Here is a 57,671-nt window from a genome sequence, read left to right on the forward strand (position 1 = left end):
GTCTTGCCGAACGAACAGGCGGACGCCTATGTGACACGCGTGACGCGCGAAAAGGTCGAGCATGCGGCGAAAGTCATGCTGATGCGCCGTCTCCCGCTGCGTCCTATCCTGTCCGCCGACACCACCGTGGTCATCGACGGCCGCATTCTCGGCAAACCCGCCAACGAGAACGAGGCGATGGACATGCTGCGCCTGCTGTCCGGCCGCACGCACCAGGTGATGACCAGCGTGGCGCTGCACAAGGACGAGAACATTACCCAGATCACCCAGATTTCAGACGTCACCCTGGCAACGCTGACCGAGGACATGATGCGCGCCTACTGCGCGACGTCCGAGCCTTACGACAAGGCCGGCGGCTACGGCATCCAGGGGTTTGCAGCGGTATTCGTGCAACGCATTGCCGGCAGCTACACCGGCATCATGGGCCTGCCGCTGCATGAAACCGCAGAATTACTCAATCAGGCCGGTATCCCCGTTTTATGAGCGAAGACATCCTCATCAATATCACCCCGCAGGAAACGCGGGTTGCATTGATACTCCAGGGCGCAGTACAGGAACTCCATATCGAACGCACGCTGTCGCGCGGCATGGCAGGCAACGTGTATCTTGGCAAAGTGGTGCGCGTGCTGCCCGGCATGCAATCCGCCTTCATCGACATCGGGCTGGAGCGTGCCGCCTTCCTGCACGTGGCCGATATCTGGGAAGCGCGTCCGCACGACAATCCGAACGCGACGCAGACGCCGATCGAAAAGCTGCTGTACGACGGCCAGTCGGTCATGGTACAGGTCATCAAGGATCCGATCGGCACCAAGGGCGCGCGCCTGTCGACGCAAATCTCGATTGCGGGCCGCATGCTGGTCTATCTGCCGCAGGATTCTCACATCGGCATCTCGCAGCGCATCGAAAACGAAAGCGATCGCGAGCTGCTGAAGAGCCGCGTGCAGAAGCTGCTGCCGCCCGAAGAGAAAGGCGGCTTCATCATCCGCACCATGGCGGAAGACGCGTCCGAGGCCGACCTGCAGATGGACATCGACTACCTGCGCAAGACCTGGTCCACCATCACGCAGCAAGCCAAGACCAATCCGGCACCGACGCTGCTGTACCAGGATCTGAATCTGGCGCAGCGCGTGTTGCGGGATTTCGTGAACGATGAAACCTCGACCATCCAGATCGACTCGCGCGAGAATTTCCAGAAGCTGCAGCAGTTCGGCACCACCTATACGCCTTCGGTCCTGTCGAAGCTGGTGCACTACACCGGCGAGCGGCCCTTGTTCGATCTGTACGGCGTCGAAGAGGAAATCCAGCGCGCGCTGGGCCGGCGCGTGGACCTGAAGTCGGGCGGCTACCTGATCATCGACCAGACCGAGGCAATGACCACGATCGACGTCAATACCGGCAGCTATGTCACCGGTCGCAATTTCGACGACACGATCTTCAAGACCAATCTGGAAGCGGCGCATGCCATCGCGCGCCAGCTGCGGCTGCGCAATCTGGGCGGCATCATCATCCTCGACTTCATCGACATGGAAAATGTCGAGCATCGCAACGCGGTGCTCAGCGAGCTGAACAAGGCCTTGTCGCGCGACCGCACCAAGGTATCGGTGTCCGGGTTCTCGCAACTCGGCCTGGTCGAGATGACGCGCAAGCGAACGCGCGAATCGCTGGCCCACATCCTGTGCGAAGTCTGCCCGGCCTGCGGCGGCAAGGGCCAGGTAAAAACCGCGCGCACCATTTGCTACGAAATCCTGCGCGAGCTGCTGCGCGAGGCCAAGCAGTTCAACCCGCGCGAATTCCGCATCCTTGCTTCGCAGGTCGTGGTCGACATGTTCCTCGAAGAAGAATCGCAGCATCTGGCAATGCTGGGCGACTTCATCGGCAAGCCGATCTCGCTGCAGGTCGAGACGATCTACCATCAAGAGCAGTACGACATCATCCTGATGTAGGCCGGCTGCCACCAGCGGCGCGCCGGCAATACAGTTGCTCGCAAACGTCGCTGGTGGTCGCTGCTGGTCATCGGCGGTTGTTCACGACCGATCGATGAGGCTATCGATACGTTCGTTCCGCCAGGCTACGGGCGGCGATAATAATCACATGCGTCACCATTCGGTGATCCAGTCCCTTCGACGTAGTTTTCTCCCAGCCAGGCCATGACATTTTTCGCATACTGGATACGTTCTTGCGAATGCGGATCCAGCGGGACTTCATACAGTTTTTCAAAACTGCACACCGCGCCGATGAGCGTCTTTTCCGCTGACACTGCCGGCACTACATTGGCGAAGCCCGGATCGAACCCCAGTTCATTACCGAAATGGTTAAAATTAGCGCATTGGCTCGACGAAGGAATCTTCATTTTCGTAGCCAGATTAATGAGCTTGACCTTCCTGTCCTCCCCCCATTGTGCAATTCCATATCCAGTCCTATCGACGATATCGCCATCCTTGGATGCCTCACCAAGTGTGCCGGTTTCTTGTTTGATGCCGGAATTCAAGCCACTCTCCAACAAGAGATTTCCGACGACGCCCGCAGCTTGCGCCGATGTGAAATTAAATAGGTGCCGCAGTTCTTTTACATACGCCACGGCGAGTTGCTGTTTCTGTGCGTCGCTGTTCATGGTCGTTTGTGGATTCCCACTCAGAAACGAATTGCCGTCTCCCGGCAGGCACGCGGAGTTTATGCTGCCCACTCCTTGCGTCGAATGGGCCGCCGATGTGTCCTGAGTTGTGTTTGCATATTGCGTGGGGGACGTTTGTTTCTGGACATCGGTAGTAGTGGTCGTCTGAGGATCCGCAACAAACGAATTGCCTCCTCCCGGACTGCCACCGGGGCAAGTACCACCCGACTTGAATAGAGTTGCGATCGTCGGATTCCACCCTGTGCCCGCGTAGTCTGTTTGCGTGACCAGTGCGGTATAGACCTTGCCTTGATAAGACACCACGTCACCGGCTCGATAAGTGCCGCCTTCGCTCCAGGCCGCACACCCTTCTGTTGATGGCGGCGCTGCAGTGCCGCTGCATTGTCCGCCAGGACGGTAAAGACTCCCGACAGTCGGGTTCCAACCCGCTCCCTGATAGGCGGTATGCGAGACAAGTGCCGTATAGGTCTGTCCATTGTAGGTGACAACCTCGCCCGCCTGATATGTGCCACCGTCAGCCCAGGCGACACACGGTGGCGTTGAAGTGGCGTATGCCGATGCACACGCCAACTGAGCCACTACCAACGCAATGCCCGCCGGGCATATCTCCCTGATCTTATTCATGATGCACCTTCAAAATGCCATCGTTCGCATCACTCGTCGCCGGCTATTTGTGCGAATAGCCGGCGACTTCGAGGCTTAGAAAACCACTGCCAATCTGCCGTTGCAACGCAGGGAGCTGGCATCGTCATAGGTATCAATCTCCGCCGGGTTGCCGCGATGCACATACCCCTCGCCTTTTTTCAGTTTGCTGTACAAATACCCGGCGGCGGCATTATGCGGCCCGTTAGGACCGCCCATTGCGGAGTTAGGGTTGTTACGATCGTTCGAAAGACGATCCTGGAAGGGGCTCTTGATTCCCCAATTTCCGGCCCTGACCTCTGGCGGAGCACCGGCAATGATGTCACCCAGATAGCCGGAATGCTGTCCATCCTCACAGAACATGCGTATATTGGAATTGGCGCCGTAGATGTAGCTCACGTCGAACCAGGAAGCATGAATTTTCTCCTCGAAAAATGCTTCGCCCTGACTCCATGCGGAGCCGTCGCCTTTCCTGCTCGCGAAGTTGGGGCCGGTATTCAGGCCGAATGGGATATCGACATAGCCCCCCGCAGCGATCGTAAATATCCCATGCAAAGGCACAGTGGGCTTGACACCCTCTGGCAAGGCTTGCCCGGCCTGCATAACGATCTCCGTCGTAATCACCTCATTGGTCGTATTGCTGAACCTGACGGTGGTCCAGTTGTTCGCAAAACCATGTGGCGGCTTCTGATTGCCTGATCCACCGCCAGTATCCACGTACGACTTAGCGACGGTCGAATTAGACGATGTATTCGATCCGTCCGGTTGCGGGCCAGGATAATAATCGCACGCGTCACCGCTTGCGGAGCCATGCCCTTCGACATAGCTTTCCCCAAGCCAGCTCATGATGTTTCTCGCCAGCTGGATACGGTTACTGGAATTCGGATCCTTCGGGATTTGATACAGCTTTTCAAAGCTGCACACCGCACCGATAAGATTCTTTTCGGCATGCACTGCAGGTATCACCTTTGCGAATGTCGGCTCAAAGATCAGTTCATTACCGAGATGGTTAAAGTTAGCGCATTGGCTCGAGGTCGGAATCTTCAATCCCGCCGCCACTTCAATGAGCTTGAACTTCCTTTCCATGATCCATTGAGCGACGCCATAGCCCGTCCGGTCGACCGCGTCGCCTTGCTTGACCGCCTCGCCAAGTGAACCAGTGACATTTTTCATTCCGGAATTCAGACCGCTCTCCCACAGGAGATTTGCGACAACGCCTGCAGCTTGCGTCGAAGTCAAATTAAATATGTGCTGAAACTCTTTTACATAAGCCACGGCGAGTTGTTGTTTCTGTGCCTCGGTGTTCACGGTCGTTTGAGGGCTCGCACTCAAAAACGAATTGCCGTCTCCGGGCAGACACTGGATCGGTAGCTCCGTGTTCGGCGTTTGTTGGGCATATGCCGACGTGCACGCCAATTGTGCAACGACCAATGCAATGCCCGTCAGCTGAACTTTCTGAATCCCTTTCATGGCGTTCCTTCAAAAATGTCATGTTTCGAATCACTCTCCGCCATCTCGAGATGCCAATCGCTGGCGAGATTGTCGATAAGTGGTATGCCGTCAACCGTGGTTCCGCGAATTTCTCTCCATCACGCATTGATCCACGCTTCAAGTCCAATGTTAAAGACAGCGATTCCTGTGCAACTCGGCAGGTGTTGATCCAGCGCTTGATATTGGCAGTGACCTGATCGTTTTTTTGGACCAGGCTAATTTGGAACAGGGCCGCTTAATAAAGCTGTTTCTGCGTTCATGCAGAGCGGTTCTGAGGTTTCGTAATTCAGACTTGAATGCGGTCGTAATACTGCCGACAATCCTCGATGAGGACCTCGGTTTCAGACGATTCCTGAACCATTCGATAGCCAGATTTTTGTCGCGAACCTTGCACAGGCGGCCGCTTACCGAACCCAACACCTTCCGGTCCAGGAAAAACCCGGATACGACGCGATCCATAGTGCGGATACTGGCGCGATAATCGACGTGGAGAGTGCTACCCGCGTACTCTTCTGCGGCAGAGTCGGGGGCATACAGCAAGCCGGATCTTGCCACCTGCATGAACGCACCAGCTCGACGTTGAGAGATTTCTCGCTCAACGCCGTACAGTGTCGTATTTCGTCCAGCCGGTGCACTCACCATTCTTTGCTTGAAATCTCCCCCATCATTTCGACGCCGAGCCCTCGATCTGCCGGCACCTTCTTGAACCGCCCATCATCGAAGCATTCATACAGCAAGGCCAACTGCGCCATTTCTAGAACAAGACCGAGCTCACTCCATGCTCATGACACAGCTCCGACATCGGGCACCACCATCCGCTTGTTTCAGGATGTCGATGATCTGGCTTTCTGAGAAACGCGACTACTTCATGTAAAACTTTCTCGTTCTAAATTGGAGAAAATCCAACTTTCAACACCGCTTACTTTCTGGGAGGAATACCGAACGGGTTCTTCCAGACATGCTGTTGGTGATCGTGGTCCGGTCCGGGGCCTGGGCCATTCTCCTGTTTAGGCGGAGAGTCCTCGTTGGATGGCCAATTTATCGGACATGGTCCGTACTTCTCAAGCGGGCCCACTTTCCATTTGCAGATCTTCCCGTCCGGATCAACTGGAATAGGGCCGTGATTCGTTTCAGGCTTCGTTACCTTTATCGGACCTGGGCCGCGAATATTGCTAGGCGATGAGCCCCCGCTCTTTGATTTATCCTTGCCAGGACCAGGCGATGAGCCCCTGCTCTTTGTTTTATCCTTGCCAGGACCAGGCGATGAGGTCGATATAAATCCCTTGACAGGATAATGATCGCACACGTCAGCACTAGGGGTGCCGTACCCTTCGACATAATGTTCCCCAAGCCAGTTCATGATGTTTCTCGCCAGCTCAATACGGTTACTGGAATTCGGATCCTTCGGGGCTTGATACAGCTTTTCAAAGCTGCACACCGCGCCAACAAGATCGTTTTCGGCATGCACTGCAGATATCACCTTTGCGAATCTCGGCTCAAAGAGCAGTTCATTACCGAGAAAGTTAAAATTAGCGCATTGGCTCGACGTAGGAATCTTCATTTTCTTAGCCAGGTCAACGAGCTTGGCTTTTCTATCCTTAATCCATTGTGCGACGCCGTAGCCAGTACCATCGGCTGCGCCGTCATTCAACTGCTCCTCGCCAAGTGAGCCATTACCTTTCATTCCTGAATTTAAGCCGCTCTCCCACAGGAGATTCGCGACAATGCCCGCGGCCTGCATCGGTGTGAAGCCAAATAGGTACTGCAGTTCTTTTACATAAGCCACGGCGAGTTGTTGCTTCTGTGCCTCCGTGTTCACGGTCGTTTGAGGGCTCGCACTCAAAAACGAATTGCCGTCTCCCGGCAGACACTGTGGGTGCTCAAACACCATCCTTGCGGTCATCCCCTCTTCCTGGGTCGACGACGTCGCAGCATATGCGGTTGTGCACGCGAATTGAGCCACTGCCAAAGCAATGGCCGTCAGATGAATCTTCTTAATTCCTTTCATGGCGTTCCTTCAAAAGTGTCATTTTTCGAATCACTCTGCGCCACCTCCTGGTGCCAATCGCTGGCGAGATCGTCGATAAGTGGTTTGCCGTTAACCGCGGTTCCGGGAATTTCTCTCCATCACGCGCTACTCCACGCTTCCGGCACTTCCCAACGTCAAACGAAGGCGATTCTTGCGTGGTTCGACAGGTGTTGACCAGGCACGCGATAAAGACAGGAACCGAAGGAACAGACGAAACCACTCAACAACGAGCAAAGATGAACAGTGCATGAATGGCGATCAGGTGAGCCCGGTACGGACGTCGTGAGAATGACCGACGTCTTTCCGGCTTCAATAGAACGCATGGGAACGAATAGTTTGTTTTATACGAGGGGAACAAATGGATCGCGGTCTAAGCAGGAGTCATGGGGCGCCGGGCCTCATTGGCACTCTGGGTCAGTCGGGCAGCTTGGGCAACTTAGGCGGTCTGGGCCAGCCGGGCATCCAGGATACTCACACAAAGAATAAAGCCGCCGAGTTCCCAAGTTCTCATCGTGCGAACAAACAACGAGCAGGACATGTCCCCATACAAGATGCAAAAGGAAAAATCGTCGCCAGTCGAGAGCAACATTCGATTCCCATCTCAGGCGTGTCGATCCGGTACCAAGGAGAGCAAAGAGTCAGGAAGGATCACGCTGTCAGCGGCGCTATACAAGCAATCCCGCCGCGCAGAAGAAGGCGTGGCAAAAGGAAAACCGGCCTGTTTGGAAAACTGGGAAATTTGTTCAATGAATTTGTAGCGAGGCCGATTGGGAAGTTGACGAAGGCGATAGGAAGTCTTGGAAAGCCCATCAGGCAATTGGCAAGATAGATCACAGAACGGGAAGAGAAGCTCGCGAATGCAACAGTGTTAGAGCCACGCCTTTAAAGATGCGAGTTCTATCTAGAAAAAATTTTCCTCTATTCACATGAGCGATCATCGGTCAAACACATGCGAACACGTTCGAACAGCTCCTTCCCCCTTGCAGGGGGAAGGTTGGGATGAGGGTAGTGCGTTCGAGTAATAATCTTGGTGTCTCGAACCCACCACCCCCTCCCTAGCCTTCCCCCTTACAGGAGGAGGGAACCGTTCGCTCTTGTTTTTAAGCGATGCCAAGTGCACGAGAGTTTGAGATAAATCTTCATTCACCACTCGGTGCATTGAACTTGTCATGACCTTTAAAGGGGTGAGTGTTAGAGCCCATTTCGACAGAGCTGCCCCCCCCCCCACGCGCATGACGGCGAATATGGCACCGGCCAACCGCCAGGGCGAGAAACCGTGGGCCACACTGGCGAACATAGTGAGGGCGCGGTCTGAGGGCGTGACATTCCACACAATCGACATCAGCAAGAATTCATGAAAATGGGTGACGTCGTTCAGATGGCAAAAAAGATGCTGGGAACGAATAGCCTTTTTTATACGGAGAGTACAAATGCCACCGAGCCTTTCAGGACCGAGCCAAAGTCCGCGCGGACACAACGGAAATTCAAATCCGGGTTTTGGTGCTACACCCGGTGTTCAACATAGCGTCGGGACCTCTCAGGGGACGTCTCCGCCTGCGGGACTGGTAGCGGCGCCCGCGACAAAGGTTCGGCGCCCTGGAGCGGCGCAGTTAAATACTTCCCTGGATACGAATGCGTCGGGTGATGGGCTTTTGCCTCCTGATTCGCCCCTTTGGAAGAGATCCGAGGGAAACCGTCGACGCTTTCTTTCGACGTCATCAGAAATTTCCATGACCGAGGAAACGGCGTCCGTCGATGAGCGCAGGCCCTCTGATACATCCCTTAAGAAAAGCCCCCAGGAAGCACCTGTGCTGCGAACGGAAAATCGTCCACGCACTCATTCAACCTCATCAAATATTTCCATGGTCCAGGAAACGGCGTCCGTCGAGGCGTCCGTCGACGAGCGCAGGCCCTCCGATGCGTCCCTTAAGAAAAGCCCCCAGGAAGCACCTGTGCTGCGAACGGGAAACCGTCCACGTACTCGTTCAACCTCATCAGATATTTCCATGGTCCAGGAAACGGCGTCCGTCGATGAGCGCAGGTCGTCTGATGCGTCCCTTAAGGAACGCCCCCAGAAAGCCGCTGAACAAGAACAAGAGAAGACAACCGATAAGGATGTGACTTCAAAAGAGTCGAGCAGTCATCCCTATTTGGACCGCATGAAAGAAAAATTCAAAAACGGCGCAGAAAGAGTGCTAACAGCGTTCGATAAGCGTTTGGTAAAACCGTTTAACGACACGTTTGACAAACATGTGAAAGAACCACTTGAACCAGTTTTAAAACCAATCGCCAGAGTACTAAAACCGGTTGCGGCATTGTTTAAAACGATAGCAAAAGCACTTGCAGTTGCCATGGTGCTTGCGGCGAAACTGCTTAACGAAATTAGGAAAATAGGTCAGGAAATCGCTGTTAACGCATGGAATTTACTCGCGCCGCATTTATTTGCTACCAGGGAGGTCATACTGAAGGTGATGAGGCCAATAGCGAAGCTATTCCAAAAGAAAAAGAAAGACCCGGCCGACAGTTCCACGGATGGCGAACAGGCCAATAATGACAAGTCAAACAAAGAAAACGAGACTCAAGATAACAATCCTTCAGGTCGCAACGAAACTGCTGAAACCTACGTCCTTGCGCAACAAGCCGCTCAGCAGGGGCGCCAACATTCTTGAGCTTCCTGATCTCGAGCGCACATGCTTTTCTTGCGGCGCTCCATGCCGGCCTGCACACCGCGCGCTCTTCATCCTCTGAATCGCGCGGCATCCCCTTCTGCCATCCGGGACGCATCCAGATAGTCGTCGCTCATGACTCATGGCGCAAGCCTGAGTCGGGCCTGCATTTGTCGCCTGCGCAAGCGCATATGCGTAGTCAGCACGGTGGCAGTGGAAAAGCGCAATGAACGCTGCCGGACTTCGGTCTGTGCCGACTGTGGCCATGAATAATGTCGTTGACTGAATAAGAGGCCATTTCGGCAGGCCGTGCCGGCAGCTTGCCATGGAATGGACGCTAGGCCTCGCCCCGTCAAGCAGTTCTGCGCCATGTTCACTTCTACAACATGCAAACTGCGACGTGGAAGGTTGGAGAGGGTCTGCCCGATCCGTCCGGCAGGCCGTCCAGAGGATTTTGCAGGGTGCGGTCTGCGCGCCAACACCATTGCCACCACCGCAACGGCGCGCGGAGCGCCCCTACTTCTCTATCTGAATGCTCTACCAGCCGGGCTCACAAGATCTTTTTCCCGAGGCGCGATGCTTCTCCGTCACGCTTTCAATACAGTGGAGTCCGGTTGGCCTTGTTCCGGGACCGCATCTGGCGATCTTCGAGGTTGGCGCTTCGTCGCCGTCCTTGATCTCGTTGAAGACCGCAGCGGTTCCGTTTGATATCACCAACAGAATGCCGGCCCTCGTAATGACTTTCTTCTTGCGCCGCAGATCAGGCGCCAAACTTGCCAGCATCTTCAATCTGGCTTCATTTTTTTGCCGCCTCCAGCGCCTTTACCCCGGGCGATTTACCCGCCGCAGCTTGTTTCGCCCCTCCTCCGCTCACCAGATTCTTCGCACCTCTCCCCGCTGCTCTGACTGCGCTCACAGCGCCGCCGCCAACTTTTTGCGCTGCCCCGACAGCGGCACCACCTGCGCCTTGTGACATGCCGGGCATCGGCATGCCACCAATAATATCGGCGGCCAGTTGACCCGCCTTGGAGGTAAGAATCATCAGTGCGATCGTGGTCGCCAGGATCTGTCCACAAACTGTCATGATGTGCGCGAAGTCGCCACCCGTATTTACGTCTTTCAAAAATTCGGCCATGATCAAAGCGGCCATCCAACAAATGATCGCAAGAACGACGCTTGCAAAACTCCACTTCAGGACCGCCGATAGCCAGGTGTGAAAAAAGTTTTGCGTTGCTTCAAAGGCATACAAGGCAATGAAAACAGGGCCGACGCCAAAAATGATGATCAACCCCAGCCCGTTGGTCATCATGTCCGCAAAAGCCAGCACACACAAGATTAGAACGAATAAAATCAGGATACAGGCGGTCAGGATCACCGGGATCCCTGACAAATCAAGCTCAATGGGGATTTTTAGCGCAAGGCTGAACTTGAACCCAATCGTGATGTGGTCCCATCCCCATGCAACGAGTTCGAAAAACGTTTTTAAACCGGCGTTGAAGACATCATCGATTGCAGCAACAGGCGCACCGGACGCCTTGGGGAAAAAAGCTTGGATAAATGTCGCGGAAAAGTTTCCTGCCTTCGACGTATCAAAGAAGCCCAATATATATTTCTGATAATTTGCGGCCGTCAGCCCTAAAAATGTGACCAGCGCCACTTTGATATTGTTGGCAAAAAGGTCGAGCAAATGATTGCTCCCACCCTGCCCTCTGATGATATTAATGCCCTGCCACATGATTTTCACGGTCAACCCCAATGTCATAAAGGGGGTGACGACCTCGGCAATCGCCGTGCTCGCATGGGTCAAGGGCTCGAATTTCACTATAACGATGTTGTGGTACAAATCAGTAAAAAATGGCATGGCGAAGCTTCCCGTAATTTATAAGAATGTGACCAATTAACATTTCGCCGGAATTCCGCAATACCAGTCATTACGACGTGCCGCGATTCAAGCCACCTCCAAAAACTTGTGTATCCAATTTCCCGGATCATCGCCAACGCGCTTGCGCAATTCATCGAGTTTGGCGATATTCGCCGTCGTGCCCGACAATATTTTTAGTTCATCATCAAAACCGTTCAGATCCAGTGTGGCAACGAACACCGTGCCGCCCTGCTTGACCACGAACATTCTTGATCCCTCGCCCAGGCTTCTTACCAATTCGAATTCGGCATCCGTCAGCTTGAAACCCTCGACATAGTCTTTGTAGTCGGCGGTGGGATTGGGCAGAAAGATGAAGGTAGCGGTCTGCTCAATCAGCGCACGGGCGATCGGGCTGCGCAAGGTGTCCGACGGGCTTTGCGTCATGTAGACGCCGAATCCGTTTTGCTTTCGTATCGTTTTCTGTTTGTTCTTCGCGAAATCTTCAAAGTAGGAAACCGACAGCGCCTTCCAGTATTCATCCATGAAGAATGCGAAGCGGCGGCCGTCAATCAGATTTTCGACCCGGTACATCAGGTACATCATGATGGCCGGACAGGTCAGCGCATCATCCAGCACTTCCGTATAGTCAAAACCGTAGGTGCGATTCCCGGAAAACTCCAGCAGGTCTTCGTCGCAGTCCAGCGCCCAGCCGAGTGGGCCTGACCAGCACCATTTCTTGAGCCGCTCGGCGACACTATTGTCATCGATGTTAGGCAAGTTCTGCAGGACGGCCTCGAAGCCGCGCAATTTCTGGGGCAGCAATGCGACGGCACGGGCCGCGTGGGATATCTCGGCTTCCTCGAGCGGTGTGTGCGGCGAGCCCGGCATCAGCGTACAGAATTTGATGAGGTCTTCCCAGAACAGGATGTTGGCTTCGGTCGGCTCCATCTTGAATGGGTTGAAGCCGGTTGGCTGGCCGCGTTCCAGCGACAGGTACTGGCCTCCCGCCGCACGAATCGCAATCTCGGCGCCGCGGTCCTTGTCGAAGAACACCATCTGGGTGCCGTACTTGTACATGTTCATCATCAGGAACAGTGCCAGAACGGTCTTGCCGCCGCCGGATTGGCCGATGATCTGGCAATTGCCCAGCGCGGATTTGCCGAACGAGTCTTCATCCTTGGGCGTGGCGTGGAAGTTGAAGTAAACAGGCTGATCTGCGGGCGAGCGGAGAATCGTGACCGCTTCGCCCCATGGATTGCCGTCGCGCTTGCCAAGCGAGAAATTATGCATCGCGCACAAACCGGAAAAATTGCGCGAGCTGAGATTGGCGGAACGGGGACGAGAACGCCAGTTGCCGGGCAATTGCGATGCATAGGCATGATCCACGACCAGGTCCAGCGGCACGCCCAGGAATCCTGCTGCCTGCAGTGCTTCCACTGCGGCCGATCGTGCCGTCTTGAGGGTGTCCAGCGTCGGTGCTTTGACTTGCATCAGGTAGTGATATTGGCCCAGTGCGAAGGTCCCGCTTGCGACCCCGTCAATTGCCTCATCCAGTTGCTCCATCTGGCTCACCGCGTTGTCCTGGGAGCTGATCATGCGATTGCGCTGCAGTTTCAGGGTCGCCTTTGCGTCCAGGGCATGCATGGGTGAAAACGAATGGGTTTCGACATATTCGCAAGGCAGGCTGAGCATGGTATTGAGAATGCCCGGCTCGGAAAAATCCGCGTAGTCCTTGATGTCGACAAACGCCGAAAAGAAGGTTCCATGGCTTCCCCGCGTCTCCATGACTTCGTTGCCGCACAAGACGCGGGCAGTCGCGAGATACTTGTAAAGCGGAACGCGCTTGACCGGGATGCGCCACCAATAGCCATTGATCAGAAAAGCATAGAACTCCTGCTGCTGGCTATAGGTGACGTCGTCCAGCTCATATTCATCAAGCCGGATCGGCCCGTAGGCCGACAAGGTACGCATCACCTGTTGATGAAGGTTGTCCATCGCGTCGATGACCGCCTCTTGCTCGATGCGTATCTCCTCAAGGGTGACGCCTGTCTTTCCCACCAGTTTTCCGGATTTTTGCGGATAGGGGCGATAGATGATGGTCAAATAGATTTCGGTTGCCATCAAACCGTCGGCAGACAGCGCGTCGTAATACTTCCTGATGAGTTGGTACGGAAAGCCGGACTTGGGCGTGTCGAGCGTGTCGTAGGTATGCCGCCGAACCCGGTGCACCCAAAATGCGTACTTCCCGTTGGACAAGCTGCGCACCAGCAGATTGAGTGCATCCATTTTTGCATAGGCTTCTTCATTGCTCATCCCTTCAAACGACAAGCCGTGGATGAACCAGGTTGTCATATAGTCGCCGTTTCGGGTCGATACAATATTGCTGGTCAAGCGAGAAGAGAACGGAATCAGTCTGCTGACGACATCTTCGGTTGACGCGAGCCGACGTGTTGCGGTGCTATCTGCATTCATCGAAGACTCCTATCTGCGTTTACTGAAGTCTATCGGAGACATGCTGTGCGCCTCCCAATAAGAGCTGTTTCTCCGACCCGCGATGCTCTTGAGTCTGAGCACATGCTGATTCAAGCGCTGTTCGTCCTGCGTGCTGATCTGCCGCATGAAGAATACGTTCACCGCCCCCGCTGAAAGGATCACGAACATGGCGAAAACCCCGATCAAGGTCATGGCCCACATCCCCAGCAACAAATGAATGCCTACGACGAGAATCAAGGGGACGATAGGAACGCCCAACATCATCGCCGGACGAGTGGCGCCTTTAAAAATGACATCACGGTATTCCATGGTTGCATCGCTAGGTAATTATTTTGCTTGAGTAATAAACATAGGCGCGACAGTCGCTGCGGCGCCGATCAGAACGCCGCCCCAAAACACCGGAGCGACGTCTTTCCACTCCGCTGCCTGGAATGCCATGCGGAACCCTACAAACATCAAGGCGAGCGTAACAACCAGCGCGCCAATCGTGGTGAGCCATGTCTTAATATTTTCTAGCAAGGTTTGACCCGCATTGATTTGGGCAAACGCCGGCTCGGTGAATGCGAGCAGCAAAAAAGCGATGGACAAAATTTGAAATACCCAGAACGAGATGGATTGGAATTTATTCATGGCTTTCCCCCTTAAAAATAATGTGAAAATAGAAAGGTATTACCTGATTGATTCGATATCGCCAAGAGGCGCATCATTGGTCGATTGCATTTCTACCGCCGATGTTCTTTCAGCTTACGTAGCGCCTGATGGTGGGACGACAAATCGGCGCAAGCCCGGAAGAGCTTCTATCGTCTTGTTTGCACTCTCCATGATTTGGAATGGAATGAAGTTCTGCATGCATTTCTCCGAAGTTCACCAACATGTCTCGGCACCGCTTTCCAACATCAGTGAACGTCGCGCTGACTGCATTCCTGCCTTATTTCGCAGATGCCCTGATTTTCTCTCGATACGGTGTGAACTCTTGAGCATGTGTAGAGCGGTGCAATGCTTAGTTCCAGAAATTTTCATAAAGGGACGATTTTCCTGAAGGACGACGAGCCGCGAAAACGCGCCCTGACCCGCCCGCCAAAACGAGACAAAACCAAAGGCAATCCGTGCTGCTGGCCACGCGCAGGCTGGTAATACTTAAGTATGAAACGCAGTTCGTTTCATCTTCAGGTCGTATGCGCATGCCTACTGACGAACCCGCTGCCCTAAGTTCCAAATCATTACGATGTCTCGCAAAGCGAGATTTCCGGAAAAGGAAAAGGTGGCCATCAACAAGCGGACACGTCCGACATCAACCTGTCACACTGGAACCATTCCAACGGTCAGCCCACTTAATAGCGACGACTGCAGTTCGCCATGAATGAGCATGGTTAGACGCGGAATTCATCGTGAGGCAAATGCGCATCTGCGCAGCCGTATCGCGACCGCTCGACTCTACCAACTCATGACGGGGCGACGCACTGCAGGCATCCGTCTACAACGCAGCATTCCGGGCCGATCAAGAAATCTCAAAAAAGCTTTGATCAAGCGCCTGGCAATTTGAATTGCGTCATGGGCCTGGATCATCCTGCCGGTGCGGGTTGATCCACAAAATCTTCGTGCCCGAGTCGTGCAACTCGTTGGATAGGTAAACACATGCAAAAGGTCGCAACATGAAAATCGCTTCCCTACTCGCAGTCCTGGTACTGACAGCATGTTCCACCTCGCCGCCGGAATTGAAGTATGCGGATGGCAGCAACAGAATTCCCATCAAACCGAGGCCGATTCCTCACCGCCCATCTGCGGCCGAAAAATTAGCGGCACCAGAAGCAATCGCAGCGGTGCAGAAAACAGCGCCGGAAAAGAGTGGAGCAAACCAAGCAGGCTCGACAGCGAAACCGGCAATATCCGCTGACAAGCCATCGCCACCCGCCTCACCTGCCGTCGCCGAGGCACCAGCGGAGACCTTTCATGTTGCGCCTTCTCCCTTTGCACCAAAGTTGAAAGCAAAGCATAAATGCAGCCGTCCGAACAACGCGGCCCCGGGTTCTGACCCCGACGCGGCACTCGGCCATCTCCAATTCAAATCGCCCAGCTAAGGCCGCGTCGATCCGGCCCGATTGAGAGGGGAATTTCAACATATTGATACGTGCATCAAACCAAGGGTTACCTAAATGGTTAAGTCGAAAAAAAAGAGAAACAAAACGGACGAAGAGAATTTCGTACCAGATTTGAGTTGGGACGCGGACATCGTCTCGAACGAGCGCGCCTCGCGAATCACGGCCTGGCGCATCGCCTCCTGCGCCATTGCGATGGCCTTTGTCATGGCGATCGCCTTGATATTCCTGATCCCGCTCAAACAAGTCGTTCCCTACGTGGTAGCAGTAGACAAATTGACGGGCGAGGCGAACGTCGTCAGCCCCGTCAAGGATTACGTCACGACGGGTGCGATAAACGACAAATACTGGATCAAACGATTCGTGATCGCACGAGAACGTTATAAGTATCAAATCCTGCAGCAAGACTACGACACCGTGAGAGCACTAGCCGGCGACAAGGTCTGGCAATCCTATGCCGCGATGTGGGAGGGATCGGATGGATTGGACAAGAGACTGACCGATCAGGTCGAATACATCCCGACTATCTTGAGCGTGACCTTGAATGGCAAGGGCATTGCGACGGTACGCTATGAATTGAGAACACGCGACTTTCGCAAGAATGCCGCGACTGTGACGCGCAATGTGGCGACATTGCGCTACAACTACTCACTACAGATGATGAAAAAGGAGAGCGAGCTGATCGAAAATCCGCTTGGCTTCTCCGTCGACGCGTATCAAACCGATCCTGAGTTGGCCACTTCTGCTTCCGAATCCAAGGTGACGAAATGAACTATCTATTTCTCGCTGGCCTGGCGCTGACGATAGCGTCCGGTGTTGCCCATAGCACCGAAACATCAACAATGGCCGACGAAAAGGGCGGCAACAAACGAATCGAGCGCGCAGCGTCCATTGGTGCTCGTAGCGCCGAGGCATCAACAATGTTCGAAGAAAAAGATGACGACAGGCGAATCGAACACATAGCCCCCGGTGTTGCTCATAACACCGAGACATCGAAAGTGTTCGAAAAAAAAGGCAGCAAAAAACGAACCGAACACCTGGCGTCCGGTGTTGCTCGTAATACCGAGACGTCAAGAATGTTCGAAGAAAAGGGCGGTGACAAACGAATCGAACACATTAAGTATTCAGAAAACAAGGTAATCAAAATTGCCGCCGTCGTCAATTACCCCTTTCTGATCGAATTCAAGGGTGATGATCCGATCGAGGAAGTCGCGGGAGGAGAAATCGCGGGATGGGACGTGCAGAAGAAAGGCTCTCGGCTGTATATCCGCGCAATGGACAATGCGGAAGACACGACACTACTCGTCACTTCTCACAGTCGCTCTTATGTATTCGATTTGGTGAAGGCAAAAGCGACCGCGAAAAATATCGCTCGGCTACGCTCCAAGATTGTATTTGATTATCCGCCGCCTCCGGCTTCGCTGGCCGAGTCGTCTCAGCAGCCCGTCCGCCGGAATGAAAACTATTCGATGCAGGTCGTTTCCGAATCCGCCGATATTCGACCGCGTGACGTGTTTGACGATGGGCGCTTTACCTGGTTCAAGTTCTCAGAGAACGGAGAAATTCCTGCTATCTACAAGAGCCAGCCCAACACAAAGGACGAGGTTCTGATCGGCTCGCATATGGAGGGAGATTATGTGGTGATGCACGCGGTTTCACCACTATGGAATCTGCGCCTCGGTGAGTCGATGATCGGTATATTTAATGACAGCTTTGATGCGCAGGGTGTCGGCCCCGAGGGCGGCACGACGGTACGCGGATTTGTCAGGGAGATCAAGAAATGAGCGACCAGAATAATGCAGCCGAAACCCTGCCTCCGGATTCTGAATCGCCATCGGAAGCGCCATACGATCCGCATCGGTTCGACGCGGAACCCAAACGCAAGTCGAAAAAGATATTCCTGTTTGTTTTCATTGCCTTCATGGCCTTCGTAGTCACTGTCGGCGCATCCGCCATGTTCATCAAGTCGCGCTGGAACGCCTTTATGGCAGAGCGCGCAGAAAAGGAGAAGCTCGAAAAAGAAAAGCAGGCTGCGAACAACGCCAATGGCCGCATGGAAAAGGAATTTATCAGTACGGCGGCATTACCGGACTCGTTTGGCAATCCGAAATCCTTCCCGCCTCTGGGCGAATTGGTCGCCCCGAAGTCAGAAGGAGTGCCTCCGCCACCGCCATCAAACACCGCGCCACCACCGCCGCCCAAAAAAATGCTCATGGATACCGTCAACGAAACGGCCTCGGGCGAAGCAGTGCCTTCACGGCCGGGAACGCGAGCAAAAGCGCGTCCCAGGACGGTCCAGGACCTTGCAAACCAGGTCGCGGCCGACGCCCCGATCACGTCGACACCGCAGGCAAGTGCGGCAAATCTTGGAAATCGTTCGCTCTTGCTGGCCAGAGGCGCTTTCATTCCGTGTGTGCTTGAAACCCAGTTGGTATCGACCATTCCTGGCAGCGTCAGTTGTGTGGTGCCACAGCATGTGTATTCCGACGACGGCAAGGTACTGTTGATCGACAAAGGCAGCAAGATCGTCGGCGAATACAAAAGCGACGTCAACACCGGGGATAAGCGCATCGCGATTCTGTGGAAACGCATCAAAACCCCGACTGGCGTCGTACTGGATGTTGACTCGCCCGCCGCCGACGGCGTCGGCACGATGGGTGTGCCCGGCATTGTCGACAATCATTGGATGGAACGGATCGGCGCCGCGTTCCTGCTGTCGCTGGTCGAGGATGCAATCACGATCGAGGTCGCCAAGCAGAGCGGAAAAGACAACAGCGCGCCTGCTGTGGGCGTGCCCTACCCCTACCCAGTTCCCGTTCCCTATCCCCCGATGCAAAACAACCAGAACATGCCGACTGCCACCATCGACGCAGGCAAAAAACTGTCTGAGAAAGTGCTATCAGAAACGATCAATATCAAGCCGACGCTGTACAAGAATCGCGGCGATCGGGTCATGGTGTTTGTCAATCGTGACCTTTGGTTCGATTCGGTTTACCAACTCACCCAACGCTGAAGAGATGAGCACAATCACTGAACCCGGCCTCGCCAACCGTTACGAAGCGCTCTCATCGGAGCAGGTCGCGACGGCCGTTGCACTGCAACGCGATGCGTCGGTACGGATTTTTCTTGAGCCGTTCAAGGAATGGATTGATGATCCGGCGGTCACCGAGATTGCGGTGAACTCGGTCGGTGTCGTATGGACTGAAAAGAACTCGATCTGGGTCAAGCACGCGTGCCCGGCTGCCACCAACAAGGTACTCAGGGCGCTTGGGACGGCCGTTGCAACCTTCTCGAATCAGAAGTGGGATGCCACCACGCCGATCCTGAGTGCTTCCATGCCGGACGGTTCGCGGATTCAATTGGCCATGCCACCTGTGGTCGAGGAAGACCGGTATTCACTGACCCTGCGCAAGCCATCCCGGACGACGCGAACGCTTGACGATTTTTCCGCGTCCGGCCTGTTCAAGAAAGTTCAACCCATGAAGGCAGCGTTGAGCAGCCAGGAACAGGAATTACTCAATTTGCTGGAAGCGGGAGACTACGAGGCCTTTTTGCGGCTTGCGGTGCGGGCACGCATGAACATTGTGGTGGCAGGCGCCACCGGCTCGGGGAAGACGACATTCATGAAAGGTCTGGTGCAGGAGATTCCGAGAAACGAGCGCCTCATCACGATCGAAGACGTGCGCGAGCTGTTTTTGCCGCATGAAAATTGCGTCCATCTCCTGTACAGCAAGGGCGGTCAGGGCAAATCCAATGTGAAGCCGAAGGACTTGCTCGAAAGCTGCCTGCGCATGAAGCCGGACCGCATCCTGCTGGCGGAATTGCGCGGCGACGAATGTCTCTATTACGTGCGTAATGCTGCCTCCGGCCATCCGGGCAGCATCACCAGTTGTCATGCCGGATCGCCCGCGCTCGTGTTCGAGCAATTGGCCATCATGATTCAGGACTCCCCTGGCGGTGCGAACCTGACCTTCGACGTGATCAAGCGCCTGCTGGTGTTGACGATTGATGTGGTCGTTCAGTTCCAGAATCATATGGGCGAGCGCTTCATCAGCGAAATCTACTTCGATCCAAAAAGGAAGCTGGAGGCGATGAAATGAGACGCCCGAAGAAAAGAGTCCTCATCGCGGGCGGTGTGCTGTTGTTCATCATGCTGCTCGCATTGGCGAATTATCTTTCCGGCGTCATTTTCTTTATCACTTTCTTTGAGAATCCGTCCAAAGCGGGCTTTTTGACCATCGAGCGGGCCTATATGGCGAGCCCCGACGCGCGCACGATGACGCGAATCCAGGCCAGCGCAATGATTGCATTTCTTCTCTGCGTTTGCGCTCCGATCGGTCTGGCGATCGCTTGGCGAAAAAAAAGCAGCGATCTGTTTGGCAAGGCGCGTTTTGCCGATATGGACGACATCCAGCAAGAGAAACTCGATGCAAAGAAAGGCTTGGTTCTCGGCAAATTCAAGAACGAATTGTTGCGCCTGGGTGGCTATGAATTCGTTTTGCTCGCGGCGCCTACCCGCACAGGTAAAGGTGTCGGTTTTTGCATTCCGAACCTGTTGCAGTTTCAGGATTCGGCAGTCGTGCTGGATATTAAAGGCGAAAACTACAATCTGACATCCGAGTTTCGCCGGCGGTATATGGACAACGAGATCGTTTATTTCAATCCGTTTTCCGAAAATACCAAACGCTGGAATCCGCTCTCCTACGTTTCAGCCAATCCCAGCTTTCGGGCAAACGATCTGATGGCGATTGCCACGATCATATATCCTGTCAATGAAAAAGACCCGTTCTGGTCGGACGCGGCCAAAAACCTTTTCGTCGGTCTCGGACTACTTGTGCTGGAAACGCCGGAGCTTCCAAAGACGATCGGCGAAATCCTCCGCCAGGGTTCCGGCAAGGGCAATTCCATCGAGACCTACCTCCAGCATGTTCTGGCTGTCAGGGCCGCCGGCCCGAATCCCTTGTCAAACGCCTGCCGCGATGCCCTGGGCCGCTTCCTGGGAAGCGGTGAAACGGCATTGAAAGGCATCGTCGCGACTTTCTCGGCGTCCCTGACGCCTTTTGCCAATGACGTGATCGACAAGGCCACCTCTGGCGACGATTTCGATTTGCGCGATGTGCGCAAGAAGAAGATGACGATTTACCTGCACATTCCGGCGGGTGAGATTCTGCAGGCTGCCTTCATCATCAATCTTTTCTTCTCGCAGCTTATCAACGAAAACGTCAAGGAACTGCCAGAACAGAATCCAGACCTGAAATATCAATGTTTGTTGCTGATGGACGAATTCACGGCCATGGGAAAGGTGGCCATTATCGCCAAGGGCGTCGGTTATATGGCCGGCTACAACATGCGGCTGGCGATCGTCATCCAGGACAAGACACAACTGGAATCTGCCTACGGCAAGGAAGATGCGCACAACATCGTGAGCAACATGGGCGCCGTCATTTACTTCACCCCGTCGCAAATCCAGGAGGCCGAAGAATATTCGAAAATGATCGGAAACGATACGGTCATTTCGGACAGCATGCAACGTGCGAAGGGAACCCTGTTCGGCATCAAGGGCTCTTCCGGAGACAGCAAGACGGCTTCGTATCAATCCCGCGCCGTCATGCTTCCACAGGAGTTGCTGCAAATGCCCAAGGACCAGGAATTGGTCGTGCGTTCTGGCATACCGGTCATCAAGGCGGAAAAGATTCGCTATTTTGAAGACAAGTTTTTCAAAGAGCGCTTCACCGCCGTGCCCATGCAGGAGGTGGTAATTGGCGGCGAAAAACGCAAGGTTCCGGTGCCGGCAAAGCTTCCGAAAGGCGACTGGGACGCCTACTACGAATCGATCCGCGGCAGCGATTATTACCTGCGTCAGGCAGCACCCCAGTCGGATCAGTCACAAGTCGGTGCGGGCCAAACTGCAGGTGCAGCACCGATCGGCAATCAGGACGATTCACCAGCAATGCAAGCCGATGCAGGCACTTTCGAGCTGCCTTCCTTACCGGATGAATTTGAATCCTTCCACACCCTGCTCGCCCGATTAAAAGGCTCCGTTTCGCCACAGCCGATCTCAACCACTATCGCAAGCGCCTTCGCGGAAAGTATCATCCAGTATTGGCAGATGGCCCAGTCGGCGGGTCGCATTGACGATGATGCGCCATTGACTATTCTCGATCTTGCACCCGGCGCCGGTCAGTTCGCGTGGCAATTAATGAATGCCTTGCGTGAGCGCGTGGGAACACTGCCGCAGGCGCTTCCGCCGATTCAATACCATGCCTGCGCCAGCGACGCTCAGGAACAGGCAGCGCTGAACGCTCATCCCTACTTCGCTTCTCTCCACGAGCAAGGCGCCTTCTTTACTTCGACGCGCGCCGATCTGCTGGCCGGCGAGGACGCGCTCTCGGCCAATCCTGTCGTTGTGGTGGCGCGTCAGCTTTTCGGCATCCTCGAACAGTTGCTGATCGATACCCACTATGGGGAAATGTTCGGCGTGACTGCGAAGGCCGCGGCTGATTTCCCTTCAGACGCCAATGCAAATGAACTGAAGCTGGAATATGACTGGCCGCCTTTGGAGACCGATTCTCTTTCCTCCTCCTCCGCCGCCGTCCTGGAGATGTATAACAACACCGTCAGCAGTGCGGTCATCTCGCTTCCCTCCGGCGCCCTGAACCTGCTGGACGAGGTTGAGCGCATTGCTGGAAACCGCTTCCTCCTCTTGTGCTCCGACCGTGCCGTCGTTGATGAAAGAGAGATCCGTCTCGGCGTCTTTGCGCCGCCTTCATTCGTCACGGTGCCTGCGCCGCCTCCCCTGGTCAATTACCATGCCATCGCCCTTCATCTACGCGCCGCCGGCGCCAGCGTCTGGCAGGAGAAGGTGCCCGATAGCGATTCGTGCTTCTGTATCGCGCTTCGTGATGACAATAGTAGCGATGAAAGTGGCGACGATCATAGTGACAGTACCGATACCCTTTCCCGTCTTCAGGCGCCGCTTGCTGAAGTGCATGGTGATGATGCGCAGCGCCTGGCCGAGTTCGCGCGAAAGTCGGGGAAGTCATTGCCGAATTGTCTGTCTTTGTTGAAGCAAGCCGACCATGACCCGCAAATTCTCGGCAAGATCTACCCCGTCCTGGAAACCGACGACTGGAAACTGACGACCACGACACGGGAACATTGGCAAGCGGCCTTGGCACGTACCTGGTCGCAGTATTTACCGCAGGCAGACGATGAGAAATTTTTTAAAAAAATGGTCTTCCTGGCGAGAAAAGTCAGCCACTACGGCTTGGCCCGCATGGTAAGTCAACGTGGTGCCGATTATTGCGGAAGGACTGATGAAAACCTGTGTCGCCTCGCGGAATGCGAGCTGCAGATCGGCCGCACGGAAGCCGCCGCCGCGCTGGTACGGGAGGTGCTGGAACAGTCTCCGGACCACGAGGCCGCCACTGCATTGATGACGACTATTACTACCCGTCTGCAAACCGAGCAGTCGCTCGACTGGTATGTCAGCGATCAGGCACAAACGGGGGCTTTGCATCTTGAGCCGTTGGGAAGCCACCATGCCGATCAATATTATTATCAATATCGCGACCCGCAAATCGGCGTGATGGCGATGCTGCCAAAGCTGAAATCACTGGAAGAAGCAAAAGACTGGATAAACCAAACGGTGTCCACCCCGACCAGTATGAGTTGCGCAGTCATGCATGAGGATTGGGGGCTGGTTGGCTTCGTCTGCATGCAACGTGCGAGTGACGACGGCTTTTTGTCCTTCTGGGTCGGTGCCGATCATCAGGGCCATGGTTATGGCGTCGCTGCCGTCAAGGCGTTTCTCGACATGCTTCGTGGCAGCGGCGTGGAAGAAGTGTTTGCGTCAAGCTTCCGGAATAATCCGCGTGCGCTGCGCGCCTTGAATTCGATGGGATTCCACCAGCTCGACAGGGTGGTGGATGGTGATTACGGCGGAATTCTGCTCTTTCATCGTGGGACGCTGGACGATGAAGATGAACTTGAAGACAGGTTTTACAGCTTGTGCGAATCCTTGTCGTAAGCCGATTTCATTCGGCGACGGCGAGGCAGGGCTGGTATGGGTTTCAGTGCTTTCGCATGGTCGGTAGGGCCACCAGGGAAAGCCTAGCGATACTCGCCATTGCCGCTCTTGTTTTCTTTCGGCGATACGTGCTGTTGCCCCGTGGATGCCCAAGACCGTGGACAATGGTTGAAGCCTGAACACTAGCGTTCGCAGCGGAGAGCTTGTCGGCGGCATGAAAATTGTGCATCCGAGTTTTTGCCAAGTCGCATTTGCGGACAAGCAGAAGCCCGGCGCGGACGGCGTCAGGCTTTACCCATGTCTGAGTATCCTGTTATTGTAATTTTTTGAACAATCTGAAAGCGTCCGAAAGCGATCTTCTTTCTCCCGCATTTTTCGGCACTTGGGGTGTCTGTTCCAATTTCTGCATTTGTTCCGGCTCCGCTTCCCTCAGCGGCTGCACCCCTTTCAGCTTCGGCAATTCCGGAGATCCCGGCCGCGCCAGATCCCCCATTTTCTTATCCTCGCCTTCTATTGCTTTCGATATCAGCGCCGCGAGTTCCGTTAGCCGGCTCTGTTCCTGATCCAAATGCTGGAATCGCTCCCGATGCGCTTGCTGCAGCTCGAAAAGGAGCTTCCGAGCCTGCTCGAGTTGTTGCCGAGCCGGGTCTTCCTCTCGGCCTTCGGGTACGGCCGTCCTGCGGTCGATGTCTTCTTGTGGAGCGGGAGCAGGACTTTGAGCAAGAGGTGGGGCATTCTCCGATCTCGCGAAAGGATGTTCAAGCCTTGTCTCCAGTGCGTCGAGCTCAGGCTGGTGATTTTCCTGCTGAACTTCCCTTGTCTGCTCCGTCTGCTCCGAAAGCATCTGCTTCGACTGCACATCCTCCGACTTTTCCTGAGTCGATGGACTTTCCCGGCCGCTTTGAGACGATGATTCCTCCGGCATCTCCATCGTCTCAGCCGGTTCCGCCGGTTCCCTCGCCGAATTCAGACGATGAACAACAAATGGGATCTTGGTTCCACTGTTAGTCGGCCTTCTGGCCAGATCAATGAGTTTTTTGGGGCTGGGCGCACTCTGCGTCCTGTTTTGAGTGGCGCGCCCGCCGGAAGCGGAATTCCGCCAGGTGCCTATCTCTGGCGCCGCCTGAGGTACCGCCACATCAGAACGTGGCGACGCGCCTGGAGTTGGCGTGCGCAGCGGGCTAGGAAGCGGTGAAGTGGGCCGTGGACCGGGCATGATTTCTTCTCTTCGGTGAAGACACGCTTGCTCGTGTCAATTGTCTGTTGCAATTCTGAACAGATGGCTGCCTTGCTCATGACGTGGCGAAAGCACTCGCCCTTGGCGTCATGGATGCGCGTTGCGTTGTGCATCTGGATACAGTTTTGAGTGGTGCAGTCTGTTTCGGCAGTTCCTTGGCCGATCAAATTGCTACTGGGTGGCCGAGGCGCCGCGCTTCACAAACTCCGACTCGACATCGCCGAAATTTGTCAACACGATCTAGTCGATTTCCCGCACGCCTTTCGCGATTCTGCAGCGCTCCACGCAGTCGCGCATGGTTCTCGCGACCGCGTGGGGATCGCTGATCGCATTGAGGACGACGACAGGCGTTGATCGATCGGAAGTCAGCAAGACAACGCAGCCATGTCCCAGCATTCGCTGCAACAAGGGTTGCTGAATGGAGATGTCCTTGACGCGATACAGTTCCAGTTCATCGGTTTGTCGAAACAGAATGCCGCTCGATTCCTGCAGGCGCTGGTCGGTCAATCTGTAGGTGTGGCAGACCGTTTTCAGACAACGGTACATCGCATAGATGACGGGCACGACCAGCCAGCAAAAAAGCAGGCATAGAAAGTAGGCGCCGGCATTGGCGATTTGCCCCTCCGTGCCGGCCCAAAGCAGACCGGATTCAGGAGAATAGGTCGGCTGTGGGTTACCGGAGTAGGGATCGTCGTATTGATCACTCATGGCATGGGTTGCGCAACGCGTTCTGCAAGGCCGTCTCCCGCACGATGCCGTGGCGAAGGCGGTTCGTTAACTGCAAGTGGAAGTGACCATTATGTGGACTTCCGGTGCGATCTGGTTCCATTGCGGAAAGGGAGTTTCGTATGGAAAAGTCGCCGCCATCGTTATATGATGGCGCAATCGCCAATCCGGCGGCGATAGCCTCCGTGCGCATCACCGGCGCATCTCGATCGCGTGTTACCGCCGGCATGACCAATCCTTTCCATGTTCGTCTCATGAACCGTTTATCCCTGCTTTTCGTCGGGCTGCTGTCGATGGCCTGCGTACCGGCATTGGCCGGCACCCTGACGATTGCGGTGGCGGCCAACGTGCAATACGCATTCGACGAGCTGCAAACGGCATTCAGGAAAGAGTCCGGCCATGATCTCAAGCCGGTATACGCCTCTTCCGGCAAGCTGACTGCCCAGATCATGAATGGTGCGCCGTTCGACGTCTTCCTGTCGGCCGACATGGACTATCCGGAAAAACTGCACAAGGAAGGCCACGCCACTGCAGCGCCGAAGGTGTATGCGTACGGCACACTCGTTCTGTGGACGCTGAAGGATCTTGACCTTGCCAAATGGCAGAGCGTCCTCGCGGGCCCGGCGGTGACGAGAATCGCCGTCGCCAATCCGAAGACCGCACCCTACGGGCGCGAAACGATGAAGGCACTCACCTATTTCAAGCTGGACACCGCATTGAAAGACAAGCTGGTATTCGGCGAAAGCATTTCGCAGACGAACCAATATATCCAGTCCCGCACTGCCGATGCCGGATTCACCGCCAAGTCGGTTGTCGTCTCGCCCGAAATGAAGGGGCAGGGAAAATGGATCGAACTGCCGAAGGAATCGTATCAACCGATCGCCCAGGGTATCGTGGTGCTCAAGCATGGCGCAAAAACAAACGCCGCAGTCGCGCAGCAATTCCAGGATTTCATGCTGTCGACGAAATCACGCACCATCCTCGAACGTCACGGATACCTGCTGCCATGAACCGCTTGCCCGGCACCATCAGCGCCATCGACATGCACGGCAGCATCGCACTGGTCGACGTGGCAGTCGGCGATCATCGGTTCAGCGCGACGCTGATCGGCGCAGGCGATGAAATCGGCACATGGACGCCGGGCATGGCCGTTGTGCTGCTGTTCAAGGAAACCGAAGTATCGCTCGCGAAAAACCTGTCCGGCCTGATCAGCATGCGCAACCGCCTTTCCTGCACCATTAGCACCATCGAGCGCGGCCAGGTGCTGACGCGCGTCGGGCTCGATCTCGATGGCCACCGCATCGAATCCATCATCACGACACGCTCGTCGCATGCGCTTGAGCTTGCCGTCGGCGATGCAGTAGAGGGATTGGTGAAGGCCAATGAAATGACCTTGGTGCCGGAGGCGGATGCATGAGCTATGACTGGCAACCTCTTCTGCTGACATTCCGGCTGGCGGCGGTCACGACGCTGATCCTGTTCGTGATCGGTATTCCGCTGGCCTACTGGGTCGCCTATGCCCGCACACGCTTCAAGCCGGTGGTCGAAACACTGGTGAGCATGCCGCTGGTATTGCCACCCTCGGTCCTCGGCTTCTACCTGCTGCTCGCATTCAGTCCGCAGAACGCTTTCGGCCAGTGGCTGGAGCAGTGGTTCAATATCCGGCTGGCATTCAGCTTTGCCGGTCTGGTGATCGGTTCGGTGATTTTCAGCCTGCCCTTCATGGTGCATCCGATCCAGTCGGGTTTCCAGAATCTGCCTGTGTCGCTGATCGAAGCATCGCGCACGCTCGGCAAGCCGGATCGCGTGACCCTGTTCCGCGTGCTGCTGCCGAATATCAAACCGGCGCTGCTGTCGGGGGCGGTGCTGAGCTTTGCGCACACGATAGGCGAATTCGGCGTGATCCTCATGATAGGCGGGAACATCCCCGGCGTGACGAAGGTGGCCTCCATCGCGATTTACGATGAAGTGGAGAGCCTGAATTATGCAGCGGCGAATTTCTATGCCGGCGTGCTGTTTGCGATCACATTCGCGATCCTGCTGATGGTGTACCTGGTCAACAAGAAATGGCTGAGGGCGCACTGAAATGATCGACATCGCGCTCGTCAAGACTTTGCGCAGTTCGTCCGGACAGCTCGATCTGGCGGTGGATGCCGTGATCGCGGATGGCTGCTTCGTCACGCTCTTCGGCGCATCCGGCGCCGGCAAGACCAGCATCCTGCGCATGATCGCGGGATTGACCGAGCCCGATGGCGGGAGGATCGTCGTGAACGGCCAGGTCTGGTTCGATGCGGACCGGCGCATCAGCTTGGCGCCGCAGAAGCGCGCGATCGGCTTCGTGTTTCAGGACTACGCGCTGTTCCCCAATTTGAGCGTACGCGAGAACGTCGCCTATGCCGCGTCCAAAGACGACGGTGCATGGGTGGATGAATTGCTCGACCTCACCGGACTGGCGAACTTGCAGCACCGGCTGCCCGACACGTTATCGGGCGGGCAGAAGCAGCGTGTCGCGCTTGCGCGCGCGGTCGCCAGAAGGCCGACCCTGCTGCTGCTCGACGAACCCTTGTCCGCGCTCGACGCCTCGCTGCGCAGCCAGTTGCAGGACGACCTGCTGCGCCTGCATCAAGGCCTCGGCCTCACCACGCTGCTGGTCAGCCATGACATCGGCGAAGTGTTCAAGCTTTCTCAGCGCGTGCTGAAGCTGGAAGGCGGGCGCATCGTGCAGTCCGGCACGCCCTCGGAAGTCTTCCTGCAGCAACGCGTCGCAGGCAAGCTGAATGTGCATGCGCAGGTGCTGGCGCTACGGCGCGAGGAAGTGGTTTGCATCGTGTCATTGCTGATCGGGCAGGACATCGTCGAGGTGATTGCGTCCGACGACGAAATCGAAGGACTGCGCGAAGGCGATACCGTCTCGGTATCCGCCAAGGCATTCAGCCCGCTGCTCTTCAGGCAGAAAGCGCGCTGAGAGGTTTCTTGTCCACGGAAAACACGGAAATCACGGAAAAAACCAGGTCTTTCCTTCCGTGATTTCCGTGTTTTCCGTGGACCACCCTGTCAAAAACTCCCCGCAAACTGGTACCTGCTGCCCGGATGCCACATGGTGGCGACAGTCGCCACTTGCCCTTTCGACAGCGTTCTGCGCTTGAGCACCAGACAAGGTTCTTTTGATGGGATGTGCAGCATCTCCACGATGTCGCGCGGCGCGATCAGGGCTTCGATGCTGTAGTTCACGCCTTGCAGCGGCGCGACCGCCATCAGGTATTCGTTCGGCGTGATGGTGGAGAAATCCTGCTGCATGTAATCGGGGGCGACGTCCGGATTGACCCAGCGGTCCTCGACCTGGATCGGGATGTCGTTTTCGAAGTGCACGATCACGGAATGGAACAGCGGGTGGCCGGCCTTCACGCCGAAGGCATGCGCCAGCAGCTCGTTTGCCTTGCTGCGTTCCAGCAGGTGCAGTTCGCTGCGATGCTGGTCGCCGCGCGCGCGCACTTCCTCCGCGATGCTTTTGATCTCGACCAGGGTTGCCTGGTATTTGTGTTGCGCCACGTAGGTGCCGGAACCCTGGATGCGGGTGAGAATCTGCTCGTCGGTCAGTTCACGCACCGCGCGGTTGACGGTCATGCGCGAGACCTCAAACTGCTTGGCGAGCGCCTGTTCGGACGGAATGGCCTCGCCCTCTTTCCATTTGCCGGCCTGGATTTCCGCCAGCAGGTAATTCTTGATGTGCTGGAAAACGGGTACGCGCTCTGTCGTTTCTTCTGCCGCCGATGTGCTTGCCGAACTGTCCTTCATCCCGCCCTCTCATGAATGCCCATGGATTTTATGGCAATAATTTGTATTGTCAATTAAGATTTTTCTTGCGAGAGTTGTATATACAACTTATGATACATCGGACGACTCGGGCCGGTCCACGGTTTTCGGGTACGCAATCGGGCTCAAGCACGCATTCAGAACGTTTTGCAACAGCGCGGACGGAATGAGCGCTTGGTGTGACGCATTTTCAGGAGACAGTAGATGATTCCATTTCGCCGCAAGCAACTACTCACTTTCGCCATCGCCGGAGCCGCCTTCGCGGCCTCGCCTGCCTTTGCCGACATCAAGATCGGCTTCAACGTTCCGCTGACCGGCTTTGCCGCGGCCGACGGCAAGTCGGCGCTGGAAGGCGCCAAGCTGGCCGTGGCGCAAGCCAATGCCAAGGGCGGTGTCGCCGGCCAAAAGCTGGAGCTGGTGATCTATGACGACCAGGCCTCGCCCAAGGAAGCCGTTCCGGTCGCCACCAAGCTGGTGGAGAAGGACAAGGTGGTTGGCGCGGTGTCCGGTTCGTACTCCGGCTCGACGCGCGCTGCGGCGGCCATCTTCCAGCAAGGCAAGGTGCCGTATGTGGTTGCCTATGCGATCCATCCTGAAATCACGCTGGCCGGCGACTACATGTTCCGCACCGCCGCCATGGGCGAAGTGCAGGGTCGCGCCGGCTCGATGCTGGTGAATAACCTGGGCAAGAAAAAAGTCGTGATGATCACGCTGAAGAACGACTTCGGCCAGGCGCTGGCGGCGGGTTTCAAGGAAGGTGCGCCGAAGTTCGGCCTGCAGATCGTCAATGAATACGAGTACGGCATGCCGGACCGCCAGTTCGGCGCGCTGGTATCCAAGGTGAAGTCCGACAATCCGGACATCATTTACGCCTCCGGCTACTACTTCACCGCCGGCCCGCTGGTCAGCCAGTTGCGTTCGGCAGGCGTGAACGTGCCCATCATCGGCCAGGAAGGCTATGACTCCGACAAGTTCATGGAGATCGCCGGCCCCGCCTCGGAAGGCGTGTATGTGACCACCTCGCTCGACCGCGATTCAGATTCGCCGGTGACCAAGGCCTTCCTTGCCGACTACCACAAGGCGACGAACACCAATGCCGACATGGTGGCCGCCTCCGCCTACACTGCAACCAGCGTGCTGATCGAAGGTCTGAAGAAGACCAGCGGCAAGGGCGGCGAGCCATTGAAGAACGCGCTGGCCGCCGGCAGCTACGAGACGCCGATCGGCAAGCTGTCCTTCAACGACTTGCATGAAGTGAAGAAGGATGTGCAGGTGCAGATCGTGAAGGACAAGGCCTTCCACCGCCACTCGGTGATCACGGGCCCGCTGCTGACGCCGCCTTCCAAGCCGGCCAAATAAGGCAAGCGACGAGCAGGCGGCAATGCACCGCCTGCGCCATCAATATCCAATTTGAGGAGTGGAGATGCTCTTTGTCGAGCTGACCGCGCAGGGCCTGGTCCAGGGCGCCATCTACGCGCTCGTCGCGCTGGGGCTAACACTGGTGTATGGCCTGCTGCGCATCCTGCATGTGGCGCATGCCGCATTGTTCACGCTGGGTGGTTACCTCGGCGTGCTGGTCGCCAATGCGACCGGCAGCCTGGCGCTCGGTTTCGCGGTCGCCATGACCGTGGCCGGGCTGGCGGGCATTGCGATGTTCCGCCTGTGCTATGAACCGATCCTGAAACAGCCGCCCTTCGTCGCGCTGATCGCCTCGATCGGGCTGTACATCGCTTTCGAGGAACTGTTCCGCATCGTGTTCGGCGCTTCCGGCTTGTCCTACCAGAATCCGCCCTTGCAGCAGCAGGTTGCCCTGTTCGGCGGATTGCAGTTCAAGGAAGCCGAATTGATGGTGATGGCAAGTGCCGCTGTCATCATCGGCGCGCTCGGTTACTTGCAGAACAAGACGCGCATCGGCGTCGCCTGCCAGGCCACCGTGTCCGATCCGCAGATGGCGGAATCCTTCGGCATCAAGTTGCGCCAGGTGCGTGACATCAATTTCTTCGTCGGTTCGGCGCTGGCCGGTTTCGCCGGTGTCTGGGTCGCACTGCTGAACAACCTGGTCGAGCCGACCATGGGCAGCGTGCCGTCCTACAAGGGACTGGCGATCATCGTGCTGGGCGGCATGGGTTCGGTGCGCGGCACCCTGCTCGCCGCGCTGGTGCTGGGCGTGATCGAATCCTTCGGCACGATTTATCTCGGCAAGCTGCTCGATCGCAACGCCATCGCGTTCGCCTTCCTGATCGCGGTGCTGATGGTGCGCCCGCAAGGCCTGTTTGCAAGGAGATAAGAATGGACTACGAAATTTCCTTGCTCACCTCGATGGCGATCAGCGTGCTGTTTGCGCTCTCGCTCAATCTGATCACGGGCTTCTGCGGCCAGATCAGCCTGGGCCACGCCGCCTTCCTCGGCATCGGCGCTTATCTGTCGGCGCTGCTGGCCAAGGCCGGCCTGCCCTTCCTCGCCACCTTGCCGCTGGCGATGCTGCTTGCCGGCGCGATCGGCGTCGTGGTCGGCCTTGCCAGCCTGCGCGTGCGTGCCGACTTCCTCGCCATCACCACGATGGGCGTCGGTTTCCTGTTCGTCGGCGTGGTGCGGCAGCAGGAATGGCTGGGCGGCGAACTCGGCGTCTCCGCGATTCCCGACTCCGGCTTGTCGAAGACTGGTTTCATGCTGCTCAGCGTGATCCTGTGTGTTGCGACGGCCGCACTGTGCATCTACATCCGCAAGTCCTGGATGGGCCGCGTGTTCAACGGCGTGGCGGAAGACGAGGACACCATGCGCGTGCTCGGCATCGACGTGCCGCGCTACAAGCTGGCGGCATTCGCGATCGGCACTGCGCTGGCGGGATTGGCGGGCGGCTTGTATGCGCAGCACCTGAAGTTCATCGGCCCGGACAGCTTCGGCTTTGTGGAATCGGTGACCGTGCTGTCGATGGTGGTGGTCGGCGGCATCGGCTCGGTGCTCGGCGTATCGATCGGCGCTGCGGTGCTGAGCGCCTTGCCGGCGTGGTTCCAGTTCATCGGCGACTACAAGCTGCTGGTGTATGGCGGCCTGCTGTTCCTGATGATGCGCTTCTCGCCCGGCGGCATGGCCGGCATGGTCAGCCGCGTGGTGAATCGCAAGCGCGTCGCGCAAGGAGAACGCGCATGAGCAAAGCACAACAAGCGCTGCTCAGCGTATCCGACGTGACCGTGCGTTTCGGCGGCCTGACCGCCATCGACAAGGTGTCCTTCGACGTCTATCCGGGCGAGCTGCTCGGCCTGATCGGGCCGAATGGCGCAGGCAAGACCACCATGCTGCGCGCGATCACCGGCGTGGTGCGCGCAAGCGACGGTGAAGTGCGATTGGAAGGAGAAAAGCTGAACGGCTTGCCGATTCACAAGCGCATCCAGAAAGGCCTGTCGCTGTCGCAGCAACTGGTGAAACCTTTCCGTGAAATTTCGGTGCTGGAGAACGTCGCACTGGCGGCCGGCATGCGTCGCACGCGTTCGCCGCTGAACGCCTTGCTGCATGTTTCGCAGCAAGAGGAAGCCGCAATCGGCCGCGCCATGCTCGAGCGCGTTGGCATCGCCGCCTACGCCGATCAAATGCCGGGCATCCAGCCACTGGGCATTTTGAAGCGTCTCGAGATGGCGCGCGCACTGGCGCTCAAACCGAAGCTGCTGCTGCTCGACGAGCCGCTGGCCGGACTCAATTCGAAGGAAGCCAATGCGCTCGCCGACACCATCGCAGACATCAACCGGCAGGGGATGACGATCATCCTGATTGAACACAACCTGGGTGAAGTCATGCGCATCTGCCAGCGCCTCGTCGTCCTCGACAACGGCCGCAAGATCGCCAGCGGCGACCCACGTGCCGTGATGGCAGATCCGGGCGTGCGCGCCGCTTATCTTGGCGGCGATGCCGAAATCACCGAGGAGGGTGCCGCGCGCCCCACCCTCGCCGTCGTCGGAGGCACGCATGCTTGAAATCCATCACCTCTCTTGCGGCTACGGCGCGTTTCAGGCGGTCGGCGACCTGTCGCTCACGCTGCAGCGCGGCACCATCACCGGACTGATCGGTGCCAACGGCGCCGGCAAATCCTCCACCCTGATGTGCGTGGCCGGCCATGTCGCGCTGCAATCCGGCGCCATCATGTTCGAGGGCAAAGACATCAGTACGCTCGCACCGGACCAGCGCGTACGCCATGGCATCGCCATTTCGCCGGAAGGACGCCGCCTGTTCAAGGATCTTTCGGTGGAAGACAACCTGCGCGTCGGCGGACTGACCCAGCCTGCCAGCCGCTTCGCGCAGGACCGCGACTATGTGCTGGCCCTGTTCCCGCGTCTCGGCGAACGCCTGCAATCGCTGGCGGGCAATCTCTCCGGCGGCGAACAGCAGATGCTCGCCATCGGCCGTGCGCTGATGGCGCGCCCGAAGCTGATCATGATCGACGAACTTTCGCTCGGCCTGATGCCGAAAGTCATCGATCTCTGCTACCGCGCGCTCAAGCAATTGCAGCAGGACGGCATGACCATCCTGCTGGTTGAACAGAACACCGATCGCGTGCTCTCGATCGCTGACGACGTCTGCGTGCTGGAATCCGGCCGCACCGTATGGCAAGGCAAGGCGAGCGATGCGCGCAAGGACTCCACGCTGGCTGCGGCCTATCTCGGCCTGCACTGATCCCACATTCGAAGGAAGGAACAAGCATGAATACCATCACCGAATCGACCAATCTGAACAATGACCCGCGCTGGGATGCCTCCCGCGTCATTCGCGCGCCGCGCGGCAGCGAAAAAGCCTGCAAGAGCTGGCTGACCGAAGCCGCCTATCGCATGATTCAAAACAATCTCGATCCCGAAGTCGCGGAAAATCCGAAGCACCTCGTGGTCTACGGCGGCATCGGCCGCGCCGCGCGCAACTGGGAATGCTTCGACAAGATCCTCGAAACCTTGAAAGACCTGAACGACGACGAATCGCTGCTGATCCAGTCCGGCAAGCCGGTCGGCGTATTCAAGACGCATCCCGATGCGCCGCGCGTGCTGATCGCCAATTCCAACCTCGTGCCGAAATGGGCCAACTGGGAACACTTCAACGAGCTCGACCGCAAGGGTCTGTTCATGTACGGCCAGATGACCGCCGGCAGCTGGATCTACATCGGCAGCCAGGGCATCGTGCAAGGCACTTATGAAACCTTCGTCGAAGCCGGCCGCCAGCATTACAACGGCGACTGGGCCGGCCGCTGGATCGTCAGCGCGGGCCTCGGCGGCATGGGCGGCGCGCAACCGCTGGCCGCGACCTTCGCCGGCGCCGTCTCGCTCATGGTCGAATGCCAGCAAAGCAGCATCGACTTCCGCCTGCGCACGCGTTACCTCGACAAGCAGGCGAAGGACATCGACGACGCCCTCGCGCTGGTGAAGTACCACACCGAACGCAAGGAAGCCGTCTCCATCGGCCTGCTCGGCAACGCCGCCGAAGTGTTGCCCGAACTCGTCAAGCGCGCCAAGGCCGGCGGCATCAAACCCGACCTCGTGACCGACCAAACCTCCGCGCACGACCTGGTCAACGGCTACCTGCCGATCGGCTGGAGCGTCGCGCAATGGAAAGCCGCGCAACAGGACCACACGCAGCACGCACAACTCACCGCCGCCGCCGCGCAATCCTGCGCAGTCCACGTGCAAGCCATGCTCGACTTCCACGCGATGGGCATTCCCACGGTGGACTACGGCAACAACATCCGCCAGGTCGCCTTCGACACCGGCGTGAAGAACGCCTTCGACTTCCCCGGCTTCGTGCCCGCCTATATCCGCCCGCTGTTCTGCGAAGGCAAGGGTCCGTTCCGCTGGGTTGCATTGTCCGGCGATCCGGAAGATATTTACAAGACCGACGCCAAGCTCAAGGAACTGTTCCCCGAGAACAAGCATGTCCACCACTGGCTCGACATGGCGCGCGACCGCATCGCGTTCCAGGGCTTGCCGGCGCGCATCTGCTGGCTTGGTTTGGGAGAACGCCACCGCGCCGGATTGGCCTTCAACGAAATGTTCCGCAATGGCGAACTGAAAGGCCCGATCGTGATCGGTCGCGACCATCTCGACACCGGATCGGTCGCCAGCCCGAACCGCGAAACCGAAGGCATGAAGGACGGCACCGACGCCGTATCCGACTGGCCGCTTCTCAACGCCCTCCTCAACACGGCAGGCGGCGCAACGTGGGTGTCCTTCCATCATGGCGGCGGTGTCGGCATGGGCTATTCGCAGCACGCGGGCATGGTGATCGTGGCCGATGGCACGGACGCGGCGGCGAAGCGGCTGGCACGGGTTCTCGTCAATGACAGCGCGTCGGGCGTGATGCGACACGCGGATGCAGGGTATGAAACAGCAGTTGCGTGTGCGAAGCGCAACGGATTGAAATTGCCGATGGTAAAAGAGTAAGACAAGACGAGATCGCGCATAAAGGCTGTTGCCTTTCCGCTGTGCGCTGCCGAAAAATTCATCGGCCGAGCGGAAAAAGAAGCGAAATCTGTCTGAGCTCCGAGCGTAGCGAGGGCGAGTTATTTCGCTTCCCGCTCGGCCGATGAATTTTTCGGGAACCCCGAAGGGGCAGCGAAGTGCGGTCGCCTTCTTTTGCTTACTTTTCTTGGCGAAGCAAGAAAAGTGAGCGGCTGCCGGGCCGCCCCCGGCAAGCTCCCACGGAGAGACGCCAGCATTGCATCACCGAAGAGAACACCAAGAAGGTTTCAACACATGACAAACAAACTCACCATCACCCCCGGCCAACTCAGCCTAAGCCACCTCCGCCAAATCTGGCGCGACGCGCCCCCGCTAGAGCTGGCCCAATCGGCCTACACCGCCATCAACACCTCCGCCTCCACCATCCACAAGATCGTGGAAAAAGGCGCCCCCGCCTACGGCATCAACACCGGCTTCGGCAAACTCGCCAAGACCCACATCCCCAACGACAAGCTCGAAGAACTGCAACGCAACCTCATCCTGTCGCACTCCGTCGGCACCGGCGAACTGATCGCCGACGAAGTGGTACGCCTCATCCTCGCGATGAAAATCGGCAGCCTTGCCCGCGGCTACTCCGGCATCCGCGCCTCGGTCATCGACACCATGATCGCGATCTACAATGCCGGCATCATGCCCTGCATTCCGAGCAAAGGCTCGGTCGGTGCATCCGGCGACCTGGCGCCGCTGTCGCACATGACGCTGGCCCTGATGGGCGAAGGCAATGTCCGCGTCGGCGGCAAGCTGCAGGCGGCGCAAGAAGCATTGCAGGCAGCCGGCATCGCGCCGGTCACGCTCGCCTCCAAGGAGGGACTCGCGCTCATCAACGGCACGCAGGTTTCCACCGCGCTCACGCTGCACGGACTGTTCCTGGCAGAACGTTTGCTTGAAGCTGCAACCGTGTCGGGCGCGCTCGCCGTCGATGCCGCCAAGGGCAGCGACGCGCCCTTCGATCCGCGCGTGCATGAAGTGCGCGGCCAGCCCGGCCAAATTGCTATTGCAAAAATTTACCGCGAACTGCTGGCTGGCAGCGAGATCCGCAAATCGCACCTGGTCAACGATGAGCGCGTGCAAGACCCGTACAGCCTGCGGTGCCAGCCGCAGGTGATGGGCGCCTGTCTCGACCTGATCGGCAATGCCGGGCGCACCCTGCTGATCGAAGCCAACGCGGTGACCGACAACCCGCTGGTGTTCGCGGATGGCGGCGACGTCATCTCCGGCGGCAATTTCCACGCCGAGCCGGTCGCCTTCGCCGCCGACACGATCGCCTTGGCCATTGCCGAAATCGGCGCACTGTCCGAGCGCCGCATCGCGCTGCTGATCGATTCCACGCTGTCGGGCCTGCCGCCCTTCCTCGTCGCCGCATCGGGCCTCAACTCCGGCTTCATGATTGCGCATGTCACGGCGGCAGCACTCGCCTCGGAAAACAAATCCCTCGCGCATCCCGCGAGCGTCGACAGCCTGCCGACATCCGCCAATCAGGAAGACCATGTCAGCATGGCCACCTTCGCCGGCCGCCGTCTGCACGAGATGGCGCACAACACGGCGACCATCGTCGGCATCGAGCTGCTCGCCGCGGCGCAAGGCGTTGATTTCCATCGGCCGCTCACGACTTCGCCGAGACTGACGCAAGTGCAGCAGCGTCTGCGTCAGCAAGTGAGCTTCTATGACAAGGATCGCTTCTTCGCACCGGATATCGAAGCCGCGAAGCAGTTGGTGCTGCAAGGCGAACTGAGTTCGGCCTGCCAGGAATTGTTTGCCGATTAGGAGGATGTATGCATCAACAAGCAGACATGACACTGTGGCAGGGTCGCATCGACGACGCCGAAGGTGAAGCCGGCAAGCGCTGGCACCAGATCGTGCGCCCGCTGCAGGACGCAAAGGATGAGGGCGGCATCGCCTTGCTCGGCTTCGCCTGTGATGCCGGCGTTGCACGCAATCATGGCCGCACCGGCGCACGCCAAGGGCCGGCTGCCTTGCGCGCCATGCTGGGCAACATGCCGGTGCGCCGCTGCCGGTCGATTGCGGATGCGGGCGATGTGGTGTGCGTGGCAAACGGCGACGACGACGGTCTGGAAAACGCGCAAGGCGAGCTGTCCTGCGCCGTCGCCGATCTGCTCGCACGCGGCAAATTGCCGATCGTGATGGGCGGCGGGCACGAGATGGCATTCGGCTCCTTCGGCGGCCTCGCGCGTCATCTCGCCGCCAGGGAAGCCATGCCGCATGTCGACCACCCACGCATAGGCATCATCAACCTCGATGCCCATTTCGACTTGCGCATGGCCGACCGTGCCACGTCCGGCACGCCCTTCCGCCAGATTGCGGAACACTGCCAGACCAAAGGCTGGCCTTTCCACTACTGCGTGCTCGGCATCAGCGACTTCGGCAACACGCAAGCCTTGTTCGATCGCGCGCGCTCGCTCAGCGTGCGCTGGATGCTCGACGAAGAACTGCATGTCGCCAATCTCGGCAAGGTGCAAAAGACGCTGTCGGATTTCATGGCCGAAGTCGATCACGTCTATTTCACGATCTGCCTCGATGTCCTTCCCGCCGCTGTCGCTCCCGGAGTAAGCGCGCCGGCCACGCGCGGCATTCCGCTCGAGGTGGTGGAGCCGGTGATCGACCTGGTCGTCGCCAGCGGCAAGCTGCGACTGGCGGACATGGCCGAACTCAATCCCGGCCTCGACATCGACAAGCGCACCGCACGCGTGGCGGCACGCCTGCTCGCGCGCATCGCCGAACGTTCCGGAGCCTGAGCCCATCATGCGCAAACTGACTGCCACCGATTACGTCCCGATGCCATGGAAGAACGGCGGCGGAAGCACTAGGCAGCTTGCGATCTCTCCGCCGTCCGCGAGTATCGACAACTTCGACTGGCGCATCAGCGTCGCGCATGCGGCGACCGATGGCCCGTTCTCCCTGTTCCCCGGCGTCGACCGCTCGCTCATCCTGTCGCACGGCACCCTGTCGATGGAAGTCGACGACGGCGAAACGGCCACGCTGACAACAGGCGATGAACCATTCGTCTTTCGAGGCGAACAGCAGATTCAGGCAACGCTGCCCGACGGGCCGATTGCCGATTTCAATGTCATGACCCGCCGCGACCGCTGCACGCATGCATTGCAAATGTTGCGCATTGATGGAGAGCTTGAGTTCAAGCAGCGCGCGGATCTGATGTTCATCCATGTCGCGCAAGGGCATCTGCGATGCGGCAATGCGACCGGCGAAGCCGTCAATTGCCGTGAAGGCGAATCGCTTCTGCTGGACCGCAAAGAGAGCGCAAGAATTGCCCTCTCGCCGGAATCCTCCGCGCTGCTGTATATCGCACGTATCACCTTCAAGGATGCAAGCCATGCCCAATGACGGAAACCTGTTGTGGGACGCATTATGGGTCAACGTCCATGTGGCGACGATGGCGTCGCCGGGAAGCTATGGCGAGATCCGCGACGGCGCCATCGCCGTGCGCGACGGCCGCATTGCCTGGCTCGGCCCGCGCAATGCGCTTCCTGCCGGCTATCGTGCCGCTGTCATACATGAGGGTGAAGGCGCATGGATCACGCCCGGCCTGATCGACTGCCATACGCATATTGTCTACGCCGGCAATCGCAGCGATGAATTCGAGGCACGCCTGAATGGCGCGAGCTACGAGGAAATCGCGCAACGCGGCGGCGGCATCATGTCGACCGTGCGCGCAACGCGTGCCGCGTCGGAACAGGAACTGTTCGACGCAAGCCTGCCGCGTGTCAGGAATCTGTTATCGGAAGGCGTGACCACGCTGGAAATCAAATCCGGCTATGGCCTCGACATGGCAACGGAACGCAAGATGCTGCGCGTTGCGCGCCGCATCGGCGAATCGCTTCCGGTGCGAATCAGGACCACCTTTCTCGGCGCGCATGCCCTTCCGCCGGAATATGCCGGCCGCGCCGACAGCTATATCGATGCCGTTTGCAAGGAAATGCTCCCCGCGCTGGCGGCCGAGGGACTGGTCGATGCGGTCGATGCCTTCTGCGAAAAAATCGGCTTCTCGGCGGCGCAGACAGAACGGGTATTTCAGGCAGCCCGTGCCCTTGGCTTGCCGGTAAAACTGCACGCCGAGCAGTTGTCCGATCAGAACGGCGCCGCCCTCACCGCACGCTATCGCGGACTGTCCGCCGATCACCTCGAATACCTGTCCCCGGAAGGCATCGATGCAATGGCTGCTGCCGACACGGCTGCGGTGCTGCTGCCGGGCGCGTTTTATTTTTTGCGCGAGACGAAGATGCCGCCGATTCAGGCCTTGCGCGCGGCACGCGTGCCGATCGCGATTTCCACCGACTGCAATCCGGGAACATCGCCGATGACCTCGCTCCTGCTGGCAATGAACATGGCTTGCACGCTGTTCCGCCTGACACCGCAGGAGTCATTGGCGGGCGCGACGATCAATGCGGCGAAAGCCCTGGGAATGGAAAACGAAGTTGGCAGCCTGGCCGCAGGCAAAGCAGCGGATTTCGTGCTGTGGTCGATTGAGCGGCCGGGCGATCTCGCGTACGCCATCGGCGGCAATCCTTGCCGCCGGATCGTGCATCAGGGCAGGATCACCGCCCCTTGATCATCGCCTGCAGCGGCTCCCACACCATGCCCGCAGTAATCTCCCGCATGCACCGATGATGCCCCAAGGGGCACTCCCGTTCACGGCAGGGAGCACATTCGAGCGCGAGATAGAGTGACTTGCACACATCGGAAAACGGCGGCGCATGATTCGGATCGGTCGGCCCGTAGATCGCGATGATCGGCCGGTTCAGCGCGGACGCAATATGCAGCAGGCCGGAATCATTGCTGACCACCGCATCTGTCCTGGCGATCACCGCCACCGCCTCGTCCAGCGCAGTGACGCCCGCGAGATTGCGCACGCCCGGCGCCAATGCAGCGATCTCGTCGCATACATCCTTGTCCTTGCCGGAACCGAGCAGAGCGATTTGGACGTCGCCGTTTGTCTGCTGGATGGTCCTTGCCAGTTCGGCGAAATGCGCAGTCGGCCAGCGCTTGGCCGAGCCGAACTCCGCGCCCGGCGCAAATACGATGAGCCGCTTGTCCATCCGCAATCCCACGCGTGACAGTACCTGCGCCATGCGCTCTTCCGCGACACTCAGCGCGGGGCGCGGCAAGGCCGAGGGCGGCGGCACGTCCTTGCGCGGCTCTTCCGCCAGGGCCGCATAGAACGACACCATCGGCCGCGGCGTCTCGGGGTTGTCGTGGTGGATCACGTTCAGCAAGCCGTACCGCATTTCCCCCTTGTAGCCGACGCGGCGCGGGATGCCGGCCAGCCAGGGGATCAGCGCGAACTTCAGTGTGTTGGGGAGCACGTAGGCGTCGGCATAACCGCGCTCGCGCAGCATCCTGGCGTATTGCCGCCGCTCGCCCAGTTGCAGCGCGCCGTGCCGGAACGGCGCTTCCAGCACGGTGTCGACTTCGCGCATCGCGCGCCACACCGGCGCCACCCAGGCCGGCGCGAGCACATCGATCGGCCGCTCGGGATGTTGCTCGCGCAACAGACGCAGCAAGGGCTGCGCCATGACCGCGTCGCCGATCCAGTTGGGAGAAATGATCAGCGTGCGCGCCACGCCATGCACAGGAACCGTCATTTGTTGCGCGGTACGCGGCCCATCAGGAAGAACTCGTCGTTCGGACGCATCGAGATCGCATTGGCCATGCGGTTCGACAAGCCGAAGAAGGCCGTGATCGCGGCGATGTCCCAGATGTCTTCGTTATCGAAGCCGTGCTGGTGCAGCGTCGCATAGTCGTCATCGTTGATCTCCTGCGAATTCAGGCAGACCTTGATCGCGAAATCGAGCATTGCCTTCTGGCGCGGCGTGATATCCGCCTTCAGATGATTGACCGCGACCTGGTCGGCGATCAGCGGCTGCTTCGCATAGATGCGCAACAACGCGCCGTGCGCCACCACGCAGTACAGGCAGCCATTCTTCGCGCTGGTCGCGGTGACGATCATTTCGCGGTCGGCCTTGGTCAGGCTGCCGGTTTCCTTCAGCATCAGGGCGTCGTGATAGGCGAAGAAGGCGCGGAACTCGGCGGGACGATGCGCCAGCGTGAGGAAAACGTTCGGCACGAAGCCGGCCTTTTCTTGCACGTTCAGGATCATCTGGCGGATGTCTTCCGGCAGCTCGCTGATGTCGGGAACGGAAAAACGCGAGATCGGTTTTGGATCGGACATTATGCGGTTTCCTTTGCAAATTGAAGGTGGTACAGGTTGGCGTAAACCTCATTCTTTTCCAGCAATTCCGCGTGCGAGCCGGTTTCGACGATGTGGCCGCCGACCAGTACCACGATGCGGTCGGCATGTTCGATGGTCGACAGGCGATGCGCGATGACCAGCGTGGTGCGACCGCGCATCAGCTCATCCAGCGCCGCCTGCACCGCGCGTTCCGATTCGGTGTCGAGCGCCGATGTCGCTTCGTCAAGAATCAGTATAGGCGCATCCTTGTAAATCGCACGCGCGATCGCCAGGCGCTGCCGCTGCCCGCCGGACAAGCGGCTGCCGTTGTCGCCGATGGTCGTTTCCAGTCCGTCCGGCAGTCCGGCGATGACGTCGTTCAGATGCGCGGCCCTTGCCGCCGCTTCGACGCGAGCGCGATCGGGATGCGCATCTCCGTACGCGATGTTGGCGGCGACGGTGTCGTCGAACAGCACCACGCTCTGGCTGACCATGGCGATCTGCGCGCGCAGGCTCTCCAGTGTGATCTGCTCGATCGGTTCGCCGTCCAGCCGTATCTCGCCGCCGGTCACGGAATAGAAGTTCGGCACCAGATTCACCAGCGTCGATTTGCCGCCGCCCGACATGCCGACGAAGGCCACCGTTTCACCCGGCCGCACCGACAGATTAATGTGCGACAACGCCGTCTGCGACTGGCCCGGATAACTGAAGCTGACATCGACGAAATCGAGTTGCCCCGATGCCCTGCCCTGCAGCGGCTTGCCGTTGGTACGTTCCACCGGCGCGTCGATCAGGCCGAACACCACTTCGGACGCCGCCAGGCCGCGTTGCAGCGGACCATTGACTTCCGCAATATGCTTGAGCGGCGTGAGCAGCATCAGCATCGCGGTAATGAAGGAGACGAAGTCGCCCACGGTCGCCTGCCCCTGGCTGGATTGGTGCAAGGCAATCACGATCACGATCGACACTGCGAAGGCGGTGATGACCTGGGTAATCGGTACCGTGGCGGCAAAGGTGCTGGCCATGCGCATCGAGTAGCTGCGCTGCCTGTCGGCGCGCTCCTCGAATCGCTTCTTTTCATACTGATGGCCGCCGAAGATCTTGATGACCTGGTTGGCGCGCGTGGTTTCTTCAATCACCTGCGTCAATTGCGCATTGATGGTCAGGTAATTCTGCGTCAGCTTGCGCAGCCGCTTGCCGGTCAGGCGCACCACCACGCCGATCACGGGAATCAGCACCAGCGTGATGAGCGTGAGGCGCCAGTTCAGCCAGAACAGATAGGACAGCAGGCCGATCACCGTGAGCGAATCGCGAATCATCGAGGTCAGCACGTTCTTGAGCATGTCGATGATCTGCTCGACTTCAAACATCAGCGAGTTGATCACGCGGCCGACCGAGGTCGTGACGTAGAATCCGAGCGGCACATCGAGGATGCGGTTGAAGGCCTGCTGGCGCAGCTCGCTCAGCAGGCGCGTCGACACCCAGGTCATCATGTAGGTCGTCATGAAGGTCGACACCCCGCGCAGCGCAAAGATGCCGATCACGAACAACGGGACCATCCAGAGCGAAAAAGTCGGCTTGGACACGAAGCCCTTGTCGAGCAGGAGCTTCATCATTGCGGACAAGGTCGGCTCGGTGGTCGCCGTCAGTATCATCCCGACAAAAGCCAGTCCGAGGCGCGCCTTGTAAGGCGTCAGCATGCGGACGACCCGCCTGAGATGCGGTGGGATTATCATGGTTGTGTCTGCTGCCAGTTAAGTAGAAATGTGGACACCGGTCGAACGGCCTCTCGTGCCGGCGCGAGGAAGCATTGAACAGGATGTCATCAAGTGGGCGTCATCAAGGGTGCCCATAAGGGTGCCACTTAACGGCGAACCCGGCCAGCCTGCCATCGCCGCCGACTTTTCTTGAAGGCAAATTATAGTGGATAAGGGTGGGCGAAATACCTTGTCGAGAAGGCAAGACGCTCATCCGCCCGATTGTCCGGTCCGAAGAAGCCCCGTTCGGCCTGCTGCTATACTGCCCTACGATATGCTCGGCATTGGCAGGGTTCCTGCTTGCATTGCAAATGCGCCTTGCACGATATTGCCTCGAATACAAGAACATGCCTGTCTACCCGATCCCGCCCAAGCGCACGTCCATCCATCCTTTCGTCGGTTTGCTCGCAGTCTGGTCCCTCGCCGCTTTTCCGCTCACCTTTGTCTTCCCCTTTGACATCAAGGTGGTGCTTTATCTCGCGCTGCTGGCCATTGCCATCCATGTACTTCGGAGCAACAAGGAAGCGCGCCAGACCTACGGCGAAATGAAATCCGTCACACTAGCATTCGGCCTGTATGCGCCATACTCGCTGATCGGCATCTGGGTGCATCATGGCGTCATCAGCTCGGCCGACAATGGCGTGCACCTCCTGTATTTCCTTGGCATTGCGGCCTGCTTCGCGATAATTCCGTCGAGAAGAATTTTCTGGTGCGGTTTGAGCGCCGCGGCCATGGCGGCCGGCGCGCTTGCAGTTTATCAACGCGTTGGTCTCGGCATTGACCGTCCGTATGGATTGTTCGGCATTAATGAACTGGGTTTGTCCGGGTCGATCAAGTTTGGCATGGTGACAACCGTCTTCACGCTGCTCGCGCTCTACGCGGCGCTGGATAGTTACCTGCCGCGCAACATTCGTTGTTGGCATGCCGCCAGCGCACTTGCCGGGATGGCAGGTTGCCTCACCATCGCAAGCCGGGGACCATGGCTTGCCTTGTTGGCGACGGGCGGCGCCATCATCGCCATGAAAGCCCTGCAACTGGACCGCAAGCGCCGCCTCATTGCTGCGGTGACGCTGCTCGCCGGCACGGCCTTGTTTGCGGCCTTGTTCTACTCGGAACTGCATGCGCGTTATCTGTCCACCATTACCGAGCTGACCGCGATGCGTGGCGGCGACCTGAACACGTCGATAGGCGGACGTCTCGTCATGTGGAAGGCGGCGCTGATGATGTTCCTTGCCCACCCCGTCCTGGGCGTGGGAATGAATCAGTTCGGCCAGCATTTGCGCGAAATGGTTGCGCTCGGCCAGGCGCCGGAGTTCGTCGCCATCTTCTCGCAAACGCACAACGAATATCTGGAAGCGCTGGCCACCGGCGGCGTGATCGGCATTGCGTATTTCCTCTGGTTGCTGGGCGCTCCGTTGACGCTTTTTCTGCGCCAGTTGTCCCGGCAACATGCAGCAGGCGGCAACACTGCCGCGCCGGCCGGCGGCCTGATCGTGGTCGCGGCCTTCGCGCTCTTTGCAACCACCGACAACATCTTCGACCGCCAGATGACCACCTCCCTGTTCGCCTTCCTGACGCTCGGCTTCGCAGTGATGAGCGTGCAAAGGGTTCCGGCATCTGCTTCGGCCCGCGACGGCCATGCAGAACAGCGGGACCGCGAGACGGTAGTTAACCTATAATTCAGCGTCATTCTGCACAGGAAGAAAACCGGCATGGCTAGCTCACCGCCCGAGAAACGGACTCTGCTTTCGGTCATCCTCATCACCAAGAACGAAGAAGCGAACATCCAGGCGTGCCTCGATTCCGTCGACTTCGCCAATGAAATCATCGTCGTCGATTCCGGAAGCACCGACCAGACCGTGGACATCGCCCGCAAGGCCGGCGCGATCGTCATCCAGACGCCCGACTGGCCCGGCTTCGGTCCCCAGAAGAGCCGCGCGCTCGCTGCCGCGACAGGCGAATGGGTGCTTTCCATCGACGCCGATGAGCGCATTACGCCGGAGCTCGCCGCAGAGATCCGCAAGACGATCCAGAACCCGTCCGCCGATGCATACGACATCTCGCGCCGCTCGTGGTACTGCGGCCGCTTCATCGAACACGCCGGCTGGACGCCCGATTACGTGACACGCCTGTTCCGGCGTGGCAAAGCACGCTTCTCGGACAATATCGTGCATGAACGGCTGATCGCGGACGGTCCGGTGAAACGGCTCAACGGTCTGATGCTGCACTACAGCTTCCTCGATTTCTCGCAAGTGCTGCAAAAGATCGACAGCTACTCGACTCTCTCGGCGCGCCAGGCTTACGCCAACGGCCGCCGCGCGACGGTCCTCGATGCAGTGCTGCACGGCTTCTGGGCCTTCATCCGCACCTATTTCCTGCGCCTCGGTCTGCTGGACGGCTCACACGGCCTCGCGCTGGCCGTCTCCAATGCGGAAGGCAGCTACTACCGCTACCTGAAAATCTGGCAGCTTGAACAGGCGGCAAAGAAGCTGCCATCCGGCGACGCAAAGGAAGGCCGGTGACCGACTTCCTCATTTCCGTCATCGTCAGCACCTATAACCGGCCCGACGCGCTAAGTGTCGTTCTGAGCGGACTGCTGCGGCAAAGCGACCGCCGCTACGAAATCATCGTCGCTGACGACGGATCTGGCGCGCCGACCCGCGCGGTAGTTGAAGAATTCGCGGCCAAATCGCCGATGCCCCTTCACCATGTCTGGCATCCCGACGACGGCTTCAGGCTGTCCGCGATACGCAACAAGGGCATCCTGCGCGCGGAAGGCAGCTACCTGATTTTCCTCGACGGCGACTGCGTTCCGCAATCCGATTTCGTCGCACGGCACCGCATGCTGGCGCAAGCCGGGATGATGATCACCGGCAGCCGCATCCTCCTCGGCGAGCAACTCACCACGCGCGTCGTGCAGGGCCTACCGATACTTGACCAGGGACCGGGCTTCTGGCTCGCGCAGCGCGCAAAGGGGCAGGCCAACAAGATCCTGCCGCTGTTCTTCCGCCTACCCGACATTTCGCAACGGCAGGTGCCGGGTTTCAAATGGCGCGGCATCAAGGGCTGCAATCTCGCCGCATGGCGTACCGACATCGAGATGGTCAACGGCTTCGACGAAACCTTCACAGGCTGGGGCCACGAAGACGCCGATTTCGTGGCGCGACTGTACAACGCAGGCATCCAGCGGAAGAAGGGATTCTGGAGCACCGAAGTGCTGCACCTGTGGCACCGCGAAGCAAAGCGCGATCAGGAAAGCCCCAACCGGCAAAAGGTGCTGCGCCGGGTGGAGAGCCGGGAAACGCGCGCGGAAAGCGGCCTCGATGAGTGCCGCCGGCAGATGTCGTAGAGCGCCATACTTATTGCGACTGACGCTCTCTGAGAATCAACAGCTCAGTGATATTACCGCCGCACAGCTGACGTTGTCCCGCCAGAGCAATTGCATCTGGCCTATTTCGCGCCTCAGTATTTGCGAATGATGCGTTGACGATACTCGGTGCCCGCCATTGTGCATCCATGCGATGAAGCGCTTTTTTTAGGTCTGCTATTAGCCGCTTACCAGCGGTCGGTGGATTGTCGTGAGAGCCTGTTGTCGCCCCTTACCCGACAAACCGGCACCGGCTCTATAGATGACCAGGGGCACCTGGTTTACCGGTTGGCGTTCTCTTGACCCTATCACGGTGTCATGGTTTAGACTTCCTTGCATCCCCACGTTGCTCGCGGAGTTTCATCAAACATGTCCACTGCTTTCGAAGAACCGCTGCGGATCGGAGCGCTGGCTGCACGAGCCGGTATGACCGTCCGTATGCTGCACCACTATGACCGGATTGGGTTACTCAAGCCCTCTGGGCGCAGCGGGTCTGCTTATCGTCTCTATTCCACGGCTGACGTCGCTCGATTGCAAGCGATTCAGGGCCTACGTCAACTTGGTCTTTCATTGCGGGAGATTCAAAACCTGCTAAGGGATGAGTCGGATCGCCTGCCCGAAATCGTCGATCGGCAGATTCACACGATTGAACGACAAATTGCACAGTCTCGCCAGCTCTGCGAACAACTTCTCCTTCTAAAGTCGGCACTGACACGAGGGGAAAAACCTACGCTCAATGACCGCTTACGCTTGCTCACGACGATGTCTACCTATGAGCGATATTTTTCACCTGGAGAACTCGCGAAATTTTTCGAATCGCGTCCAAGCATTGAGGAACGATGGCCGCCCTTGATTACCGCGATACGCGACGCGATGAACCGTGCCGTTCCCATCGACTCGCTTGAGCTCCAGCCACTGGCGCGTCAATGGATGGATCTCAGCCTCCTGATGGCGCGTGGGGACTACGACTTGATGAAGCGTTGGGAGAAGATGTATCTGCAGGAGCCTGCAGTACGAGGCAAGGCCGGAGATGACCTTGAGCTAGTCACCTATATCAATCGGGCAATCGAATTGCGTCTCACCGCCTTCTACCGACATCTCACGCCGGAGCAATTCAAGCGGCTCGACTTCAGCCTGGAAACCGAATGGGAGCAACTGAGGTGGGAGTTTGCAGGCAGTGCCGAATCTAATTTACGACTGCGCGGTGCCGTTTTGCGCCAGGCTCGTGTCCGCTACCGTTCACTCGTCGACCGCATGGCCGCGCAAGAGCCTACATTGGCAGAGAAGTACATTACGGCTCTTTGCGCCGAGCCGCTGCTTCGGGCCGGATCGATTCTCGGTCCTGATCTCGAGCGCCGTATCCATGAGAATCCAGAGAGGCGACGCCGTTAAATGGCGCACCCACGTTCAACCAACCATGCACGAGGTAACAATGAATACTCATGCTTCGCAACCCCGGCAACTCCCTCCGGAAATTGCGCGCTATGTCAACGGCCCAACCGAAGAAGGCAAACAGTTTGATTTTCTGATCGGCGAATGGGACGTACGCGGAAAGCGCTACCAACCTGATGGATCTGTCTTGTTTGAGTACTCAGGCGATTGGCGGGCGCAGTATCTCTGCGGCGGTCGCATTGTCATGGATGAATTCACTATGCACAGCCCAGAGGGCAGGCCCGTCTCATCGTTCGTAACCTTGCGCACCTATTCCCAGACAAACGGGCGCTGGGAGGTGGCAGGTATGCAGGCGCTAGAAGGCACGCCAATGTCCGACTGGCACGGAAATTGGCAGAACGGCGAAATGGTATTGGAATTCAGTGTGCTAGATGCAGAGGGGAAGCCCCTTAAGAACCGCATTCGTTTCTTCAACATTGAGCGAGATCGATTTGAATGGGAGATTCGGCATTTTACCCACGGCGGTCAACAATGGAACTCGCCATTAGGCACTCTCGAAGCGCGCCGGCTTGGGAGCGCGCTGTCGTAATGACGATATTTCGCTGTTCCGATAGGAAGTCCGTCAACTTTGCCGGGTGGCTGTAATTGCCGATTCACCAATGGCCAAGTTGACAGCTCGACAAGCCCAAGAATCACTCGAACGACTGTTCTGGAAAATGGATGAGTGGCTGGAATTGACCGGCTGCAGAAGTGCAAATGAATCGTCAACGTGACCGGTTTATGGCAACAAGCAGCCTCCCCCAGCCCATACGCTCTCAAACGCTCAGCGAAAAAAGGACCAGCGATTTACCGCTAGCCCTTCTTCTTTTCTACATCTCGCGTCAATCCTGGTAGGGCAGTCGCACTAGCTGTGGCACCCAGTTGCAGATATGTGTCGCCAGCTGCAATTAATCCGGTGCCCTACGCATGTCCTGAATCCCGCTTAGTGCGCCTCAGGCTGCTTTCGCAAACATCCGCTGCACCAGTTGCTCAAACCGATTGCCGAATGCGCTCACGCCAAAGGTATTCGCATGCTCTGCCGCCTGTGCGGTCAAGGCATTTCGCAGTTCGCCATCCTGCAACCCGAGCAGCATCGCCTTGGCCAGTGCTTCGACATCACCGACCGGCGCGAGCAGCCCTGCCTTGCCGTCGTTCAGGATTTCTCTCGGCCCGGTCGGGCAGTCCGAGCTGACGAGAATCTGCCCGACAATCAAACCCTCGATGAGGACGGTCGGCAGTCCTTCGAATTTAGAACTCAGCACCTTCAGTCGAGCCTTCCTGATGTAGGGCAGCGGATTGGTGGTGAACCCGAAAAACTTCACTCTGTCGCTGACGCCCAGTTCGGCGGTCAGGCTTTCCAGTTCGGGACGGTGCCGCCCTTCGCCGACGATCAGCATCGTCTCCTCGATCGCTTGCTGCTTCACCAGCAAGGCGAAGGCCTTGATGAGGGTCGTGACATCCTTTTGCGTCTCTTCCAGGCGCGTGACGGACACAATGTAGGGCTTGTCCGGAATCGATTCGGCATGCTCGTTCGCGCGCCGATCGATCTCTTCCAGATCGAAGCCAGGGTACAGCGTGGTGAAGCGGTCGGCCAGCATCGGGAACAGCTTCCTGCCTTCGTCGCGCATGGCATCGCAAATCGTCACGATGGCGTCGTAGCGCTGGTAATAGCGCGCGGCTGTGCGGTATTTGCGCCGATTGGTGGAGAGCCGCTGGGAAAAGCTGAAATGGCTGATGCCGATGAGCGGCTTGCCGAAGTCATGGGCGAAGCGCGCGAGCGACAGATCGTAATCGATCACCACATCGTACTGGTGCGCGATGCGTTCGATGCGCTCGCGGAACACGCACTTGCGCACCTGCGGCAGCAACACCTCTTCATACACGCGGCCGGGCCAGCGCAGCTCACCCTTGATTTTCAGATTCCTGCAATGCGACAGCCAGGGCTCCGGCCCGAGCACATGCACCGCAACGTCTTCGGGAATCCGCGACCGGAAAACGCTTTCCATGTCATCGGTCGGGTAGGCAATCGACAAACCGACCGAGAAGCGAGTCCGGTCCAGGATGCGCAACCAGCTCATCAGCGAGGTCTCGATACCGCCCCCGCGCCGCAGGTGCGTTACATGGAAAAGCACACGAATCTTGCGCAAAATCGTCACGCCTTATGGTTGTTGTTCCTGTCCTTGCACAGCCCGGCATCATTGCCAGTGCTTGCGCTCCCACGCCCATGCATGCCGCACGATATCTTCAAGCGCGCCGTATTGCGGCGTCCAGCCGAGTTCCTGGCGCGCCAAGCGACTGTCGGCAACCAGGACCGAGGGATCGCCTGCGCGGCGCGGGCCGAACTCGACACGGAAATCGCGCCCCGTCACGCTGCGCACGGTATCGATCACCTGACGGATCGAATAACCATTGCCATTGCCGAGATTGAATGCCGCGCTGCGACGATGCGCATCGAGGTAACGCAACGCCTGCCAGTGCGCCTGCGCGAGGTCTTCCACGTGGATGTAGTCGCGGATGCAGGTTCCGTCCTCGGTCGGATAATCGGTGCCGAATACCGTGATGTGCTCACGCCGACCGGACGCGGCCTGCAACACCAGCGGAACCAGATGCGTCTCCGGCTCGTGACGCTCGCCGAGCAGCGCCTCCGGGTCCGCTCCCGCAGCGTTGAAGTAACGCAGGCAGACGCTGTGCAATCCGTACGCCGCATCATAATCCTGCAACAGTTGCTCCACGATCCATTTGCTGCGGCCGTAGGGATTGATCGGCGCCTTGGGATGCGCTTCGTCGATCGGTGAATATTCAGGATTGCCGAAAATGGCCGCACTGGACGAGAACACCAGCTTCTTCACATCGTGGCGCACCATCGCGTCGAGCAAAACCAGTGTATTGCCGACATTGTTCAGGTAATAACCGGAAGGATGCTGCACCGATTCGCCGACCTGGATGTAGGAAGCAAAATTGAGCACGGCGTCAATCCGGTGCGCGCTGAACAGGCGATCAAGAAGCGCCGCATCGCCGATACTCCCGTTGATGAAGGTCGCATCGGTGACGGCATCGGCGAACCCGCGGCTGAGATCGTCGAGCACCACGATCTCGTAGCCCTTGGCACGCAGGAATTTGACGTTGTGGGAGCCGATGTACCCGGCCCCGCCGGTTATCAGAAGAGTAGTCATTCAATTCCTCAAATCAGGCCGCCATTCTACCGCGCCTGACTGCGTCCTCAAGGACTTGAATGCCGTTCTTCCAATCGAAGAAAAGAAAACTGCCTATGAATCTGATAGCTCGAATTATCCTTAATCGAGCACCCTGGCACGAATTGCAACGAGTGCAATCGAGATCGTTGTCAGTCCGATGAATGCGAACGCTGCCTGTAGTCCGAACGCATGGGCAATAAAACCGATGACCGGGGGGCCAATCAAGATGCCGCTGTATCCCATCGTGGCCACCGCTGCCAATGCGGTCGGCCCGCGTTTTCCCGCTGCGCTGAAAACAAAAGGAAACACTGAGGCAAGGCCAGCGCCAGTCAAGGCAAATCCGACAATGGTGGTGCCGAGATTGAAGGCCATCACGACAATGGCGATACCGGCCGTTGCCAGCAATGCACCTGCAGCGACGACACTACGCGCGCCAAAACGGTCCTTTGCGCGATCGGCGTACAGGCGCGCAGCCAGCATGACTGCAGAAAACGCAGCATAGGCGAGCGGAGCGATACCTTCCGTCGCTGCCAATTCGTCGCGCATGTAGATGCTGCTCCAGTCCGTAATGGCACCTTCAGCGATCGCGACGCAATGACATATCACGCCGAGCGCAAGCAGTGGCCCCTTCGGAAGCACAAAATGGTTTTTCCTGTCGGCCGCCGCAGGGCTGTCGTTTGGCAGCACGCGGCAACTGAGGAACAGCATGAGGAGCAACAGCAATGTGATCGCGCTGAAGTGCATGGTCACTGCAAGCCCGGCCCCCGCCAGCAGGCTTCCCAGCACTGCACCGGCCAGACTTCCGACGCAATACCACGCATGCAACGAAGACAAGACCGAACGACCCGTGGTCTTTTCCAGCTCAGAGCCGATCGTGTTGATAGCGACATTAAAACTTGTTTGGGATGCACCGAGCACCACCATCAACATCATCAACGAGACCATATTCGGCGCCGCAGCGAGAGCGGGCAATACCGACACAAGCACCAGGCCCGTATACCATGCAGCCTGCCTCGACCCGAATCGGCCTGTCAGCCATGCGGCAATCGGGAAACAAACGACAGATCCGCCTCCTCCGCACAGGAGAACCACCCCTAATTCAGCGGCATCAAGCTGAAGCCCATCCCGAATCGCAGGTATGCGTGCGGCCCAGGTCGCAAACACAATGCCGAGCACAAAAAATAGCGTGGATGCCGCGACCCTGTACGTGCGATTAACAGACAATGATCCTGAAATAGGCATGGCTTTTCTTGCTAATGAGCGCGGGTGCAAACGCGACGACCGATGCGCCGGCAATAGCTATCTGTTGAATTCACTCATTGTCCCAACGCCTCCTCTTCAGAAATGGTTCTTTTCTTGCGCAGACTATTCCATTTCCAGCGCTCGTTAGGAGTTCTTCTGGTTGGAAGGTCATGGCACCCTTAAAAAGAAAAATCCCCTGCCACTTGACGTATGCAGGGGATTCCGGTGACTGCGCCGAGCGGATCAGGCTTGCGCGGCCTTCACCTTCAGGCGCCATGCATGCAGCAGCGGCTCGGTGTAGCCGCTCGGTTGCTCGATGCCCTTGAAGATCAGGTCGCGTGCGGCGCGATAGGCGAAGGATGCTTCATAGTTCGGCGCCATCGGCTTGTATGCCGGATCGCCGGCGTTCTGCTTGTCCACCACCTTGGCCATGCGCTGCAGGGTCTTGTGCACCTGGTCTGCGTTGACGATGCCGTGCAGCAGCCAGTTGGCGATGTGCTGGCTGGAGATGCGCAGCGTGGCGCGGTCTTCCATCAGGCCGATGTTATGGATGTCCGGCACCTTGGAGCAGCCGACGCCCTGGTCGACCCAGCGCACCACGTAGCCGAGAATGCCCTGGCAGTTGTTGTCCAGTTCCTGCTGAATCTCTTCGGCCGACCATGTCGGCTTGGCGACCACCGGGATTTGCAGAATGTCGTTCAACAGGCGTTCGATTTCGGCCGGCGCATCGATCTTCAGCAATTCCTTCTGAATCGCGAACACATCGACCTGGTGGTAGTGCAGCGCATGCAGGGTCGCGGCGGTCGGCGATGGCACCCACGCAGTGTTGGCGCCGGTCTTCGGATGACCGATCTTCTGTTCCATCATCGCAGCCATCAGGTCAGGCATGGCCCACATGCCCTTGCCGATCTGCGCACGGCCGGACAGGCCGCTGGACAGGCCGGTCAGCACATTGCTGCGCTCATAGGCGGACAGCCAGGTGCTGGTCTTCATGTCGCCCTTGCGCATCATCGGGCCGGCCACCATGGCGGTATGCATCTCGTCGCCGGTGCGGTCGAGGAAGCCGGTATTGATGAAGGCGATGCGCGCTTCGGCTTCCTTGATGCAGGCCTTGAGGTTGACGCTGGTACGGCGCTCTTCGTCCATGATGCCGAGCTTGACGGTGTTGGCGGGCAGGCCGAGCATGGCTTCGACGCGCGAAAACAGTTCGTTGGCGAAGGCGACTTCCGCCGGGCCGTGCATCTTCGGCTTGACGATATACACCGAGCCGGTGCGCGAGTTGCTGATGGTCTGGCCAGCCTTGCGCTTCATGTCGTGCAGAGCGATCGTGACGGTCACGACCGCATCCATGATGCCTTCCGGGATTTCCTTGCCATTTTCCAGCAGGATCGCGGGGTTGGTCATTAGGTGACCGACGTTACGCACAAACAGCAGTGAACGGCCGTGCATGGTGACCACGCCATCCCTGGCATCGGTCGCGCCGACTGCGGCGGTGTACTTGCGGTCTTCGTTCAGGGCACGGTCGAAGGTCTTGCCGCCCTTGCTGACGGTTTCCACCAGCGTGCCTTGCAGGATGCCCAGCCAGTTGCCGTAGGCGAGGACCTTGTCTTCGGCGTCCACTGCTGCAACCGAGTCTTCCAGGTCGAGAATGGTGGACAGCGCCGCTTCGCAGATCACGTCGGCCACGCCGGCGGCGTCCTCGCTGCCGATCCTGGTCGAACGATCGATGCGGATGTCGATATGCAGGCCGTTATTCTTCAGCAGCACCGACGACGGGTTTTCCGCGTCGCCCTGATAGCCGATGAACTTGTTCTCGTCCTTCAGGCCGGAAGTGCTGCCGTCCTTCAGGGTGACGACCAGTTTGCCGTCCACGACGCGGTAAGCGGTCGAGTCGGTATGCGAGCCCTTGGCCAGCGGCGCGGTGCGATCGAGCACGTAGCGTGCATATTCGATGACCTTGGCGCCGCGCACCGGGTTGTAGCTCTCGCCCTTCTTGCCGACCTTGGTCGCACCGTTGGTCTCGGGCAGCACGTCGGTTCCGTACAGGGCGTCATACAGCGAGCCCCAGCGTGCGTTGGCGGCGTTCAGCGCATAGCGTGCGTTGAGGATCGGAACCACCAGTTGCGGACCGGCTTGCAGCGCCAGTTCGGCGTCGACATTGGCGGTAGTGGACTGCACGTCCTGCGGCGCCGGCACCAGGTAGCCGATCGATTCCAGGAATTCGCGGTAGGCCGGCATGTTCTTGATCGGGCCCGGATGGGCGCGATGCCACTGGTCCAATTCGGTTTGCAGGCGGTCGCGCTCAGCCAGCAGTGCAGCATTCTTGGGAGCCAGGTCGTGGGCGATGGCGTCGAAGCCCTTCCAGAACGTGGCGCTGTCGATGCCGGTACCCGGCAGGACCTGGTCTTCGATGAAGCGATACAAAACTGTGGCCACTTGAAGTCGGTGGGCAGCGGTGCGTGCAGTCATGGGAATCCTCGTATGTTGTTGCAACAAAAAATAGAAAGGGAAAAAGTCAAATCAAAGCGGCTGCGGGCACGTCATCCCTGCTCGCGATCTGCTTGTCGCGCCACAACACAGCTGGCGCATTGCCTGAAAAGGATTGAATTGGAGTATATGAGATCAAAAAGTGAGCTAGTACATGATTTTGTCACATCATTTGTGAGTTTTTGTAAAAAATCGACGGTTTGTTCTCACGGATAGTCTCCTGCGAAGCCGCCACGGAGAAACGGCGCGAAAAGACAACAGTGTGTACACTACCGCGCTACCGTTTTTTTGCCTGGCCCATGACGATCACTATCAACGAAGACCTCCGCGCCTATATCGATCCGCTGACAGAAGACGAATACGCGGCGCTGGAACGCAGTTTACTCTCCGAGGGATGCCGCGATGCGCTGGTATTGTGGGGCGACCTTCTGGTGGACGGGCACAACCGCTACAGCATCTGCCAGAAGCACGGCATCCCTTTCAATACCGTACAAAACCAGACCTTCCAGTCCATGGACGATGTGCACCTGTGGATGATCGACAATCACCTCGGGCGGCGCAGCGTGTCGGATTTCCAGCGCGGCGTGCTCGCATTGCGAAAGAAAGAAATCGTCGCCGCGCGTCTGGCACAGGCGCAGGCCCAGCAACCGGCTGCAGAGCCGGCCGCCGCCGAAGCCGCCGCACCATCCAGCACTGCTCCGGTGTTGACGCGCGAAGCGGTTGCGCGTGCAGCCCGGGTAAGCAGTGCGACGCTCGGTCAGATCGAGAAAATCCAGAAAACGGCCGCGCCCGAACTGGTCAGCGCTGTCAAGGCGGGCGTGATTTCCATTAATGCCGCGGCGGCAGTCGCCTCCTTGCCCGGCGAGAAGCAGGTCGCGGCAGTCGCCGGCGGCAAGAAGGAACTGCGCCAGGTGGCGCGACAGGTGCGCGAGGCCCGGCTGCCACCCAAGCCGGAACCGGCGCCGCCGCCCAGCGACGCCACACCCGAGCAACTTGAAATTCATCGCCTGACGCTATTGGTTACCAGGCTCACGGAAGAACGCGATCAGCTGAAAAAGAAGGTGCAGCACTTGACGATCGCGCTTGCAGAGGCTCGCGGCGAGCAATAGCCTGCTGCGCACTCGCGTGATCTCTTGTCACGCTTTCCATGCTCCCGCTTGTGCTGATTGCACATTGATATCGCAGGACGAAGAAAGTCATTCCGACAGAAAGGGTTGGCATACAGGCCAGCCCTTTTTTATTTCGCAAGCTTGTCGCTTGCCGATGCGTCGAAATCCCCCGATTTAGTCTCCTTCAAGAAACTTTCTGTCGATCAACTTGTCTTTCTTTCGGTCATTCCGCCCGATGGCTTTGCAAGATGATATTTGTCCTTAGGCACCAATGAGTAAGGTACGCCTTGGATAAAGCCTTTCTCGCGCTTGCCGGGCTCACTTACCCTGATACCTGTTATGAAACTATCCGCACTCGTCGCCGCCATTCCTTTCCTGCTCGCTGCCTGCGGAGGAGGCGGCAGTGATGCCACCACCTCCGGCAATACGCAATCCCTCCAATCGGCGATAGTGGCACAGCCGGCTGCCGCAACGGCAACGGCAGCGGCAACAACGCCCTCGACAGCGGCGACGGCATCAGCGGCTCAGGATGCGCCCGCGACAACGCCATCCGCTTCCGCGCCGCAGCCGTCGGCGGAATCGGCGCCAACGCAAGCACAGGCCCCTGCGCAATCCGCCCCAACACAGGTTTCCGCACCAGTTCAAGAACCCGCTGCAACCACATCCCCTTCGA

48 protein-coding genes (2 of these 48 cut by a window edge) are annotated in these 57,671 nt (G+C 58.2%); 31 read left to right on the plus strand and 17 right to left on the minus strand.

The genetic code is table 11. The features are described from left to right. Together E6W33_RS12060 and rng are read left to right on the plus strand one after the other, a co-directional pair. A protein-coding gene (locus tag E6W33_RS12060) for a Maf family protein (RefSeq protein WP_136417568.1) crosses the window boundary here: on the plus strand, nt 1-483 show its 3' portion. 138 nt of this gene lie to the left of the window's left edge; 483 of the gene's 621 nt are visible here — the last part of the coding sequence; its start codon lies beyond the left edge, outside the window; its stop codon occupies nt 481-483. After that, nucleotides 480-1,943, plus strand: a complete 1,464-nt coding sequence (gene rng / locus E6W33_RS12065; RefSeq protein ID WP_136417569.1) for a ribonuclease G — start codon at nt 480-482, stop codon at nt 1,941-1,943. Before E6W33_RS12060 ends, rng begins: the two co-directional genes overlap by 4 nt. A 125-nt stretch (nt 1,944-2,068) precedes the next feature. Here the strand turns inward: rng and E6W33_RS12070 are convergent, their stop codons facing one another. The 3 genes from E6W33_RS12070 to E6W33_RS12085 all read right to left on the minus strand — a co-directional run bounded on the left by E6W33_RS12070 (nt 2,069) and on the right by E6W33_RS12085 (nt 6,773). Beyond that, on the minus strand, nt 2,069-3,256 hold the full coding sequence (locus tag E6W33_RS12070; RefSeq protein WP_168798621.1) for a phage tail tip lysozyme: 1,188 nt from the start codon (nt 3,254-3,256) through the stop codon (nt 2,069-2,071). A gap of 75 nt (nt 3,257-3,331) precedes the next feature. Further along, entirely contained in the window at nt 3,332-4,744 is a 1,413-nt protein-coding gene (locus E6W33_RS12080; protein ID WP_136417570.1) for a phage tail tip lysozyme, read from the minus strand. A 940-nt stretch (nt 4,745-5,684) separates the two neighbouring features. Further along, nucleotides 5,685-6,773, minus strand: a complete 1,089-nt coding sequence (locus tag E6W33_RS12085; RefSeq protein WP_136417571.1) for a phage tail tip lysozyme — start codon at nt 6,771-6,773, stop codon at nt 5,685-5,687. Nucleotides 6,774-7,330: 557 nt separating this feature from the next. Here E6W33_RS12085 and E6W33_RS12090 point away from each other — a divergent pair. Further along, on the plus strand, nt 7,331-7,552 hold the full coding sequence (locus tag E6W33_RS12090; RefSeq protein WP_136417572.1) for a hypothetical protein: 222 nt from the start codon (nt 7,331-7,333) through the stop codon (nt 7,550-7,552). Nucleotides 7,553-8,524: 972 nt separating this feature from the next. Then, the gene (locus E6W33_RS12095; RefSeq protein WP_136417573.1) at nt 8,525-9,463 is read left to right on the plus strand and encodes a hypothetical protein; all 939 of its coding nucleotides are present in this window, start codon (nt 8,525-8,527) and stop codon (nt 9,461-9,463) included. A 793-nt stretch (nt 9,464-10,256) separates the two neighbouring features. Here the strand turns inward: E6W33_RS12095 and E6W33_RS12100 are convergent. From E6W33_RS12100 to E6W33_RS12115, 4 genes are all read right to left on the minus strand, one after another. Continuing rightward, a complete protein-coding gene (locus E6W33_RS12100; RefSeq protein WP_136417574.1) occupies nt 10,257-11,321 on the minus strand; it encodes a type IV secretion system protein in 1,065 nt (354 codons plus the stop codon). 87 nt (nt 11,322-11,408) lie between these two features. Then, on the minus strand, nt 11,409-13,793 hold the full coding sequence (locus tag E6W33_RS12105) for a VirB4 family type IV secretion/conjugal transfer ATPase (protein WP_136417575.1): 2,385 nt from the start codon (nt 13,791-13,793) through the stop codon (nt 11,409-11,411). A gap of 9 nt (nt 13,794-13,802) precedes the next feature. Beyond that, nucleotides 13,803-14,123, minus strand: a complete 321-nt coding sequence (locus E6W33_RS12110; RefSeq protein WP_136417576.1) for a VirB3 family type IV secretion system protein — start codon at nt 14,121-14,123, stop codon at nt 13,803-13,805. 18 nt (nt 14,124-14,141) lie between these two features. After that, complete coding sequence (locus tag E6W33_RS12115) at nt 14,142-14,444, minus strand: TrbC/VirB2 family protein (protein ID WP_136417577.1); 303 nt, start codon at nt 14,442-14,444, stop codon at nt 14,142-14,144. Between the two features lie 1,063 nt (nt 14,445-15,507). On the opposite strand from E6W33_RS12115, the gene E6W33_RS12120 reads away from it, so the two are divergent. The 6 genes from E6W33_RS12120 (at nt 15,508) to E6W33_RS12145 (ending at nt 23,939) form a co-directional block, all read left to right on the plus strand. Beyond that, nucleotides 15,508-15,708, plus strand: a complete 201-nt coding sequence (locus E6W33_RS12120) for a hypothetical protein (protein WP_136417578.1) — start codon at nt 15,508-15,510, stop codon at nt 15,706-15,708. 316 nt (nt 15,709-16,024) lie between these two features. Beyond that, a complete protein-coding gene (locus E6W33_RS12125) occupies nt 16,025-16,681 on the plus strand; it encodes a type IV secretion system protein (protein ID WP_168798622.1) in 657 nt (218 codons plus the stop codon). After that, nucleotides 16,678-17,694: a TrbG/VirB9 family P-type conjugative transfer protein gene (locus tag E6W33_RS12130; RefSeq protein ID WP_136417580.1), complete on the plus strand. Its 1,017-nt coding sequence runs from the start codon at nt 16,678-16,680 to the stop codon at nt 17,692-17,694. Before E6W33_RS12125 ends, E6W33_RS12130 begins: the two co-directional genes overlap by 4 nt. Nucleotides 17,695-17,864: 170 nt before the next feature. Then, nucleotides 17,865-18,923, plus strand: a complete 1,059-nt coding sequence (gene virB10, locus E6W33_RS12135) for a type IV secretion system protein VirB10 (protein ID WP_168798623.1) — start codon at nt 17,865-17,867, stop codon at nt 18,921-18,923. Nucleotides 18,924-18,927: 4 nt separating this feature from the next. After that, nucleotides 18,928-20,010: a P-type DNA transfer ATPase VirB11 gene (gene virB11, locus E6W33_RS12140; RefSeq protein WP_136417582.1), complete on the plus strand. Its 1,083-nt coding sequence runs from the start codon at nt 18,928-18,930 to the stop codon at nt 20,008-20,010. After that, nucleotides 20,007-23,939 carry a GNAT family N-acetyltransferase gene (locus tag E6W33_RS12145; RefSeq protein ID WP_136417583.1) on the plus strand — a complete coding sequence of 1,311 codons (3,933 nt, stop codon included), beginning with the start codon at nt 20,007-20,009 and terminating at the stop codon, nt 23,937-23,939. The genes virB11 and E6W33_RS12145 overlap by 4 nt, the downstream gene beginning before the upstream one ends. 313 nt (nt 23,940-24,252) lie before the next feature. Here E6W33_RS12145 and E6W33_RS12150 read toward each other — a convergent pair whose 3' ends face one another. Next, a complete protein-coding gene (locus E6W33_RS12150) occupies nt 24,253-24,870 on the minus strand; it encodes a hypothetical protein (RefSeq protein ID WP_136417584.1) in 618 nt (205 codons plus the stop codon). 546 nt (nt 24,871-25,416) lie between these two features. Further along, nucleotides 25,417-25,884, minus strand: a complete 468-nt coding sequence (locus E6W33_RS12155) for a PH domain-containing protein (RefSeq protein WP_136417585.1) — start codon at nt 25,882-25,884, stop codon at nt 25,417-25,419. Nucleotides 25,885-26,024: 140 nt separating this feature from the next. On the opposite strand from E6W33_RS12155, the gene modA reads away from it, so the two are divergent. Genes modA through E6W33_RS12175 form a run of 4 tightly spaced genes read left to right on the plus strand, consistent with a single transcriptional unit; the run spans nt 26,025 to nt 28,867 of the window. Then, a complete protein-coding gene (modA, locus tag E6W33_RS12160; RefSeq protein WP_247869625.1) occupies nt 26,025-26,912 on the plus strand; it encodes a molybdate ABC transporter substrate-binding protein in 888 nt (295 codons plus the stop codon). Next, nucleotides 26,909-27,319, plus strand: a complete 411-nt coding sequence (locus E6W33_RS12165) for a TOBE domain-containing protein (protein ID WP_136417586.1) — start codon at nt 26,909-26,911, stop codon at nt 27,317-27,319. Before modA ends, E6W33_RS12165 begins: the two co-directional genes overlap by 4 nt. Beyond that, entirely contained in the window at nt 27,316-27,987 is a 672-nt protein-coding gene (gene modB / locus E6W33_RS12170) for a molybdate ABC transporter permease subunit (RefSeq protein ID WP_136417587.1), read from the plus strand. Before E6W33_RS12165 ends, modB begins: the two co-directional genes overlap by 4 nt. Before the next feature lies 1 nt (nt 27,988). Then, nucleotides 27,989-28,867, plus strand: coding sequence for an ABC transporter ATP-binding protein (locus tag E6W33_RS12175; RefSeq protein ID WP_136417588.1), 879 nt, complete (start codon nt 27,989-27,991; stop codon nt 28,865-28,867). Nucleotides 28,868-28,956: 89 nt separating this feature from the next. Here E6W33_RS12175 and hutC read toward each other — a convergent pair whose 3' ends face one another. After that, nucleotides 28,957-29,697 (minus strand): histidine utilization repressor, encoded by a 741-nt coding sequence (hutC, locus tag E6W33_RS12180; protein ID WP_136417589.1) that lies wholly within the window; start codon nt 29,695-29,697, stop codon nt 28,957-28,959. 222 nt (nt 29,698-29,919) lie between these two features. Between hutC and E6W33_RS12185 the strand changes: the two genes are divergently transcribed. From E6W33_RS12185 to hutI, 10 genes are all read left to right on the plus strand, one after another. Further along, the gene (locus E6W33_RS12185) at nt 29,920-31,074 is read left to right on the plus strand and encodes an ABC transporter substrate-binding protein (protein WP_136417590.1); all 1,155 of its coding nucleotides are present in this window, start codon (nt 29,920-29,922) and stop codon (nt 31,072-31,074) included. Nucleotides 31,075-31,138: 64 nt separating this feature from the next. Beyond that, nucleotides 31,139-32,002, plus strand: coding sequence for a branched-chain amino acid ABC transporter permease (locus tag E6W33_RS12190; protein WP_136417591.1), 864 nt, complete (start codon nt 31,139-31,141; stop codon nt 32,000-32,002). A gap of 2 nt (nt 32,003-32,004) precedes the next feature. Further along, a complete protein-coding gene (locus E6W33_RS12195) occupies nt 32,005-32,865 on the plus strand; it encodes a branched-chain amino acid ABC transporter permease (RefSeq protein WP_247869626.1) in 861 nt (286 codons plus the stop codon). After that, a complete protein-coding gene (locus E6W33_RS12200; RefSeq protein WP_136417592.1) occupies nt 32,862-33,683 on the plus strand; it encodes an ATP-binding cassette domain-containing protein in 822 nt (273 codons plus the stop codon). Before E6W33_RS12195 ends, E6W33_RS12200 begins: the two co-directional genes overlap by 4 nt. Beyond that, nucleotides 33,676-34,380, plus strand: coding sequence for an ABC transporter ATP-binding protein (locus tag E6W33_RS12205; RefSeq protein ID WP_136417593.1), 705 nt, complete (start codon nt 33,676-33,678; stop codon nt 34,378-34,380). Before E6W33_RS12200 ends, E6W33_RS12205 begins: the two co-directional genes overlap by 8 nt. 26 nt (nt 34,381-34,406) lie before the next feature. Further along, nucleotides 34,407-36,128: a urocanate hydratase gene (gene hutU / locus E6W33_RS12210; protein WP_136417594.1), complete on the plus strand. Its 1,722-nt coding sequence runs from the start codon at nt 34,407-34,409 to the stop codon at nt 36,126-36,128. A 312-nt stretch (nt 36,129-36,440) separates the two neighbouring features. Further along, nucleotides 36,441-37,970, plus strand: a complete 1,530-nt coding sequence (gene hutH / locus E6W33_RS12215) for a histidine ammonia-lyase (protein WP_136417595.1) — start codon at nt 36,441-36,443, stop codon at nt 37,968-37,970. Between the two features lie 8 nt (nt 37,971-37,978). Next, complete coding sequence (hutG, locus tag E6W33_RS12220; protein ID WP_136417596.1) at nt 37,979-38,959, plus strand: formimidoylglutamase; 981 nt, start codon at nt 37,979-37,981, stop codon at nt 38,957-38,959. A gap of 7 nt (nt 38,960-38,966) precedes the next feature. Further along, complete coding sequence (locus E6W33_RS12225; RefSeq protein WP_136417597.1) at nt 38,967-39,566, plus strand: HutD family protein; 600 nt, start codon at nt 38,967-38,969, stop codon at nt 39,564-39,566. Beyond that, on the plus strand, nt 39,556-40,791 hold the full coding sequence (gene hutI / locus E6W33_RS12230) for an imidazolonepropionase (RefSeq protein ID WP_136417598.1): 1,236 nt from the start codon (nt 39,556-39,558) through the stop codon (nt 40,789-40,791). Before E6W33_RS12225 ends, hutI begins: the two co-directional genes overlap by 11 nt. Here the strand turns inward: hutI and waaF are convergent. The 3 genes from waaF to msbA are packed head-to-tail and all read right to left on the minus strand — an operon-like array spanning nt 40,778 to nt 44,147. Beyond that, complete coding sequence (waaF, locus tag E6W33_RS12235) at nt 40,778-41,803, minus strand: lipopolysaccharide heptosyltransferase II (protein ID WP_136417750.1); 1,026 nt, start codon at nt 41,801-41,803, stop codon at nt 40,778-40,780. The two genes, hutI and waaF, sit on opposite strands and share 14 nt — an antisense overlap. Before the next feature lie 17 nt (nt 41,804-41,820). Then, complete coding sequence (locus E6W33_RS12240) at nt 41,821-42,411, minus strand: peroxidase-related enzyme (RefSeq protein ID WP_136417599.1); 591 nt, start codon at nt 42,409-42,411, stop codon at nt 41,821-41,823. Then, entirely contained in the window at nt 42,411-44,147 is a 1,737-nt protein-coding gene (gene msbA, locus E6W33_RS12245; RefSeq protein WP_211097319.1) for a lipid A export permease/ATP-binding protein MsbA, read from the minus strand. Before msbA ends, E6W33_RS12240 begins: the two co-directional genes overlap by 1 nt. 332 nt (nt 44,148-44,479) lie before the next feature. Between msbA and E6W33_RS12250 the strand changes: the two genes are divergently transcribed. The 5 genes from E6W33_RS12250 to E6W33_RS12270 all read left to right on the plus strand — a co-directional run bounded on the left by E6W33_RS12250 (nt 44,480) and on the right by E6W33_RS12270 (nt 49,516). After that, nucleotides 44,480-45,847, plus strand: coding sequence for an O-antigen ligase family protein (locus tag E6W33_RS12250; protein WP_136417600.1), 1,368 nt, complete (start codon nt 44,480-44,482; stop codon nt 45,845-45,847). A gap of 33 nt (nt 45,848-45,880) precedes the next feature. Continuing rightward, entirely contained in the window at nt 45,881-46,690 is an 810-nt protein-coding gene (locus E6W33_RS12255) for a glycosyltransferase family 2 protein (RefSeq protein ID WP_136417601.1), read from the plus strand. After that, complete coding sequence (locus E6W33_RS12260) at nt 46,687-47,517, plus strand: glycosyltransferase family 2 protein (protein ID WP_136417602.1); 831 nt, start codon at nt 46,687-46,689, stop codon at nt 47,515-47,517. Before E6W33_RS12255 ends, E6W33_RS12260 begins: the two co-directional genes overlap by 4 nt. Nucleotides 47,518-47,904: 387 nt before the next feature. Further along, nucleotides 47,905-48,927 (plus strand): MerR family transcriptional regulator, encoded by a 1,023-nt coding sequence (locus E6W33_RS12265; protein WP_136417603.1) that lies wholly within the window; start codon nt 47,905-47,907, stop codon nt 48,925-48,927. Between the two features lie 40 nt (nt 48,928-48,967). Further along, nucleotides 48,968-49,516 carry a hypothetical protein gene (locus E6W33_RS12270; RefSeq protein WP_136417604.1) on the plus strand — a complete coding sequence of 183 codons (549 nt, stop codon included), beginning with the start codon at nt 48,968-48,970 and terminating at the stop codon, nt 49,514-49,516. 403 nt (nt 49,517-49,919) lie between these two features. Here the strand turns inward: E6W33_RS12270 and E6W33_RS12275 are convergent, their stop codons facing one another. The 4 genes from E6W33_RS12275 to E6W33_RS12290 all read right to left on the minus strand — a co-directional run bounded on the left by E6W33_RS12275 (nt 49,920) and on the right by E6W33_RS12290 (nt 55,871). Next, entirely contained in the window at nt 49,920-51,122 is a 1,203-nt protein-coding gene (locus E6W33_RS12275) for a glycosyltransferase (protein WP_136417605.1), read from the minus strand. 39 nt (nt 51,123-51,161) lie between these two features. Next, a complete protein-coding gene (galE, locus tag E6W33_RS12280) occupies nt 51,162-52,139 on the minus strand; it encodes a UDP-glucose 4-epimerase GalE (RefSeq protein WP_136417606.1) in 978 nt (325 codons plus the stop codon). A 120-nt stretch (nt 52,140-52,259) separates the two neighbouring features. Further along, nucleotides 52,260-53,456 carry an MFS transporter gene (locus tag E6W33_RS12285; RefSeq protein WP_247869627.1) on the minus strand — a complete coding sequence of 399 codons (1,197 nt, stop codon included), beginning with the start codon at nt 53,454-53,456 and terminating at the stop codon, nt 52,260-52,262. A 189-nt stretch (nt 53,457-53,645) separates the two neighbouring features. Beyond that, entirely contained in the window at nt 53,646-55,871 is a 2,226-nt protein-coding gene (locus E6W33_RS12290) for a malate synthase G (protein ID WP_136417608.1), read from the minus strand. A gap of 317 nt (nt 55,872-56,188) precedes the next feature. On the opposite strand from E6W33_RS12290, the gene E6W33_RS12295 reads away from it, so the two are divergent. Then, a complete protein-coding gene (locus tag E6W33_RS12295) occupies nt 56,189-56,998 on the plus strand; it encodes a hypothetical protein (protein WP_136417609.1) in 810 nt (269 codons plus the stop codon). A gap of 339 nt (nt 56,999-57,337) precedes the next feature. Continuing rightward, on the plus strand, nt 57,338-57,671 hold the 5' portion of the coding sequence (locus E6W33_RS12300; RefSeq protein WP_136417610.1) for an SGNH/GDSL hydrolase family protein. Its footprint extends 599 nt past the window's final position; the window shows 334 of its 933 coding nt (coding positions 1-334); the start codon lies at nt 57,338-57,340; its stop codon lies beyond the right edge, outside the window.

Source organism: Herbaspirillum sp. ST 5-3, assembly GCF_004804275.1.
In the GTDB taxonomy this organism is placed as follows: Bacteria; Pseudomonadota; Gammaproteobacteria; order Burkholderiales; family Burkholderiaceae_D; genus Noviherbaspirillum.

What these genes read in the sequence shown, in the direction of transcription:
- rng (WP_136417569.1), top strand. Translation starts at nt 480, where the DNA reads ATGAGCGAAGACATCCTCATCAATATCACCCCGCAGGAAACGCGGGTT.
- E6W33_RS12290 (WP_136417608.1), bottom strand. Translation starts at nt 55,871, where the DNA reads ATGACTGCACGCACCGCTGCCCACCGACTTCAAGTGGCCACAGTTTTG.
- virB10 (WP_168798623.1), top strand. Translation starts at nt 17,865, where the DNA reads ATGTTCATCAAGTCGCGCTGGAACGCCTTTATGGCAGAGCGCGCAGAA.
- E6W33_RS12240 (WP_136417599.1), bottom strand. Translation starts at nt 42,411, where the DNA reads ATGTCCGATCCAAAACCGATCTCGCGTTTTTCCGTTCCCGACATCAGC.
- E6W33_RS12195 (WP_247869626.1), top strand. Translation starts at nt 32,005, where the DNA reads ATGGACTACGAAATTTCCTTGCTCACCTCGATGGCGATCAGCGTGCTG.
- E6W33_RS12145 (WP_136417583.1), top strand. Translation starts at nt 20,007, where the DNA reads ATGAGACGCCCGAAGAAAAGAGTCCTCATCGCGGGCGGTGTGCTGTTG.
- E6W33_RS12095 (WP_136417573.1), top strand. Translation starts at nt 8,525, where the DNA reads ATGACCGAGGAAACGGCGTCCGTCGATGAGCGCAGGCCCTCTGATACA.
- modA (WP_247869625.1), top strand. Translation starts at nt 26,025, where the DNA reads ATGGAAAAGTCGCCGCCATCGTTATATGATGGCGCAATCGCCAATCCG.
- E6W33_RS12190 (WP_136417591.1), top strand. Translation starts at nt 31,139, where the DNA reads ATGCTCTTTGTCGAGCTGACCGCGCAGGGCCTGGTCCAGGGCGCCATC.
- E6W33_RS12205 (WP_136417593.1), top strand. Translation starts at nt 33,676, where the DNA reads ATGCTTGAAATCCATCACCTCTCTTGCGGCTACGGCGCGTTTCAGGCG.
- hutI (WP_136417598.1), top strand. Translation starts at nt 39,556, where the DNA reads ATGCCCAATGACGGAAACCTGTTGTGGGACGCATTATGGGTCAACGTC.
- E6W33_RS12085 (WP_136417571.1), bottom strand. Translation starts at nt 6,773, where the DNA reads ATGAAAGGAATTAAGAAGATTCATCTGACGGCCATTGCTTTGGCAGTG.
- hutG (WP_136417596.1), top strand. Translation starts at nt 37,979, where the DNA reads ATGCATCAACAAGCAGACATGACACTGTGGCAGGGTCGCATCGACGAC.
- virB11 (WP_136417582.1), top strand. Translation starts at nt 18,928, where the DNA reads ATGAGCACAATCACTGAACCCGGCCTCGCCAACCGTTACGAAGCGCTC.
- hutU (WP_136417594.1), top strand. Translation starts at nt 34,407, where the DNA reads ATGAATACCATCACCGAATCGACCAATCTGAACAATGACCCGCGCTGG.
- E6W33_RS12130 (WP_136417580.1), top strand. Translation starts at nt 16,678, where the DNA reads ATGAACTATCTATTTCTCGCTGGCCTGGCGCTGACGATAGCGTCCGGT.
- E6W33_RS12185 (WP_136417590.1), top strand. Translation starts at nt 29,920, where the DNA reads ATGATTCCATTTCGCCGCAAGCAACTACTCACTTTCGCCATCGCCGGA.
- E6W33_RS12295 (WP_136417609.1), top strand. Translation starts at nt 56,189, where the DNA reads ATGACGATCACTATCAACGAAGACCTCCGCGCCTATATCGATCCGCTG.
- msbA (WP_211097319.1), bottom strand. Translation starts at nt 44,147, where the DNA reads ATGATAATCCCACCGCATCTCAGGCGGGTCGTCCGCATGCTGACGCCT.
- E6W33_RS12070 (WP_168798621.1), bottom strand. Translation starts at nt 3,256, where the DNA reads ATGAATAAGATCAGGGAGATATGCCCGGCGGGCATTGCGTTGGTAGTG.
- modB (WP_136417587.1), top strand. Translation starts at nt 27,316, where the DNA reads ATGAGCTATGACTGGCAACCTCTTCTGCTGACATTCCGGCTGGCGGCG.
- E6W33_RS12105 (WP_136417575.1), bottom strand. Translation starts at nt 13,793, where the DNA reads ATGAATGCAGATAGCACCGCAACACGTCGGCTCGCGTCAACCGAAGAT.
- E6W33_RS12110 (WP_136417576.1), bottom strand. Translation starts at nt 14,123, where the DNA reads ATGGAATACCGTGATGTCATTTTTAAAGGCGCCACTCGTCCGGCGATG.
- E6W33_RS12255 (WP_136417601.1), top strand. Translation starts at nt 45,881, where the DNA reads ATGGCTAGCTCACCGCCCGAGAAACGGACTCTGCTTTCGGTCATCCTC.
- E6W33_RS12090 (WP_136417572.1), top strand. Translation starts at nt 7,331, where the DNA reads ATGTCCCCATACAAGATGCAAAAGGAAAAATCGTCGCCAGTCGAGAGC.
- E6W33_RS12200 (WP_136417592.1), top strand. Translation starts at nt 32,862, where the DNA reads ATGAGCAAAGCACAACAAGCGCTGCTCAGCGTATCCGACGTGACCGTG.
- E6W33_RS12155 (WP_136417585.1), bottom strand. Translation starts at nt 25,884, where the DNA reads ATGAGTGATCAATACGACGATCCCTACTCCGGTAACCCACAGCCGACC.
- E6W33_RS12100 (WP_136417574.1), bottom strand. Translation starts at nt 11,321, where the DNA reads ATGCCATTTTTTACTGATTTGTACCACAACATCGTTATAGTGAAATTC.
- E6W33_RS12150 (WP_136417584.1), bottom strand. Translation starts at nt 24,870, where the DNA reads ATGGAGATGCCGGAGGAATCATCGTCTCAAAGCGGCCGGGAAAGTCCA.
- hutC (WP_136417589.1), bottom strand. Translation starts at nt 29,697, where the DNA reads ATGAAGGACAGTTCGGCAAGCACATCGGCGGCAGAAGAAACGACAGAG.
- E6W33_RS12115 (WP_136417577.1), bottom strand. Translation starts at nt 14,444, where the DNA reads ATGAATAAATTCCAATCCATCTCGTTCTGGGTATTTCAAATTTTGTCC.
- E6W33_RS12175 (WP_136417588.1), top strand. Translation starts at nt 27,989, where the DNA reads ATGATCGACATCGCGCTCGTCAAGACTTTGCGCAGTTCGTCCGGACAG.
- E6W33_RS12265 (WP_136417603.1), top strand. Translation starts at nt 47,905, where the DNA reads ATGTCCACTGCTTTCGAAGAACCGCTGCGGATCGGAGCGCTGGCTGCA.
- E6W33_RS12080 (WP_136417570.1), bottom strand. Translation starts at nt 4,744, where the DNA reads ATGAAAGGGATTCAGAAAGTTCAGCTGACGGGCATTGCATTGGTCGTT.
- E6W33_RS12165 (WP_136417586.1), top strand. Translation starts at nt 26,909, where the DNA reads ATGAACCGCTTGCCCGGCACCATCAGCGCCATCGACATGCACGGCAGC.
- galE (WP_136417606.1), bottom strand. Translation starts at nt 52,139, where the DNA reads ATGACTACTCTTCTGATAACCGGCGGGGCCGGGTACATCGGCTCCCAC.
- E6W33_RS12270 (WP_136417604.1), top strand. Translation starts at nt 48,968, where the DNA reads ATGAATACTCATGCTTCGCAACCCCGGCAACTCCCTCCGGAAATTGCG.
- E6W33_RS12225 (WP_136417597.1), top strand. Translation starts at nt 38,967, where the DNA reads ATGCGCAAACTGACTGCCACCGATTACGTCCCGATGCCATGGAAGAAC.
- E6W33_RS12250 (WP_136417600.1), top strand. Translation starts at nt 44,480, where the DNA reads ATGCGCCTTGCACGATATTGCCTCGAATACAAGAACATGCCTGTCTAC.
- hutH (WP_136417595.1), top strand. Translation starts at nt 36,441, where the DNA reads ATGACAAACAAACTCACCATCACCCCCGGCCAACTCAGCCTAAGCCAC.
- E6W33_RS12120 (WP_136417578.1), top strand. Translation starts at nt 15,508, where the DNA reads ATGTTCCACCTCGCCGCCGGAATTGAAGTATGCGGATGGCAGCAACAG.